This is a genomic window from Nitrosomonas oligotropha, assembly GCF_009833085.1.
Classification (GTDB): domain Bacteria; phylum Pseudomonadota; class Gammaproteobacteria; order Burkholderiales; family Nitrosomonadaceae; genus Nitrosomonas; species Nitrosomonas oligotropha.
In genome coordinates, this window is sequence record NZ_QRBZ01000006.1 from 1 (window position 1) to 44,336 (window position 44,336).

Sequence of the window (44,336 nt, forward strand, 5' to 3'; positions counted from 1 at the left end):
CCCTGAGATTTCTTACAAATAAGCCTTACTAAGGCAGTAACAATCAAGTAACAGCCAACCGCTTGCAACAACAGAAATTATTCTTCATCCCATTGAATTGCCGGTATCACAAAACCCCGCAGCCGGTTGCGGGGTTTTTCTTCCGAGATGTTCGCAACCGTCGTCAAAATGCCGCAGTGTTGGTCTTCTACGCAGCATTGTATTGCCGCATAATACGCTGAACCCGAAGATTAACCGGATAGGTAAAAGGAAAATTCATGATAAAAGCGTATGCAGCGTTTGAGCCTGGTGGAAAACTCCAGCCTTTTGAATACGATCCCGGCGCATTGGGCGTTCACGATGTTGAAATCGCGGTCGAGCATTGCGGCATTTGCCATAGCGATTTAAGCATGCTGCACAATGACTGGGGAATCACCCAATATCCCTTTGTGCCGGGCCATGAGATCATCGGCACCATCGCAGCCAAAGGCGCGCATGTCAGCAATCTATCAGTAGGTCAGCGCGTCGGCCTGGGCTGGCATGCCGGTTATTGCATGACCTGCCACAGCTGCCTGTCCGGCGACCATAACCTCTGCGCGCAGCCGGAATCCACCATCGTAGGCCACCACGGCGGCTTTGCCGACAAAGTACGCGCCAAAGCGGCTAGTGTTGCCGCATTGCCCGATGGCCTCAACGCACAAAACGCGGGTCCACTGTTCTGTGGCGGAATTACCGTTTTCAACCCGCTGCTGCAATACAACGTTTCCCCCACGGCTAAAGCCGCCGTCATCGGTATTGGCGGTCTAGGGCATATCGCACTGCAATTTCTGCGCGCATGGGGCTGCCAGGTAACCGCCTTCACCTCGAGCGAAGACAAAAAGAAGGAAGCGCTGGCGATGGGCGCGCACGATGTGCTGGACACAAAGAAACCAAGTGAACTAGCTGCCGCGGCCGGCCGTTTTGATCTGATTCTGACCACCGTCAACGTCAAACTGGATTGGAATGCCTATATCGCCACCCTGCGCCCCAAGGGCCGTCTGCATTTTCTCGGCGTGCCGCTTGAACCGCTGGATATCAATGTATTCCCGCTGATCGCCAATCAGTGTTCGGTGTCGGGCTCCCCCGTCGGCAGCCCCGCCGCTATCGCGACCATGTTGCATTTTGCCGCGCAGCACAAGATCGAACCGGTCATTGAAGTTTTCCGTTTCGATCAAGTCAATGAAGCGCTGGCCAGATTGGCGAGCGGTCAAGCGAAATATCGCATTGTATTAAGTCACCAATAACAGGAGATTTTGTCTGGCTGTTGTCAGGCAAAATTTTCATGCTCCCCTCATTCCATCTTCGCCGGGTCAAGGGCAGAAAACTGATCGCTGGATAGGAGCTTTAACATTTTGCCGGGAACTTTCCGGAGCCGATCCACTCCATCCAAACTGTTAATTTTTGCTTGCCAATTAATATTTAGCGGTGCGGTCGTTTGTCAATCATTTATAATAGCGCGCATTTTTTCAATCCAGTACATCCCCGATTCGCCCGGTACGCATAAATCCAACACATCAAATCCTAACACTTCAATTCAGCAGATTTGAAACCGCTTGCCGTTAAGAACGGCTGGTTTCATCAGTGGAAAGCCCAATTTATGATGCATATCTCACACAAAAAAGAAATCCGGTCGCATACTTCATTGCGCGGTTGGGCAGCCATGATGGTTGTCTTCGTTCATTTTCGATACTATTTGCACTCATCGATAGATCCCGATGAAATCACCTTGTATTTCTACAAAGGCTACCTCTGGGTTGATTTCTTCTTCATTCTCAGCGGGTTCGTCATGGCCTATGTGTATGACATCGAACATCCCAGACGTTATAGCATGCAGGATACTCTGCATTATCTGATTGCCCGGATTGCCCGAATTTATCCCTTGCATTTCATCACGTTGGTGGCAACCGTACTTTTCTTTACGCTGCTCGCGCTGATCAACTGGGGATTGGGAAAAGAAGCTTGCTGCTTGTTCGACGATTCCTTGCGCACGCCCGAATCACTGGCCGCCAACCTGTTTCTGATCCACTCGTGGGGCATGTTCGATTGGGTCACATGGAATTTCCCCTCGTGGTCGCTGAGCGCGGAATTTTTTTGCTATTTACTCTTTGCCGCGCTTTTAACCATCAGTGGCGATAACCGCAAGCTGGCTTTAGTGGTGTTGTCATGCATTGCAGTGCTTTTCTATTGCTTATGCATGGCGACGGATAGCGATGTCAATGACAACTTCCGTTTGTCCACCATCCGCGCCGCCTCCGCATTCACCATCGGCATGTTGCTGTTCTTAGCACGTAACGCGGTTTCCACTTTGCCGGACAAATACCTGACGAGTATTCAGATTGTTGCCTCTATCGCACTCTTCTTTTCGCTCCACTTTGGTGTAACCGATGTTCTGATAATTGGCTTGATGGCCTTGATCGTATTGGTGACCTGGGAAGATCGCGGCTATTTATGCACCTGCCTCGACACGCGTGGCCTGCACACGATTGGCGTATTGTCATTCTCTATTTATATGTGGCATTACCTGGTCCAGTTTGTTGCAAAACAGGATTGGGAAAGCATCACCGGGCTGCCCGTGGAAAGTAGCGTAACGGGATCCATCCTATTTGTCGCGGGCATGGTCGGCTCGGCTATCTCAATCGCGATCTGGAGCTACCGGCACCTGGAAATGCCCACGCGCAAATGGATTAACTTGCGCTTGAACGGCCTGCTGGAAGCCAAGTACGCACCCAGCTGGCAGCTGGCCTGGATACCGGGCGAGAGAAGAAGATAAACTGGCGTTGTTGTGACGGAAGTGGGTTTGAAGGGCCGCATCAAAATCATTGAGCGGCAACAACACTCGCATTCCGGTTCACATCCTGAATACGCTCGACGATTTGCCGGCTCAATGCATCGCCAAAAACTCCGGCCACGCCGAGCTCGTGATAATGATTAAACGGTGTCTCGAAAATCACTCGCGGTTCCATAACGCCGTTTTTCACCAGATACTCAACGATTTCATTCAAGAAAGTCATTTGATCGGCGTTCAAACTAGGGTGTTGCGCTAAGAAACCGGCAAAGACCGCTTTGGCGGCATTGCGATCCAACCCGACAACCGAGCGCACCAGCTTGCCCAGCGGTTCTTCACCATAAATGTTGGCATATTCTTCTTTGGGAATCGGGCCATTGTCAGCAAACAAAATGGTTTCCAATGCGGTAATGTCGGTTGGCGTAATCGGTTCGTTATTCCTCAAGCGGCGAACCGTGACGTGATCCTGATGCTCGCGAATGAAACGTTGCACGCGGTCGCGGTAGTTTTGCAAATTCGGATCGCGCCGCACGATCTTGTATTCAGTTTGATCTTCTCTGAGCAGTTGATCGGTGAAATGGGTATACACATCCGCTTTTTTCTCAGCATCGGCAAACTGAATCAACCCCCGCAACTTTATCCTGACTTCTTCCAGCATCGGTAACGTAACATCCCGCCACCAAACATCGGTTTGCAAATCCTGAATCAATACCAATTGGGCCGCCACGCGGGGAATCGCCGATTTCTCTTCCAATCCTCGGGCTATTTCCCTTACCTTGAATTGATCGCTTGCTTGCGATGCATTGTTCCGCAATAGCGCGATCTGCAAATTCAATATCAGCAAATCAAAGCGGCGCGCGAATTCATCGTCATCATCCACGTAAGGCAACCCGCTGATGCACTCCGCCAACACGTTCAAGTCATCTTGATCCAGTTTTTGCCACACCTCTTTTTGCGCGTATTTTTCCACCACCTGCCGCTGCTTGCGCACGATAAAATTGTTCAAATCCAGCGCAGCCACCGCGCCGTGTAATTGTGTTTTCAATTGCGCGGCAAAATCTTGGGGTGCGACATCTGCAACAGATTCGCTTTGCAACGCGGCAACCAGTTCCAAGCGCCGTTTGAAAACCTTTTGTTTTACCGATTCTTGCGCAGCGGCATCATATCCGGCGGGATGCGCATCAAAAAATTCCAAATTCTGGCAATAATCAAAAATGATGAATTCTTTCTTGTGCTCTCCCGGGGCGAACAAATCCTCGCACAAGCGCGTGCCGCGTCCGATCATCTGCCAGAATTTGACGCGCGAGCGCACCAGCTTGAAAAACACCAGATTGACGACTTCCGGCACGTCGATGCCGGTGTCGAGCATATCGACCGACACGGCAATTTGTGGAAACCGGTGCTTGAGGCTGAATTCATCGATCAGGTCTTGGGCATATTTCACCGAAAAGTCGATTTTCTGGCAGAACTTACCGGCGTAATGCGGGTAATTCTTGTCGAATTGTTCAACGATAAAGTCCGCATGCTTGCTGTTCTTGGCAAAAATAATGGTTTTACCGAGCTTGTCGCCGCCCTCCACCTTAATGCCGTTTTCCATCAAATGCATCAGTACTTTGTTGACGGTATCCACGTTGAATAACCACTGATTGAGTGCTGGCGGATCGATGACTTCCTTCAGTCCGCCGTTTTCCTCATCGTAGAAACGCTCCTGTTGTTCGTATTCTTCCTGTTCTTCCGGCGGCAAGTCGTGGTAACGGATGCCCTCGCGCTGGAATTTGAGCGGCACCGAAATCGCGCGCGGCGGCACCAAAAATTCATCATCTACCGCTTGCTCCAGCTCATAGGCATACGTCGGCTGGTGATCGTCGAGTTCAAATAACCGGTAGGTATTGCGATCCACCTCACCGCGCGGCGTGGCGGTCAATCCCAACAACAATGCATCGAAATAATCAAAAATCGCGCCGTACTTCTGATACACCGAGCGGTGCGCTTCGTCGATGATCACCAGATCGAAATGTGCCACACTAAAAGGCTCCTTGAGTTCGCGCCGCGTGCCGTCGATGCAGTTCAACATCGCCGGGTAGGTGGAAAACAGCACACGCGCATCTTCCCCGGTTTTGTCGAACAAACTCGCTACCGACACCTGCGGCAAGTGCTTGTTGAATTCGCGCTTGGCCTGACGCACCAATGCCTTGCGGTCGGCCAGAAACAACACACGCCGCACCCAGTTGGCGCGCATCAGCATGTCGACTAACGCAATCGCCAAGCGGGTCTTGCCGGTACCGGTAGCCATTACGATCAAGCTTTTGCGCTTGCGGTCGCGGCCAAAATGCTCCATCACACGCGCTGCCGCTTCGATCTGGTAATGCCGTCCGGTAATTTCGAGCTTCGGTTGCAATGCGCTCAATGGCTGACGCGCTGTGCGTTGATGAATGCGCCATTGCAATTCTTCGCGCGTGGCGAAACCCTGCACTTCGCGCGGCGGATAAAAACTGTCGTCCCACAGCCAAGTGGCATAGCCATTGGAGTAATAAATCAGCGGACGCTGGCCAAACTGTTGTTCCAGGCAGTGCGCATACAATTCCGCCTGATGCTTACCGGCGACCGGGTCTTTGCGGGTCTTTTTCGCTTCCACCAGCGCCAGCGGTTTGCCATCCTCACCCCACAACACATAATCGGCATAACCGGTGCCGTTGCGTGCGCCGCTGGCGGTCGGCATGCACTCCCGCATTTCAAATTCCTCCACATCCGGCGCTTTCGGATCCCAACCCGCTTCGCGCAACATCACATCGATCATCAGCTCGCGCGTCTGCGCTTCGGTATATTCACCGCTACCGATGGTTCTTTGATTGGTTTGCTTGAGTTGCTGCAATGTTTCCAGTTGCACACGCAATTGCGCCAGCTCGGTTTCGGTACGCGTCAATTTTTCGTGCGCAGCCGCAGCGGCGGCATCTTTGGCCGCCAATTCCTGCTGAATTTGTTCTAGCTGCTGCGCCGTCAACGGCACAGTTTGGGCCTCAGCCTGCGGTAGCCAATCGGCTTGAAACGGTTGTGGCGCAATATTGTCGCGCGTATAAACGCGCGATAGCCAGCCGAGGAAGCTATGCAACGCCATCGCGGCTTTCAGGCTTTCCTGCGCGGAAATAGGTTGATCGCCATGCGCGGCGACATTACCGAGCCGGTGGATGAACTTGATATCGTGAAACAGCCCTTGCCTGATGGCATTGGCAAACGTCGGCTCGTGAATCATGGCCGCCAGGCTTTTTTCATACGGTGCCTTAAGCGCCGTATCGTTGGCAAACAGCCAGCGCAGCGACAATTCCAACGTGCGGCGGGCATAAATCGCCGCCGCACGCGGATCGCGCAAGGTATAACTTTCCGCCTGCCGGGCGTCGTTCAACAGGAAGTCCCAGTGTATTGCTAGAAAATTAAAGTTAGACGGTTTCACACCACTGTGACCATTAAAATTATCACCAACAAACATTCCTTTTACAAAAGGCTTTGATATAGATCCTTCCAGTCAGGATTAACCGTTTCGATTCGGCTGATTTTCCAGGCGCGCTTCCAGTTTTTCATCGCTTTCTCCCGGCTGATTGCGGAATCCATCGTTTCATGCAACTCATACCAGACCAACTGATGCACCTGATATTTCTTGGTAAAACCATCCGCCAAATCATTCTTGTGCTCCCAAACCCGCCGGATGAGATTCGATGTCACGCCGATGTACAACGTGCCATTCCTCTTGCTGGCCAATATATAAACCGCCGGTTGTTTCTCAGTCATGATTAACAACTGCTCCCACCTCAAACCGATCTGCCGTCATACCGACGCAAGCCGGTATCCACACTCACACCGCCGTACGTGACATCAACTCCACCGTGAATGGATTCTGGCCTACGCCAGAATGACGGGGGCATGGCGACATTCTTATCGTTATGCCGGTAATCGCCGCAAGCCCGGTAATCCAAAAACCGCCGCAACCGTCCTTGATAACCATCCCATCACAACCACCGCAGCCTTCACCCAGCCCCATCCGTCATACCACCACAACCCTCACCCAACCATTCGTCATACCGGCGCAGGCCGGTATCCACATTCACACACCACCATGCGTGACATCAATTCCACCGTGAATGGATTCTGGCCTACGCCAGAATGACGGGGGCATGGTGACATTCTTATCGTCATACCGGCGAAGGCCGGTATCCACAATATCCAGTTTACCCAAATTTATTTCTAACAATCGTCATCTATTCAACCCGGTTCAATTCACCACGAAATGCGCGTTGAGTTAAAGAAACAAAAAGTTTTTCCATCATTAGTCTGTTGCCTGTTATTTTTTGACTCTGAAACTCGATTTTCTCAACAATATTAGAAAACTTTTTTTGCAATTGAATTGATGGAACAAGAACGGGAAATTCTTTCAGCTGAGTTTTATTAATTGTTGCAATTCCTGTCGTTTGCTTTGCAGCAATCAAAAAATATCGCTTCCCATATTGACTACCGATTAGTGTACTCAAGTAATGCGGCATAAATTCTTCATCATTCCTTATACGTACTCTGAATATATGATTTTGATGAATGCACGGATCAATTTGCGCTTGCCAAACGGCTCCTCTGCCCAATTTATCAGGATCCCCACCTTCGGTTAGCAGAATGTCATGTTTCATGAGCAAATATCGCTCTTTTTCTTCATCAGAAATTGCGATAGTCGCCACATCATCTAGTTGAATGTATCCATCTTGAACATTGGCCACACGCATATAAGGTATCTCAGTTAAAACCTGCTCTCTGATTTTTCGCCCTTTTGTAATGCCTGAATGGATATCTGCAATCTCATCCAGCGGTATTGTTTTCCATCCCTTAGGATTCGTCACCGGATCACCAAACAGATCCAGAAAAACAGAGCGGAGGAACTGGTCGGTAAGGGCTATGACTTGCTGGCGCTTGCGGCGTATGGCATCGGCTTTGTCCAGTATCGCAGCAATGCGTTTTTGTTCTTCCAAAGACGGAAGTAAGATTTCTGTCTCTCTAATTAAAGACTGGCTAATATTTGGCTGTGCTCCTCCAGTCGCCATGTTTAAGAACTCAGGCACTTTCTGAAGCAGCGCATAATAAAGATATTTTGGGAAACATATATTTTCATCCGGCTGGATATTGCATATTGCTTGATTTGTTGCTGCATCTATTCCCAGAAAAGCAAGTCGCCCTACGGTTGCACCATACATTGCTAATAGCAATGAGCCTTTTGGTACAATCTTTGCACTAGATTTTTGTAGCGCTTCTTCTGTTATTTTTTCTTCCGTATCAAAAATTATATTTTCACGAAGCTCACCAGATTTTACCCACGGTATATCGCCGTTCTCATAATAATTTGCAATCTGTCTGGCAGGAGTTCCACCACTTCCGGTTTTACAAAAATCAGATATTTTAAGTAGGCGAAATAAACTCACAACATCCCTCTCAGCACCTTCAAATCCTCCTGAATCTCCACCTCCAGCGCCTCCAATCGATCCAGAATCACCAGCGGCGATTCATATTCGACCTGCTGGTATTCAATTTCCCGGTAGCGGTTGATCGACAGATCGTATTGGTTGACGGCGATGTCCGCCTTGCTCACCGCAAAAGCCTGTTGTTTTTTATCCTCGAAATCCTGTGGGGTCGTTTTCCACTGCTCATACCGGGCAATAATGTCCGGGATATTATTCCTGGCATGAAGCACTGGATTCCCGCCTGCGCGGGAATGACGGATGAGTTCCTGCTGTTGTTCCGGCGTCAATAGCGGTTCGCGCTTGTCGTCCAGGCTGTAGCCGTCGGCCTGCATGTCATAAAACCATACGTTATCCGTGCCGCCGGAGTCGGTGCGGGTGAAGATCAGGATCGCGGTCGACACGCCGGCGTAGGGTTTGAATACGCCGGCGGGCATGGAGATGACGGCGTTGAGCTGGTGCTGTTCCACCAGGGTTTGCCGCAGTTGCCGGTGTGCGTTGCTGGAGCCGAACAGCACGCCGTCCGGCACGATGCAGGCGCAGCGCCCGCCGGGTTTAAGTTGTTGCAAGAACAGGCTGATGAACAGCAGTTCGGTTTTTTTGGTTTTGCACACTTGCAGCAGGTCCTTGGCGGTACCGTCAAAATCGAGCGAGCCTTTGAACGGCGGATTGGCCAGAATCAGCGTGTAGGCGTTGCGATGCAACGAATGGTCTTCGCTGAGGCTGTCGCGATTCTCAATCGACGGGTTGTCGATGCCGTGCAGCGTCATATTCATCGCGCCGATGCGCAGCATGGACGAATCGAAATCCGCGCCGTGGAACATGTGGTGATGAAAATGTTCCTTCAACGTTTCATCGAGCAGCATGGTTTTGTGCTGCTGCTCCAGGTATTCCGCCGCCACGACCAGATAACCGCAGGTGCCGCACGCCGGATCGCCGATGATGTCCTTCGGCGTCGGGGCGGTAAGTTCTACCATCAGCTTGATGATATGCCGCGGCGTGCGAAACTGCCCATTTCTTCCAGCGGTGGCGATCTTCGACAGCATGTATTCATACAGATCGCCTTTGGTGTCGCGGTCGTGCATCGGGATGGCATCGAGCATGTTGGTGACTTTATCCAGCAGCGCCGGGGTCGGAATGATGAACACCGCATCCTTCATGAAACGCGTATATGCACTGCCCGCGCAGCCATTGAGCGATTTGATGAACGGAAACACTTGGTCGCGGAACACGGTGAACTTGCGCTCGGGATCGAAATCCTTGAAGCGCGACCAGCGCAGATCGCTTTGCTGTACTTCAAAAATGGGGTTCTCAACCGGCTCGCCAAGCAGACTGGCTTTTTTTTCCTTCGCGATATGCATCTCATCCAGGCGTTTGGCGAACAACAGATAGGTAATCTGCTCGATCACCGACAGCGGATTGGACACGCCGCCCGCCGAGAAGGTGTTCCAGATTTGATCGACTTGATTCTTAATGGCGCCGGTAATCATGATTTGGATACTTGTGCTCTATCGTGAAAGACCGCAGCGTACAACAACCGGCACGGAAAATGAACGAAAATCTGGTGCTTAGCATTCAGCATTCCATCTATTACCGCCAGGTATTCGCCCGGCGTAAAAAATATTACCGTTTAACCATCCTCCTCTGTCAACGAATAGTAACCTGCTTCGTTAATTGCTCTCGAATGACAGGCTCCCGGCTTGATGGGAGCGTCAGAATTGCAGCTTTACAAAAAATTTAACTAATAAAATATGCTCGCTCCGCGCTCGTTATGAGAAAACTGAATATTGCCTATACCTGTAATGTAAGAAAGCCATGGATGGAAGACGAACGCTATGGTGAGTTTGAAGGTCCGGATACCATCAATGCGGTGACAGCAGCACTTGAACGCATCGGCGCGAATGTCGAATTGATCGATGTCGGACCGGATATTTACGCGCAGCTCGAAAAACGCAAAGAACAGATCGATTTGGTCTTCAATAACACCGAAGGATTGGATGAAAAGGAATTGCGCGAAGCTATCGTGCCGTTCTTTTGCGAACATCTGCATATTCCCTACACCGGCAGCAGCCCCAAGACTTTCATCAACAAAATGGATAAGGCGACGGCCAAGAAGATCGTTGCGTATGATGCTGTGCCGACCGCGCGCTTCCAGCTCATGATGCCGGGGGAGCAGCTCGGCGATTTAGCTTTCCCGTTGATGGTCAAGCCCTACAGCGAAGGCACCAGCATCGGCATCAGCCAAAAGAGCAAAGTGCACACGATTGCCGAACTCAATGAAGCCGTGAGCGCGGTTTATGCACAATTCAACCAGCCCGCACTGGTTGAGGAATTCCTGCCCGGTAACGAATACACCATCGGCCTGATTGGCAATTATGTGCTGCCTATCCTCGAAATCGACTTCGCCAAGATTCCCGGACAACCGCATGTGCGCGATCCGCATGTAAAAGATATCGAGAATCCCTACATTTCGCATCTCGATTGGAGCGAAAAAGCGAAAAGCTACGCGAAAATCGCCATTGAGGCGCACGAAGCACTTGAGGTGCGCGACTATAACCGCATGGATTTCCGCGAACGCGATGGCCAGCTGTATTTTCTCGAAGCCAATGTGATTCCTGGCGTTCACCCAACCGAAGCGGATCTGACCAATATGTGCCGGCACGCAAACATCGCGCACAACGACATGATCGCTCTGATCGTTTACACCGCCGTGCAGCGGCTTTCGCTCAGATACCCGGAACGATTCGCAGGGAAAACCGGACTGCTGGAGGACCTGGCGCATCAAGCCATTGGCAAAGCGGCTCACGCAGGCACAATCACCTATCGCGACCGGGTGTACACCCTTTTAGGAAAACCAACGGCGGAGCACGCATCATGATTGTATCGATCTCCAAGGAACTGCACGCCGACCTGATAAAAATTGCGCTGCAAGACATTGGTTCCATGTATGAAGCAGCCATTCGCGACGAATTGGAAGACATCGCACGCGGTAAGAATTTTGGCGTTTGCGCCATGGATAACGGCAAACCGGTCGGTTACGCCATCGCCAGAAAGACGGTTGATACCTATCACCTGCTGACATTGGCGGTTGATAAGGCGCATCGCAGCAAAGGCTTCGGTTCTCTGATGCTGGATAGTGTTTTCGCGGAAATTGAGCGGCAAGGCGGAAAAATCCTCAATGTCGTAACCGACGCCGATGCCAATGAAAGTTTGCGGTTTTATCTGAAAAACGGCTTTGCCCTGACCGGCATTGTGCAGGATGAATTTATCCCGGGCGTAGCCCAGGCCCATCTCACAAGACGGGCGGGCTACAGGCCCTTTAGCTAGGCAGGAAAGCAGCTGTTCTTGCCATTTCATAACGATGCATTCAAGAGACGGACTGGATCATGAGAATTAAAGCGACAAAAATGGATGGGTGTGGCAATTCTTTCCTCGTGGTGGATGAGATGAAAACACCTTTGGCTGGATTTAACCGTTCGCTGATTTCCAGCGCGCTGGCCACACAACACGAAACCGACGGCATTCTTTTCGTCGATGTGGATCCGCTGCAACGCACACCGACGATGAAAATCTTCGATCGCGACGGCACCGAGGAAACCATGTGCGGTAACGGTCTGCGTTGCGCCACGCGCTATTTGCACGATACCTACATCCGTAATGACATTTTTTCGATTGTCACCGGCGACGGCAAAAAGGAAGTACGCGTCATCGACGATTTGACCGAGGTGAATTTGGGCGAAGCGCGAGAATACCGGCAAATTAACGATCAACTGCATTACGTTTTCACCGGTGTTCCGCATGTGGTGGTGATCGGTTCGGAAATGAGCTTGGAAAACGCCAGAATCTTTGGCAAATCGATACGCGAAGAAAAATCGCTGTGTGAATTTGTCGGTCACCCGGAAGGCGTTAACGTTAATTTTATCTGGCGCGATGCGGACGGCATTTCCGTGCGCACGTTTGAAGTCGGCGTGGAGGATGTCACGCTGAGCTGCGGTACAGGCAGCGCGGCAAGCGCGTATGTGGCGGCAAAAGTCTTCGGCACGCCATTACCGATCATCACGAATTCGCTCGGCGGCAGCCTGAAAATTTCGAACACTGACGGACGCTTGTCAATTCGCGGCCTGACGCGTTATCAAGGCAAGGTCACCGGATTTGTGAACAGCATTCACCCCAAATCCAACGGTCCGATTGACTACCACCATCACCAGCAACAACAAAACTGGTAATTCGCAACCCGCGCGAGTGCTTACTTAAGGTTTTTCTTTATGGAATTTTCAATTGTTACTTTTTTATTAATCATGGCTGCAATGGCACTCGCTGATGTCTGCTGGACGCTATATTTCATCGATGTAGAAGAAAGAAGAGCGCACCCCGCCGCATTCTGGTCTGCAATGATTATTCTGGTCACGGCATTCACCGTCACCAATTATGTCGAAAACAAAATTTATATTGCAGCCGCTTTTTTGGGTGCGTATTTTGGCACCTACGTAACAATCAAGTGGAAACTGAAAAAAGAAAATGAGATGAAGCAAAAATCACTCGTCGAATAACATTCAATTCCCTCTCTAGCCGATTCTCAATCGGCTAGATCGCAAAACTCAAAGCCATCGATTTCTCCCTTGCCGTTTCGTCCGCTTCGCCCTCAAAGCGAAGCGGATACACTTGCATATTAATGAATCAAATCATCAAAATAATATATATTTTGACAAACCATTCAATTTAATGTAAATGGGATTTGCGTCAATTCGAGGAAGGGTGTTTCTAATTTTTTAAAACTATTTCATACCGGCCGTTGCGCATTCCATTCAAGAAGTATTGTTGAATTCAATCTCTAGCACCGGCCCATACAGACAGGAGCTTAATCATGCATAAAATTCGACTCCATCGCACGGCACTTGTTGCCGGTTTATTTTTAATTTCTTTTGCACTGCCCTCTCACGCCGCTCTATTCAATATTAACAATCTGGTCACGGACGATCAAAGCGCCAATGCCGCGCAAATCACGGATGCTGGCCTAATTAACGCGTGGGGATTGTCTTACGCACCCACCGGACCCTTCTGGATCTCCGCCAACGGTAGTGGAACATCGCCTCTATACAGCGTAAACCCGGTCGATCAAACAACCAGCAAGCTAGCCTTAACCGTTTCGATCCCAGGTGCCGGTAATGTCACCGGCCAGGTTTTCAACGGCACTAGCGCATTCAATGGCGATCGCTTTTTATTCGTAAGCGAAGACGGCACCGTTTCGGGCTGGCGCCCCGCTTTGGGTTCAACGGCCGAAACGCTCGCTACGGCATCCGCGTCTTCCCTCTATAAAGGCGCAGCACTCGGCACGATTGCCGGAGACAGCTATCTTTACGCCGCCAATTTCCATTCCGGCGCAATCGATGTATTCCCAGGTTCCATCGCATCTCCATCCCTTCCGGGTTCATTCACGGACCCTGCCCTTCCGGCTGGCTATGCACCGTTTAATGTGCAAAACTTGGGTGGTACGCTGTATGTGACTTATGCCCAGCAAGACCCGTTATCGCCGGATGAAGTGGCAGGACCGGGACTCGGTCTGGTGGATGCCTATGACTTGCGGGGAAACTTCCTGTCTCGGATTGCGACTGGCGGTACTTTAAATGCGCCTTGGGGGTTGGCAATCGCTCCTTCATCCTTCGGATCGATGGCCGGAGCGCTGCTGGTGGGTAATTTTGGCGATGGCCATATCAGCGCCTTTGACCCTGCAACGCATGCATATCTAGGGCAAGTGCTTGGTTCGGATGGCAACCCTGTCGCAATCGACGGACTCTGGGCAATATCGCCCGGTAATGATGGTTTGGCGGGAAGTAGCCATCTGTTGTATTTCACCGCTGGGCCTGACGATGAAAGTCACGGATTATTCGGTGTTTTGACTCCTGTACCAGAGCCATCGGCTTATGCCATGTTGCTCATTGGCCTGGTCTCCCTCAGCGGCGTGATTGCACATCGTAATCGAAGCTAGCTGATCCGCCGGATAACAACTCCGCCATTAATTCTGCTGCGGGAAGTAAAACAGGCTTTGCCCTTTTCTCTCATTGATGGAAGAATGCGCGGAGTTCCGGAAAAATCCGGCATTGGCGTTTCCATCGCCTGCGCTCAGAAAAAATCGGGCAGATGGTTCTAACGGGCTTTGATTAATCACTAGAAAGGATATGTTGCGATGAAAAAAATTCTCATGATCGGCTCATTAGTAATTTCCTTGCTCCTCTACGGAAGCTTTATACTAACCGGCAATGGGGCTGTATTAGCTTTCGTATTATTGGGGCTTGTTATCTCTTTTACCTGTGCAATGCTGTTCTTGTCGAACAAATAGATCGCGCGGAGGTATTTAAATTTTCCCTATCGCCATTATATTAATGCAATACATAGCATCACCAATGTGCTATAAGGTCGGAAATAACAGAAATTCACTGAAAATAATGCGCAAAAATCACTCAGCAATTTTTGCGGCATAGTTTATGGTAAGACAGTTTGAATATAAGATATTTGCTATACAAACAAACTGTTATAAGTATTGATGGTGCCAGAAGAAACCCCGAACTGCCTTCCGCACGATTCCATAGAAATCCAGAAACCCCTTTCTACAGTTCAACAGATAAGCCATTTTATAAAAATGGCGTCCATGCTAGTCCGTATTAATTCATCAGCAGCCGGTATTTTTTTGGTATAGTTTTTGGTATAGGAATTTCATGAGACCCGAACCATGCCGAAAATTATTAAGAATCTTACTGATCTTGAAATCAAGACAGCGAAGCCCGGCGAAACAAAGCAAGATGGCAAAGGATTGATGCTGATTGTGGACACAAACGGGAATAAGAGATGGACGTTGAGGTATCAGCGGCCGGATGGCAGGCGGAATATGATCGGCCTTGGATCATATCCCGATATTTCGGCAACTATAGCACGGGCACATGCCGATGAAATCAGGCAAAGATTATTACAAGGTATTGATCCTGTCGACCATAAGAAATCGGAAAAACTGAAACAGGAAACCGCGACACGTGGCACATTTAAAGCCGTAGCTGAAGAATGGTATACCCACAAATCCAAAGGATGGGCAAAAGAAACGGCACGCAAGGCACGGGAAATACTGGATGACTCCCTACTACCAAGACTGGCAAAGAAAGCAATTTCTGAGATTTCATCCGCTGATATCAAGCTGGTTTTATTGGAGATCCACGAACGCGCCCCACGGCTGGCAATAAAAGCACGGCAATATTCCAATCAGATCATTCATTATGCGATTCAGGAAGGCTTGCGTGAAGATGGCCGTGAACTGTCTCTGAAGGGTGCGCTACCAGACTGCAAGAAAGGACATTATGCCGCTGTCACAAAACCCGGCGATCTGCCAGCCTTGCTCAAAGCAATTGAAGGAATAAACTCAATTCATTCAAGGGTAGCCTTGCTAGTGTGCCTATACACAGCAACCCGTCCCGGTGTTGTCGCCGGTATGCGATGGGATGAATTGAACCTGGATAATAAGGAATGGCACATTCCAGCCAGCCGGATGAAAATGGGTAACGACCATATCACACCCCTACCCGATCAACTGATATCAACCCTGTGTAAATTACGCGATCTAGCCGGTGAATCGCCGTTCGTGTTTCCGGGTATCACTGATCCGATCAATAAGCACATGCACCGCGATAGTTTAAGCAAGGTACTCAGGGAAAATGGAATGCGTGATAAAACCGTAACGCATGGATTCCGGGCAACCTTTAGAACCATAGCACGGGAAAGACTGCGCATTGCACCTGATGTATTGGAAGCACAAATAGCACATGCAAAAAAAGGTGAAGTTCAAGCAGCTTATGACAGAACACAATTCCTAGAAGAGCGCCACAAATTGATTCAGCAATGGGCGGACTATATTGACGCATTGAAAAATAATGAAACGGTTATTCCATTATTTAAAAATGCGGTTTGATTTTTACGACGACAAAATCATTTTATCCCTAACCCCTATTTTTTGAGTAGGGCAAGTAGGGCGAGTAGGGCGGAATAATCAAGAATGGCTTTGTTATTAGCTTATAGCCGCCCTACTTTTCCATGACTGTCAACGGAATTAGTAGGGCGCGCCCTACTCTCAGGGGTAATTCATCAGTTTTTCGCTTCAATTCTTGCCCTACGTTTCTGGATTCCGCAGCAAGTTTAAATGCGAAAATGCAGCGCGGAATTTTCCTGTTGCCGCCCCATTCAAGCGATAAAAAACTAAAGAAATTGCTTATTGTATTTTCAATTGGCACCTCCTATCATCACAGGATGAGTTAAGCTTTTGAATCTCATTTCACTGTGGGAAAGTGCAATAATTCGGAGCAATCTATCGAATTGTGATTTTCCAATCTCTAATATTTCCGGGAGGGCACCATGAATCATATGCCTGATAAAACAATGTTTCCCGATCCAAAGTATAAGGTCTACGTAAGCTACCATCACTGTATTGAAGATCAGGAATACCGGGATCATTTCGAAGAAATTCTCTTAGCCAATCAAGATGTAGTTATCATGAAATCAGTCCAAATTGAAAACATAGAACCTAATCTTGACGTGGAAACCATTCGAGAGAAATATCTAAAAGACTCGACAGTCACAGTCGTTCTTATCGGTTTTGATACATGGCAACGAAAGCAGATTGACTGGGAAATTTCGGCAAGTATCGCAACAACAAAAAACCACCCAAAATCAGGAGTATTAGGAATAATCCTCCCCACATATCATAAAAATGATATGTTCAAATATAATGAACACACCATTCCACCAAGGCTATATGACAATATTAAATGCGGCTTCGCCAGCATTCACAACTGGGATAGCGATTCATTTATTATTCAGAACTGGATTCACGATGTCTTCGAGAGAAGAACGAGATTTGTTCCCGATAACTCGCGCTCAATTTTTGCAGACAATTTACTGGGAAGTGAGTGGCATTCGTGAAATAAAATGTTCCGGAACATGAAAGGACGCAATGCATAAATTATCAGATTACATCTTGTTTGCGGCGAATACCTATTTTGAAGAAACAGGAAGCAGTGAGTTGAATGCTCACTGGATAGCTGAGTTCTTTCAAGACTATGGCTTGCAGGATGCCTACCCATCACAAAGCCTGATTAATTTTGCAAACCTGGTACAAAAAGAATTGACAAGAAACGAAGAGCAAGCCGCAAAAAAGGCACGCTTACACTTGGACAGAATTATCAATTCCATAGCTAAGTAAAAACCAGAACAAACCAATTAGCAACAATACTTTGTTTTTTGCACTGTAACGCTTGGAGTACAAGGACAAGATGACCAGGCACGGCTTCCGGGCTGTTGCTTCCACTGCATTGAATGAATCAGGCATATTCAATCCCGATGCCATTGAGCGGCAATTGGCACACGGCGAAAGGAATGAAATCAGAGGCGCATACAACCGGGCGGAATACTTACCGGAAAGGAAAAGGATGATTATATGGTGGAGTAACCATATCGAAGCCTTGGAGAAAAGAACGGAAGTCATTCCGCTTTTCGGGAAACTGGCTTGATTTTCTCAATATCTTTTTTTGAGTTTTACCCCATCCCCTTAAAAACTTGTCGGAACAAAATCTGCAAAACCGCATGAAACATCGCTGCAATCCGCATGGATATTGAGTCCCCCACTTTTCCGAAATTATTTTTTCAATTGCCAATAACGTACGTTTTGCAATGTGGGGAAGTCAGGGAAAAACCTTGTGGTAATTGGGTTCTGGACAGCATATCCCTTGCGCCGGTCGGCGGCGCAACCTGTGCTAGAAGAACAGCACAGGTGAAGAGATCGTGAAAAGCATTTCCGAGTTGAATGGAGAACTACATCAGATTAGTGGTCGACATCCGCTTTGATATTATATAAGTAAAAAAACTATCAAATGTGCGGTAACACACAGACGGAATTTTAACGACAGGATATTTTTAATCTTCATTAAATAACTAAATAAAAAAGGAAATATGATGAGTAAATTAAGAATATTATCTGTAGCCGCACTTGCATTTTCATCACCTTATGCCTTAGCCAATCCCATATTAGAATCGGATTTGGCGAGTTTTGCGGTATTGGGTTCCTCAACAGTAACGAATGTTCCCATAAGCACGATTATTGGAAACATTGGTGTTTGGTCAAGTGGAGGAGCTAATGCGATTACTGGTTTTAATTCTTCGCCTGGTGTTGCTACCTCAGACCCGCAGGTAACTGGTGGACAGGTGCATGCAGGAACTGCGCTAGCAGAGTCGGCTCAGAATCAGCTCACCACCGCTATTAGCAATCTGAATCTCATGGGAACCGGCACTACCTTAATAAGTCCTGATCTAGGTGGGCTCACACTCACACCTGGCGTGTATACCGTTCATGCGGGAACTAGTAATCTCACAGGAGTACTTACGCTTGATGGTCTTGGCAACGCCAATGCAGCTTGGGTGTTTCAGATGGATAGCAGTTTGATCACATCGGTGGGCTCGGCAGTCAACTTGATTAATACAGGTTCAGATGCTGGCGTATTTTGGGATGTTCGCAGCTCCGCTACTCTAGGTTCGAATACATCTTTTGAAGGAAATATACTTGCACTCTCTAGCATATCCTTCGGCTCCGAAGTTTCAATGGGATGTGGCGGTGCCTTTGCAAGCACTGGCGCAGTCACCATGATTATGGACAGTATTGAAGGTGGCGGCTGCGGTGGCGGTATAACGGTCCCAACGCATGGTGGTACTCCAACTTTTTTGCCATTTGTTCCTGTGACGGCCGTGCCTGAACCAGAAACCTACACCATGCTCATAGCTGGACTGAGTCTGATAGGTTTTATGATGCGCCGTCGAAAAAACGGAACAGCCTAGACCGGGAATGATAGCTGCCAATGTTAAGATTAATCCTTGGCAGCGTACTAACATCCCCTCGATGATCCCATTACCCCATTTATCGGGATAAGTGGAATAAGAATATTTAAAAGAGCTCAGCAAGTAGAGGAAATCAGACTCAAATTAATCCGCGCTAGGGATCGGGCAGCATGTCCCTAGCGGGACATACCCTTCACGCCGGTCGGCGGCGCGACCCTTGGACTTTCAGCGTAAAGTTGCGGGAGTTTTGTTCGGCAAGAGGATAGTCGGCATTTACACCAGTTGTTAAATGTACGCAACCGCACAGTTTAAAATTGAATTTACATAGCATAATGAAATCTCTTCAATTAACAAAGAGAAGAAAATTATGTTTATTCAAAAAGATAATACTAGTGTGACCGAACCAGTTAATTTCAATCGCAGTAACTTAGAAGCAATATATCCGGAAGACATTCCACTCATTGATGCTTTCGACGAAGAAAGCTTCACATTTTCAGACGGTATGCTTCATATTGAAGATTGAAGCGATTTCCTGCTTCTACTTCACATTTTCTTAGGCACAAGCCAACCGTAATTAATAGCCGCATTGCAGGTATCCGGAACAATATTCAAACGTTGCGCACTGTAGCCGTAGCAGATTCAGTTTGATTTGCTAGAAACGCAAGCTGCGACTTATGACCAGTCAACGGATTCCGACAGCATGGAAAGCGATTGTTTGACCGGTGTATTGTCGATGACCGTTTGCGATACTGGAATGACGGGTGTCGGCGGTGTATCACTCCCCTGCTTCGCTGTTGCTGTTTTTTCTGGTTTTTCCTGCTCAGTTTGCGCAATCGATCCAGTCGGACTGTCCAGCCGCTCGGTGATGCGTCCATAGGTGAACATCGCCATTGCCGGTACGGCAAACAGCATAAACACAGCGGTAGAGATTAAGCAACCCAAACCTTAACTTCAAATCTAAGAACGCTTCGGGAGATTTTTGAGTAGAGAAAAACTTTTCCGGCTAAAATGATTTAATCACCCCATAGCCCGGCCAGGCGAAAACGGTTTCCTTCAACCGCCTGGGGTGTTTATCTCGAAGGGCAGCGCTTTGAAGGGAGTGCATGTTGAACAAAGATTTATCCGCAAGCTTTGCCGATCTGCTTGATACTGATTATCAAGATCAAGTCATTACTGCAATGAAAGGGTGGTGTGACAATTACCGGTACGCCAGCGGTGAAGCGTATGCCAATCTAGTAGAAACACAAATTTCAAAGCCGCTCAAATTGTGGATCAATGAAACGCTGAAAACGGATAACTATCCTGATATTGAAGCTGCTAATACATTCGCAATTAAAGCTGACAATATTATCTACATACTGCGATATAAAACCAAACCACTTTATCCAGAGTATGTGTCCTTGCTTAATGATGCATGGTCAGAGTTCCAGCGTTCAATTCTCTATAGCTTGTATATAAAGGCTCGCGTATTAAGTAGAATTATTGACAACCTACCCGATTTGCAAGCTGCTGTTGCTGAAAAACTGCGACAACTGGAAGATGGGAAGTTCCAAGAAATTGAAGCCAGAAAACAAGCTAATTTAGAGAAGTGGCATTGGGCAGGTATAGAAGCAGCTAGGAAGTATGACGCTGATGACGTGAAAATATGGGTTGAAGCTGCAAAGAAAATCTTAAGGCTGAACGAAAGGAAGATTAAATCGATTCGGGCGCTGGCTCGGGGAATTATTAAAGAAACCGGGTGCGATTCTGTGACATTTGAAACAATACGAAAAGAAGAAGAAATCATTAAAATTTATAAAGAACATGGCCTTAAAAATAATTTTGGGTAAACCAGAATTTCAATTCTTACATTACCCATTTTAAAAAAATAAGCTTCTCCATAGTATCCCGCAGCCGTGGGTGCGTTCATATTTTGGAGAAGCTTATGGTTCAAACAGTATCAACACCGAAACACCACTTAACCCATGAAACCGGAAAATTACCCGCAATACCTGTAACAGAAAGACTATTACCACTTCCGGAAGTTGAATCACGATCTGGATTCAAATCCAGTTTCATCTATCAGCTAATCAAAGAAAATAAGTTCCCCGCACCGGTGAAGATCGGCAATGCCAGCCGCTGGCGTGAATCTGAGGTTCAGCAATGGATTCACGATCAAATCAACGGTGCATCCGGCAAGCATTCCGGGGGTGCAGCATGAGCAATCAACTAACCCCTACCGACCTGATGCTACAAGCACGGGACACAGCAGAAACATACCTCAATCAATCTATCCGCATTATTGATTCTAAATTCGGTGAAGGCTACGCCAAAGCACACCCCGAATTGATCGCTGGTTTCATGAAAACCGCAGCATCAGATTTCCATACCGCGATTCTGAATCAGAAACTAGAAGATCTGATTGCGCAAGTTCGTGATTTACTCACGATGATCCGGGGCAATCATGATTAATCAAGTTATCCCTGCCACATCGTGCGCTTGCAGGTTATCGCCACCCGCGCCCGGTCAAGTGCGTAACCTGTTGCAATTATGGGTTGCAGATCATCCGGGACATACACGAAAGCAGCATGTTTTTGCTTATGATCTTTTCAAGTGGTTAGAGCGGCGATCAATAGAAGGACATTCAAGATGAATAACTTCCCGTTGACTTTATCCCCTTACAGAGACTATTCTTCCGCTCAAGTGCTCAACACACTATACGAAGCGGAAAGCCCCGCGCCCGAAAGACGTGGTTTTTTTACGTCCATAGTTTTTAATGGCCGAGTAGTGGGCAACGATACAATACCGGAGAAATCTGGAAAAGTTGCCAGCCGTCTTCGTGCGGTGTTGAAGTACTCGGTCGCCTTCTCAACAGAGGCGAAATTCAACATATCACGAAGGAGGCCAATCATGGCTGATAACACCAAAGATGCGTCCGCATCAAGCAAAGAATCATCACACGTTATTCCTGAAGACCTGATTGTCATCATTGACTGTAGAGGCTTGGATATTACCGAATATCACGGTACAAAAGCCATGCTAGAGAGCGAAGGAATAATTCCAGAAGGCTTCGAGTGGCCAGAAGGCTACAACGATGTTTATTGGCATGATGATCAGTTCAATTATTGGCTTAGGCGCCATCGTCCTGAAGGTGCAAAAGGATCGCGTAAACAATTCGAAACCGTTGATTGGTTTCAACTACGCTGGGATTTGATTGACACGAACCCATTCAGCCGGGAAGTGGCGCGCAAGGCGAAAGAACTCAAAAACCTAATCTATCGGAATAGTCAGGAAGGTTTCGCAGAGAGTGAAGCACGCTGGGCGCGGTATTATAAGGCTCGGGATGACAAGCAGTTCCAAGCATTCAAAGCAAAAATTCCATGCCTTGCAACGACCGGCCGTGGTCGCAAATCTTCTCAAGCCAATATTAAGAACGCATCTATTGGTGCGTTGCGAGAAACAGCTCCCAATCCCGTAGAAGAGAATAACAATGCCAACGATCCCCTACATTAAACGGGTGGCAACCGCTGCGCTGGGTGGCATTGATTCCGTTCTGAATCATTGGCTGCCCGGTGGCAAGCGTGAAGGGCATGAATACCTGCCGCTGAATCCGAAGAGATCGGACAGCGCGCCGGGTTCGTTTTCAATCAACTTGAACACCGGCGCATGGTCAGATTTTGCCACCGGTGACAAAGGTCTTGATCTGGTGGCATTGGTAAGCTATTTGGAAAACGAAACCCAAGGAAGGGCCGCCAATCGTTTGGCGGTTTTCCTGGGCATCGAACCGGAAGCGAGCAACCAACCAAAACGCACCGAAAGCGATTCCAAACCATCCGGCAATGCTAAGGCATCAACCGGCCGGAAAGAATCAAATGGCATCAAGAATCCGGGCGGTGATGATGACGGCTGGAAATGTGTAATGCCGGTTCCCGGCGATGCACCCAAGCCACCGGCCGCACATCCAAAACACGGGAAGCCGTCAAAGCGTTATCCGTATCATGATCCGGATGGCCGCGTTAATTTCCTTCATTATCGATGGGAAGCTAAAAAGCCGGGTGAGAAAAAGCAATTCAGCCCGCTGACACTTTGGCAAAAAGGCAGTAAGTTTGAATGGCGGTTTAAGGTCCCGTCAGGATTGCGCCCGTTGTATGGCTTGCCTGGATTGCTGCAATTCCCTGATGCCGCTTGCTGGTTTACCGAAGGCGAAAAGGCGGCCGAAGCCCTGCATAAGCTGCTGCCTGATCATCCCGTTCTATGCTGGCAAGGTGGCAGCCAAGCGGTCGAGAAATCCGATTACGCTCCGCTTACCGTGCGTGATTGCGTGATCTTCCCGGATTACGATCTACCCGGCAAGAAAGCCGCCAATGATTTGATGAAGCGGTTGACGGCTGCGGGTGCCCGTTCGGTTCGGGTGTTGGATGTCGACCGGTTGGAACGCGCAGCCGGTGAACCATTGCAGCCGGGAGACGATGCCGCCGATTTGATGGCGTGCGGCTGGGATGCTGCCCGGTTCGGTGATTTCATCAAGCGTGAGGATGCATTCCTACCTGATGCCAATCCCGGCGCCGGGCAATCAAAGCCAGTCAGCAAACCGGAAGAGCCGCAAGCGGAAGCCGTGCAGCGAGGATTTGAATTGTTCGATGACGGCCTGTACTTTCTGGAACCGACCAAAGACGGACGATTGCGCCGCCGTAAGGTATGCGCCCGGCTTGAAGTGCTGGCATTGGCGCGTGATGTCGATTCGCGGGAATGGGGTACGCTGGTTCGTTTCGCCGATCCGGATAGTAAAGTTAAGCAGTTAGTCATCCCTGCCCGTTCGTTCAATGGCGATGGATTGGAAGCTTCAGGCCGTCTGTTATCCGAAGGTTTGACGATTGCACCCAAAGCCCGGCAATTAGTCATTGAATACCTGCAAACACAAAACCCAGAGAAACGCGCCCGAACGACAAACCGCACTGGCTGGCATGGTACCGGTGATGGTCTGGTGTTTGTGTTGCCGGATGGCTCCATAGGTCAATCCGATGGTGAGGAATGGCTATTCAATGACAATCGGCCGGATACAAATCCATTCAAACAGCGTGGCACGCTGAAGCAGTGGCGCGAACATGTGGCGGCCTGGTGCACAGGTAATAGCCGCTTGACGTTCGCGGTATCGATTGCGTTTGCCGCGCCGATGCTGAATTTGATTGAAATGGAATCGGGCGGCTTTCATTACCGTGGCACTACTTCCAGCGGCAAGACTAGCGCTTTAACCGTAGCCGGTAGCGTGTGCGGTTCGCCTGAGTACTTGCAGCGGTGGCGGTCAACCGATAACGGGCTGGAAAGCACCGCCCTTTCACATTGCGATGCAATCCTCACCTTGGATGAGTTGAAGATGATCGATGCCCGAATTGCCGGGGAATCGGCTTACATGCTGGCTAACGGTTCGGCCAAGGTGCGGGCAAACGTGAGCGGAGGCGCACGCAATACCGCCAAATGGCGGCTGCTGTTCTTGTCCGCCGGTGAATTGAGTCTGAGCCAGCATGTGGCTGAAGCTGGCAAGAAAACGCCTGCCGGTGCTGAATTGCGCATGGCGGATATTCCCGCCGATGCCGGGCAAGGGCTGGGCTGCTTCGAGAATCTGCACGGCTTCGAGAACGGGCACGAATTCGCCAAAGCATTGAATGCGGCCGTCAATAAATACTATGGTGCGGCCTTCCCTGCTTTCATTGAACAAGTGCTGAAACACCGGGAAACGTTGCGGGAATCGCTCTTCGATGCCCGGCAAAAGTTCGAGAAAGCAACGCTTACCAATGCCGCCAGTGGACAGGCGCAACGGGTAGCGGCAAGGTTTGCCCTTGCGGGTGCTGCGGGTGAACTGGCTACCGATTGGGGCATTACCGGCTGGCAGCCAGGCGCATCGATGCAATCCGCCATCACTTGCTTTAAGGCATGGCTTCAGGCTTTTGGCGGTGAAGGCAATAAAGAAGATCGGGCAATGATTGCACAGGTTCGCCACTTTCTGGAATTGCATGGTGAATCACGGTTCACCGATATTGAACGCACTGTGGTTGACGATAACCACACACCGCGCACGATGAATAAGGCGGGGTTCCGTGAAAAGAATCATGAAAGCAATCTTGAGTATTACTGCTATCCGGAGGTATTCAAGGCGGAAATATGCAAGGGCTTTGATTATAAGGCGGTTGCGCGATTGCTGATTGACCGGGGATTTATGAAAGGCGATGGGAAGAATCTTCAGCCTAAAGTTAACCTGCCGGGTGAAGGCCGGAAGCGTGTTTTTCATATCCTCCCAACAATTTGGGAGAGTGAAAGTGATTGATTGGGATGAGCTGATTAGGACGGAAAACGATGCTGAAACATCGGAAAACACCCCCAATAGTAGGGCGCGCCCTACTGATTCCGATGGCCATCATGGAAAAGTAGGGCGGCTAGAAGCCAATAACCAAGCCGTTATTGACGATTCCGCCCTACTCGCCCTACCTGCCCTACTAAAAAATAAGGGGGTAGGACTTGAACAAGAAAATCATGCGCCCGGTGAAGGGGTGGCTTCAGATAATTATTGCGCCACGAAAACACATCCGATTAATCCGATAGCAGTCACCCTGCTATTAACCTGTTGCAATAAAGCAACATTCACCAAAGAAGAAACCATAGAAGCAATCATCAATCTTCAAACCATCCCGCAACCTGAACAAGTCAGATCATGGGCGATACTTTGCATAAAGCATGGCATCAATCCCCACCAAGTCATTTACCCATTCATTCGATCATCAAACAAAGGTACAGGCTGCCAAGGGTGTAAGCACATTGAAATGCAAAAGATCGCTACCGACAAACGCCCGGTATTCAGATTCACTTGCAAACGGCAACACCCGATACTTGAAGCATTCTATGTGGGCGAACGTGTGCTGATTGCACCTGAATCATGCAGTGATTACCTGCCTACTGCATAGCCGGGGCGGGTCAAAAGTGTATCCATTCCAGTTCTGAGACCGTTTTTTGCGTCAGATTTTTCTATGCGGGAAATCGGGACGGGGGGTATACCTCAATCATGACACTACCGGGGGCGGGTAAAATCTCTACAGCTTACTAAGATATAGACCGCTCTCAGCCTACGTTTGCAAAAAACCGCATTTAAATAGGGGGGGTCAAAATAGAGTTGCTTAGAAATATACAACCGGCTTCGTGAATCTGATATAAGATCAGAAGCATTGAAATTTAGATTTTTGCCCAAATTTTAAACATTAATGAGTCAAAAAAATCCCAGTGACTCTTTTTTCGGTATAGTCTTTGGTATAGAAATACTTAACACAAAAATTATTGTTTTAATACTCAATAACTTATTATGTGCTGATGGTGCCCAGAAGAGGACTCGAACCTCCACACCCGAAGGCACATGGACCTGAACCATGCGCGTCTACCAATTCCGCCATCTGGGCAAGAGACAACCGTGTCAGGCTGTCAAAGAACGCGTAATTCTATAGGAAACCACTGTTTTGTCAATTAAGAAGAATCAAAAACTGCGTAATCTGGATCCACATCTCAAACGTGAGAAAGAGCGCTACAAAAGTCCATTGCCCAGCCGGGAATATATTCTGCAGATTTTGCAGCAGCAGGGAATTCCACTGGCTGAGCAGGTATTACAGAAATTGCTGGATATCACAAAAAAAGAAGAAGAGCTGTTTAATCGCCGCTTAACGGCGATGATGCGCGAAGGCCAGATTTTCCGTAACCGCAAAGGCGATCTCTGCGTGATGGAGAAGCTCGATCTGATCAAAGGCCGGGTGCAGGGCCATCCCGACGGATTCGGTTTTCTGATTCCCGATGACGCTAGCCCGGATTTGTATCTCAGCGCGAAAGAAATGAACAAGGCGCTGCATGGCGACCGGGTACTGGTGCGCGAAATCGGCTTGGACCGGCGCGGACGCCGGGAAGCCGCCATTGTAGAAGTTCTGGAACATACCAACACCCAATTGGTGGGACGGCTGTATATTGACCACGGCATTTTATATGTCGTGGCTGAAAACAAACGTATCAGCCAGGATATTCTGATCGCCAACGAGCACTCACTCAAGGCGAAGGCGGGTCAAATCGTCATCGTGGAAATCATCCAGCAACCGAACAAACAAACCCAACCGATCGGCAAGATTATCGAAATTCTGGGCGATTACACCGCCCCCGGCATGGAAATTGAGATCGCTTTGCGCAAACACGATCTGCCTTACATTTTTCCTCCCGAGATAGAAAAACTCTCCGCCAAGTTTCCCAAGAATGTCTTGAAGAAAGAATTCAAAGGGCGCAAGGACATCAGTCATTTACCGCTCGTCACCATCGATAGCGAAACCGCGCGCGATTTCGACGATGCTGTGTATTGCGAGGATAACGGCGATGGGTACCGGTTATATGTAGCGATCGCGGATGTCAGCCACTACGTCAAACCGAAAGATGCGATTGATCAGGAAGCGCTCAGCCGGGGTAATTCCGTGTATTTTCCGCGGCGCGTCATTCCGATGCTGCCGGAAGCGCTCTCGAACGAGTTGTGTTCGCTCAATCCGGACAAGAACCGCCTCTGCATGGTGTGTGAAATCCAATTCCAGAATAACGGCGAAATACTCGATTATGTTTTTTATCCCGCAGTGATGCGCTCGCACGCACGGCTGACTTACAACCTTGTTGCGGCGATCCTGGCCAATCCGAAAGGAGCCGAAGCCAAGGAACACGCCGCGCTGCTGCCGCACTTGCAACGCACTAACAAATTGTTCAAAGCGTTGCTGAAAGCGCGCAAGAAACGCGGCGCGATCGATTTTGAAACCACCGAAACCCAGATGTTCTTTAACGATCAAGGAAAAATCGAAAAGATTGTGCCGGTGCAACGCACCGAAGCGCACCGTTTGATCGAGGAATGCATGCTGGCGGCGAATGTTTGCGCGGCGGATTTTCTGCAAAAGAACGGGCAGACCACGCTGTATCGCATCCATGAAAGCCCGGTTCCGGAAAAAATCGAAGCATTGCGCAATTTCCTGAAGGAATTCGGTATTCAACTGGGCGGCAAGACCAAACCGGGAGCCAAGGATTACGCACAAACCCTGCTCAAAATTCAAGGCAGGCCGGATGCGCAATTGCTGCAAACCGTCATGCTCAGATCGTTGAAACAAGCTATCTACAGTCCCGATCTCACCGGACACTTCGGGCTGGCGTACGATGCTTATACACATTTCACCTCACCGATCCGGCGCTACCCCGATCTGCTGGTGCATCGCGCCATCAAAGCGGTCCTCAACGGCGAAACCTACACTCCTGGCGATTGGCACGAACTGGGCCAGCATTGCTCGATGACCGAACGGCGCGCCGATGATGCCACACGGGATGTCGAATCCTGGCTCAAGTGTTTCTATATGCAGGATAGAATCGGCGAATGTTTCGATGGTGTGATTAGCAGCGTGACCGGCTTCGGCTTGTTTGTTGCCTTGGATGGCGTGTATGTCGAAGGGCTGGTGCATATCTCCGAATTACCAAGCGATTATTTTCATTTCGATGCGGCCAAACATGTCCTGCTCGGCGAACGCAGCGGCAAGCAATACCGCCTGGGCGACCGACTGCGCGTGAAATTGGTTCGTGTCGACCTGGAAACCAGCAAAATCGATTTTGTGTTAGCCGAGCCGGATAAAAAGCCGGCGCCGGTGAAAACCCCGGCAAAAGATCAGACAAAAAACCAAGCAAAAGCCAAAACAAAAACCAAAGCACCGGCTAAAGCACCCGTGAAAGGCAAGAAATCACATTCATAGATGAGGAATTGCTCTAAAATACGCGCAAAAATCAGCCAATCATTTCCCATTTGAGTTTCTAGGTTAAAACGTGTCCAACACTCGCTTCATCTTTGGTTTCCATGCCGTTACCAGCCGTTTGCGGCAAAACCCGGAGAGCGTCAAAGAGATTCTGATCGATGCGGCACGGGATGATCAACGCGCACGCACGCTCATCGAACTGGCCGAAAGCCGGAAAATCCGCCTGCTGCCGTGCGATAGCGCCAAACTTACCGCTATGACCGGCAGCGAACGTCACCAGGGCGTTGTGGCCAGTATCGACAGCGCACGCAGCCACATCGGCCTGGACGATGTCTTGGACACGCTGACCGAACCGGCGCGGCTGCTGGTGCTGGATGGCATTCAGGATCCGCACAACTTGGGGGCCTGTCTGCGCGTCGCCGACGCGTTCGGCGTGCATGCCGTGATCGCGCCGAAAGACCGCGCGGTCGGGTTGACTGCTACGGTTTACAAGGTCTCCAGCGGCGCGGCGGATACCGTGCCGTATATTGCCGTCACTAATTTGGCGCGTACGTTAAAACAGCTGCAAGAACGCGGTGTCTGGGTTTTCGGTACGGCCGAAGATGCCGAATACGATCTCACGCATTTTCCAATCCAAGGCGCTGTCGCTTGGGTGCTCGGCTCCGAAGAAAAAGGATTGCGGCGCTTGACACGCGAGAGTTGCGACCAATTGGTGCGGATTCCGATGCAAGGCAGTATTGAAAGTCTGAATGTCGCGGTCAGCGCCGGTATTTGCCTGTTTGAAACGCATCGCCAGCAATCTTTGGTCTGAGCTGTGCACCTGCTAAAATACCGCTCATTTTCCGGCAACGGCGATTCCCGTTATGCACAATAATGCATCACAATAAAATTTTATATCTCTATTCTCAACCATGAATTCATCCGCTCACCCGCATTTCAAAACCCATTTCGCCGAGCTATTCCGTGCAGCCGCCAATGCCATCGCCACACCGGATGCCAATGTCCGCATCGAGTTGACACGCACCAAACAAGCCAGTCACGGCGATTATTCATGTAATTTGGCCATGCAACTGGCCAAACCGCTGCATAAGAACCCGCGCGAAGTAGCGGGTTTATTGATCGATGCCCTGCCCGCCTCGCCTTATCTGGAGAAAGTGGAAATAGCGGGCGCCGGATTCATCAATCTGTTCCTGAAGCATTCCGCCAAACAGCAATGCGTGCATCAAGTGTTGCAAAGCAAGGAAATGTTCGGCCACAGCGATTCCGGTCAAGGAAAAAAAATCCAGGTGGAATTCGTTTCGGCCAATCCGACCGGTCCCTTGCATGTCGGCCATGGGCGCGGCGCGGCGATTGGCGCAAGCCTGTCGAGTGTACTGACCGCTGCCGGTTTCAATGTATCGCGCGAGTTTTACGTCAACGATGCGGGACGGCAGATGGACATTCTGACGCTTTCGACCTGGCTGCGCTATCTCGAGCTTAACGATATCCACATCCCATTCCCGCAGAACGCGTATCAGGGCGACTACGTCAAGTCGATGGCCCGCTTGATTCATCAGGCGCACGCCGAGCGTTATGTGCATCATCCGGAATTAGTGCTGGACGGCTTGCCCGTAACTGTCCTAGAAACTGTGGTGAGTACCGACGAACATTTGGATTTGCTAATCGCCAACGCAAAAAAAGTACTCGGCCAGGACTATGCGTATATTCATAATTTTGTGCTCACCGAACAACTGGGCGATTGCCGCAACGACCTGATGGAATTCGGGGTTGAATTCGATACCTGGTTTTCCGAGCAATCGTTATACGATAATGGCTCGGTCGCACGTACCATCCAATTGCTCAATGACAAAAAATATTTATACGAACAGGATGGCGCGATCTGGTTCCGATCGACCGACTTCGGCGATGAAAAAGACCGGGTGGTTCAGCGGGAAAATGGCCAATTCACTTATTTCGCATCCGACATCGCTTATCACCTGAATAAATTCGAGCGTGGTTATGAACAAGTGATCAATATCTGGGGCGCGGATCATCACGGTTATATTCCGCGCGTCAAAGGCGCATTGCAAGCGCTCGGACTGGATCCGGCCAAGCTGGAAATCGCCCTGGTGCAGTTTGCCGTGCTCTACCGCGACGGCAAAAAAGCGCCCATGTCGACCCGCTCCGGCGAGTTCGTCACACTGCGGGAATTGCGCGAAGAAGTCGGCAAGGATGCCGCGCGGTTCTTTTACGTGATGCGTAAAAGCGACCAGCATTTGGACTTCGATTTAGATCTGGCCAAATCGCAGAGCAATGAGAATCCGGTTTATTACGTGCAGTACGCCCATGCGCGCGTGTGCAGCGTGCTGGCGCAATGGGATGGCGATGCCGCCGATCTGATTGAAGCCGATATGGCAGCGCTATCAAGCCCTGCCGAGCTGGCGTTGCTGCAAAAATTGATCGATTTTCCCGACACCGTGGAAATGGCCGCGAAGGAATTCTCTCCGCATCTGATCGCGTTTTACCTCAGGGAACTGGCCAGCGAATTTCATAGTTACTATAATTCAACACGTTTTCTGGTGCCTGAGATTGCCCTGCAACACGCCCGGCTGGCGTTGATTGCAGCTATCCGCCAGGTATTGAAGAATGGAATGACGTTACTCGGCGTCAGCGCACCTGATAAAATGTAACCGGATTAATGTACAAGGATACCCATGAGTCGAGATTATAAGACCCGCAAACCCGCAAAATCCACGCCGGAGAAAGGCGGTTCCGCGTTTTTTGGCGGATTTGTCGGTTACGCATTGGGTCTTGCGAGCGCAATTGGCATATGGCTATATCTTAACTATATACCCAGCCCGTTTTTACCGGCTGACAAAGTAACAAGTTCATCGGAAAAAAATCAAACGCAACCCGCTGCTGAAACCCTAAAAGCCGAGGAAAAACCGGCGCCGCCGGAACCTTTGGCTGTAGTGGAAGAAAAACCCCGCTTTGATTTTTACAAAATACTGCCGGGTATCGAAGAACCGGAGATTGACCAGGATTTCAAGCGCGCCGCCGGACAAACCGCACCACCGCCGGTAATCGCGAAAACACCGGAAAACAACAAACCGGCCGAAATCGTGCCGCAACCTGTTCCGCCCCGCCCATCGGTTACCTTCCCGGTCACTCCTCCTCCGCCGCAACAAATCGCTGCGGTACCGCCACGCGCGCTCCCGATGGAACCGAAGCAACCGCCGCAACCGCAGCAACAGCCTGCGGTAACACCGCAAACCAAAGCGCCCGCAGCGGCGAAAGAGAAAATTTTCCTCCAGGCCGGATCGTTCAGAAAAAATGACGAAGCGGAAAATATGAAAGCGCGCCTCGCGATGCTGGGTGTATTCGCATCAGTGCAACCAATCGATCTGGCGGAAAAAGGAACTTGGTACCGTGTCCGGATCGGACCGTTCAGCAGCAAAACGGATAGCGATCAAACCAGCGCATCACTCAGAGAAAATGGCATAGAAACGCAGTTTGTCAAATTACAATAACAGTGCATCGCCACGTTTTAGTTACACTTTTCCTCAGGTTATATCACCCGCCGCACCCCGTTAAATACTTTATTTAAGGAGTAATAGCATGAATCGATATCAAGCCGTTGCAGTTTTCTTCTTAGTATTAAGTTTTGGTGTAATCAATCTGCCCGCGGCTTACGCCGACATCGTCGAAGGCAAGGACTATACCGTTCTGGCAAAACCGCAACCGACCGAAGACAGCAGTAAGATCGAAGTTCTGGAATTCTTCTGGTATGGCTGCCCGCACTGTTACAGCCTGCATCCACAACTAAAAACCTGGCTCGCGAATATTCCCGCGGATGTCAATTTTCAATATGTGCCGGCAATTCTTCGCCCCACTTGGGTCCCGGCTGCAAAAATATTTTATGCCATCGAAGCGATGGGAATAGCTAGTACGCTGCACGACAAAGTGTACGATGCCATCCACCGCGACAAAATTGACTTGAATAACGAATCCGTCTTGTTCGATTGGATTGAAAAACAAGGCATCGACAGAAAGAAGTTTGAAAATACCTACCAATCCTTTGCCGTGCAGAATCAAGTATCGAGATCGACACAAATGTCACGCCAGTATCAGCTCAATGGCGTTCCGACACTGATTATCAATGGCAAGTATCTTACCAGCGGAAGAATGGGCGGTTCGCCGCAAGATACCATCAAAACCTTGGAAGCATTGCTTGAGAAAGTACGCAAGGAAAAATAGCGGCACGCCGATTTTATTGCTCCGGGTTTAACTTTTCATCCCCAGAAACCAGGTCGGCAACTTGTAAAACATACTCAACACCTCGCCGCTTGCGGCGGGGTGCTTTATTTCCCTTCTCCCAAAACCGGCCGCAATCCACAAAATACCAGTAAGATATTGTATTATAATATATATCACCTGAAAATTTACTGTATATCGCGGCAGAATCTCAGCAAAATCATTTCAAGAAAAACGGCATTCTCTTTAACCCTGTTATCAACTAACCTTTAATTGTGCCGCTAATAAAAAACATTATATATATTGGTATTAGATTTTGATTTTCAGCAGGAAAAATCTAAAACCGATAGCAAAATCTTTTTATGCCAATCCAATGGCAATTTTTCTTGAAAGAAATTTAAAATGGGATTTATGCAATTACCCTATACTTCGGAAGATCCATCCGGCTTCCCGGAAGCTGCAACAGAAAAAAATACCCGCACCAAAACCATCAAAGAGCGCCTGCTCGAAGCAGCCACTCACGATCCCGATCTTCCAGCACTGGGCAATTCCATTGCACGCATCATCCAGTTATCCTCGTCCGACGATCAATCCATTCAGCAATTGGCCTACTTCGTGTTAGCGGATGTTTCATTAACACAAAAAATTCTGCGCTTATCCAACTCCGTCGCTTATAGAACCGGATCGAACAAAGTCAATACCAATATCACCAAGGCCATATTTCTGCTGGGTTTTAACTCAGTCAAGACATGCGCGCTGGCCATGCTTCTGGTGGATGGCATGTCCGGCAAACGTGCGGAGCTGGTTCGCACCGAATTAGTACACGCACTGGCAGCCAGCATGATCAGCCGCGAGCTCGTTAAAGCCAGCCATTTTATCGATGCGGAAGAGACAGCGATCACCGCTTTGTTCAAAAACCTTGGCCGTTTATTGCTTGCTGCCTATGATCATGACTTGTATCAGGAAATGATGGCGCTCATGGCGCAAGGCACCCACACGCCGGTACAAGCATCCATGCAGGTTTTGGGTTTCAATCTTGATACCCTGACAGAAACTATCCTGGAAAAATGGTGCATTCCCAGCACGATCATTCAAGGACTTAGAAGCAGACCATTCGGCAATCTCGGTGTTGCCCGAAGCAAACAGGAATGGATGCAACAAGTTGCTGAATTCAGTGAAAAGGTCGCGCCGCTGGTGGTAGAAACCGGCAACCCGGAAGATCCGGAACTGAGAAACAAACTGCTGACACGCTTCGGAAAAGCGCTTAACCTGGATAAATCCAAATTGGATCAGCTGATACTGGATGCGAAGATAGAAACACGTGCTTTGCTGATCAATGCAAACCTGCTCGATGCGGATCGAAGCAAAACAGTATGCACAGAAATAGCGCGTGTCGAATTCAATATGCCTGTTGACGAAGACTTATTGAGCGAATTGATCATCGGTCAAGATGGAGCGGAAAATACGCAAATTATCCAGCGTTATCCCAGCGGCAAGCCCTATAATGCATCGGCGTTATTATTGACCGGTGTGCAGGATGTCAGTGAAATCATGGCGCCGGGCAATTATAAATTGGACAGTTTGATCATGCTGGTTCTGGAAACTTATTATAATAGCCTGGGCTTTCGTTTCATCACACTCTGTCTTAGGGATCCTAAAATGAATCAATATCGCGCCCGGAGTTCTCTCGGAGAAAACAACATCAGCTACCAGAAAACTTTTAGCTTTCCGATGCCATTCTCCGCCGATGTGTTTCATTTAGCGTTGAAAAGAAATGCCGATCTATTGATTTCAGACGCCAGCACAGCCAAAATTCATACATTGATTCCACAATGGCATAGAGATCTATTTCCCGATGTGCGCAGCTTCATGGTGCTTCCATTGGTCGCAAACAATAAACCCATCGGCTTATTCTATGCAAACCGTGAAGCGGAAGCGGCGGAAGGAATCACTGCGGACGAAATCCGTCTGATCAAGACATTAAAAGGTCAAGCATTGACAGCCTTTAATTCAAGATAAAATAACGACTGCATACATGACAGGCAAAAAATGACGCAATTGACAGGTTACTTGTTTATCATCAGCGCACCGTCCGGAGCCGGTAAAACCAGTTTGGTCAAATCGTTGCTACGCTCGGACTTAAGCCTCAGTCTATCGATTTCGCACACGACACGTCCGCCACGCACCGGAGAAGTCGATGGCTGTGATTACCATTTTGTAACTAAAGAAACATTCCAGCACATGCTACTGAATGGCGAATTTGTCGAAAGCGCGGAAGTTTATGGCAATCTTTACGGCACCTCGCAGCAATGGATCAATCAGGCGACCGCATCGGGACAGGATATTCTGTTGGAAATCGATTGCCAGGGCGCAAAACAGATACAGCAAATTTTCCCTCAAGCTGTCAGTATTTTTATTCTCCCGCCTTCCGCTGATGCTTTGGCGGCGCGCTTAAAAACGCGTGCGCAGGATGATCCCGAGGTTATCCGGAAGAGACTGTCCGCGGCACGGGAAGAAGTCAGTCATATTGCAGAATTCGATTATATTGTTATCAACAACCAGCTTGATGAAGCACTGAACGATCTGATTTGTATCATTAAAGCGGAACACTTAAAAAAAGAACGGCAAATAATAAAACATCGTGCACTCATCACCGGATTGTCATAATTCATTTCCAGCCAGATAGTGGCATCATTTTTTATCTTTTTATTGTAAAATCCATCCATAACCCACAATAGGAACACATACGATGGCACGAATTACCGTTGACGATTGTTTAAAGAGAATACCTAACCGGTTTGACATGACTTTGGCTGCAACCGCACGCGCCAGACAACTGGCTATCGGATCCGCTCCATTGGTGGAGCCTGGACGCGATAAATCAACCGTCATCGCGTTGCGCGAAATCTCGCAAGGCAAAATAGGGTTGGATATACTGAATCCCAGAAACATGTAATACAGCCTTTACACTAAGACTGTATTAAATTGCCATCTCTTTACCGCCCGGGATGCATATCAATGCCTCGATTGCGGATACTCCTGTAACCGGTTGCCAATCCAAGTTAAAACTCAAACGATGAGTTGGCATGATTTGGCTGGCATATATGGGATTTATAAAACTCTATGCCAGAAACAGAACTGCTCTTCACAGAAACATCGCAATATCTCAAGCCGGAGGATATTACTCAACTTAGAAACGCCTATTCTTTCGGCCAAGGAGCGCATTCCGGCCAATTCCGCAAGTCCGGCGAGCCTTATATCTCCCATCCGGTCGCGGTCGCGAGAATCCTGAGCAAGCTTCATCTTGACGCGCCCACGCTGACAGCCGCTTTATTGCACGATGTAGTGGAAGATACCAATATTTCCAAAGCCGAAATCAGCGAAAGATTTGGCGAACCCGTCGCAGAATTGGTCGACGGTGTTTCCAAACTGACCAAAATCGAATTCCAGACGCAAGAAGAAGCGCAAGCCGAGAATTTCCGCAAGATGCTGCTGGCCATGGCGCGCGATGTACGGGTCATACTCATCAAGCTGGCGGACCGATTGCATAATATGCAAACACTTGATGTCATGCTGCCGGCAAAACAACGCCGCATTGCCCGCGAAACCCTGGAAATTTATGCTCCGATCGCGCATCGGCTGGGACTGAATAATATTTATCAGGAACTGCAAGAACTGGGTTTCCGCCATTCTTACCCGCTGCGCTACCGGGTGCTGTTAAAAGCAACCAAAGCAGCGCGCGGCAACCGGCGTGAAGTCGTGGGTAAGATTCTCGACGCGATCAATCTGAAATTAAAAGAAGCAGGGCTGGATGCCGATGTGACCGGCCGGGAAAAGCATTTGTACAGTATTTACATGAAGATGGTGGAGAAACGTCTATCATTTTCCGAAGTGCTGGATATTTACGGATTCCGTGTGATCGTCAAGGATATCCCGTCCTGTTACGTGGCATTAGGGATGCTGCACAGCTTATACAAGCCCATCCCCGGTAAGTTCAAGGACTATATTGCCATCCCCAAAGCCAATGGCTATCAATCGCTGCACAGCACATTACTGGGCCCGTTCGGCATACCGATTGAAATACAAATCCGCACCGCCAGTATGCACCGGATTGCCGAAAACGGCGTCGCTTCGCATTGGCTCTATAAAAGTTCGGATGGCGATTTCAATGATCTGCGGTTAAAAACCAGTCAGTGGTTGCAGAGTCTGCTGGAAACGCTCAGCGATTCAACGGATTCCATGGAATTCCTGGAGCATCTCAAAATTGATCTATTTCCAGGCGACGTTTTCGTTTTCACCCCGCAAGGAAAAATTCTTTCCCTGCCAAGAGGTTCGACTGCCGTCGATTTTGCTTATGCCGTGCATTCCGATGTCGGCAATTGTTGCGTTGCGGTAAAAATTAACAGTGAAAATGCGCCTTTGCGCACCAAGCTAAAAAGCGGTGACCGGGTTGAAATCGTCACCGCCCCATACGCCAAACCCAATCCCGCTTGGCTCAGTTATGTCGCAACCGGCAGAGCGCGCTCGCATATTCGTCATTTCCTCAAAACCATCCAATATGACGAATCGGTCAAACTAGGCGAACGCATGTTAAATCAGGCACTGCTATCCTTTAACATGAATCCGGATGCGATCACCGAAGCGCAATGGGAAAAATTAGTACGCGACAGTGGCGTCAAATCCAAAGAGGAATTGCTGGCCGAAATGGCGCTGGGTAAACAACTCCCGGCCGTCGTGGCGAAACGCCTGGCCTCTCCCGCGGAGTCCATCTCACCTGCACAGAAAGCTGGCCCGATCACGATATTGGGAACCGAGGGAATTACCGTTCAGTTCGCCAAATGTTGCCGCCCTATTCCCGGAGACGCCATTATCGGCGTGATCAAAAAGGATTCCGGATTGATCATCCATACACATGATTGCGCTAATGTCACGAGCACTCAGAAGAATCCGGAGAATTATTTGGATGTCGCTTGGGGTAAAGACATCGCGCGAACCTTCGAGGCCGCCATCAAGGTCACGACAGCGAATAAACAAGGCGTGCTGGCACGGATTGCCGCTGAAATTGCCAAAGCCGAATCGAATATTGACGATATCGCCATGGAAAGCGAAGACGACTTCATGCACATGCGCTTTATTCTGCAAGTCAACAACAGGCATCACCTCGCCCGGGTTATGCGCAGTTTGAGACACCTGCGGGAAGTCGCGAAAATCAGCCGCACGAAAGGTTGATATTGTTTACACAGTAGCAATACTACCCGCTTGAATTCACGCCGCACTCGCAAATCCTGCTAATAACGGCTCAGTATAATCTCCAGCACGAATTTGCTGCCAATATAGGCAAGTAATAAGGTGATAAATCCCGCCAGCGTCCAGCGAATCGCAATTCGCCCCCGCCAGCCGTAGAACTGCCTTCCGGTAAGCAACGCGGCGAACACTCCCCAGGAAATAAAACCGAACAATGTCTTATGTGAGAAAGTCAAAGGCTGGCCAAACACTTCTTTGGAGAACACCACGCCGCTTAGAAGCGTCAGCGTCAATAAAATAAAACCAACCCAGATAATGTGAAACAACAATTTTTCCATCGCCAGCAGCGGCGGCAAATTCGTCAGCACCGAACGCGCGGCCGGATGATGCAATTGGCGTTCCACCACGGTCATCAGCAAGGCATGCAGTGCTGCGATGGTCAGCAGGCTGTAAGCCATCATGGCGACCAGCAAATGCGCTTTGAATGCCGGCAATTCGGTATTCTCGAGTGTCCGCAACGATGGAAAAAACAGCGGCAATAAAACCGCAACAGCGGAAGCTGCGGCAACGGGCGCAACCAGCGTTTGCAATCCTTGCAGTCGTTGAAAAAATCCCGAGAACCAGTAAATAAAGGCAGTCAGCCAAACAATCACTGAAATTGCATTGCTTAACCCGAAACTCAATCCCGCGCCGGCAAACATCGACTGATAAAGTGTGATGGCATGCAATGACAAAGGGATAAGCATGGCATAATGCATCCAGGTGACCGATACGGGCGCACGGTCATTTGCGGGCAATGAAGATTGCCCCCAGGTCGTGCGCCAAAAATACCAACCGATCAGTATATAAAGCAAAAAAGCTGCAGGATAAGTTAAAATGCTGGTCATTGAGGGTATCAGTTTTAAAATGCAGAAATAACTGTTAAGTCTACATGGCACGTTAACAAATTCAAAGTACTCACCCGGAATTTGTTAATCCCGGATACGCCCATAGTTCTAAATTCATCTTATTTTATGAGGTCTACAGTATGTTTGATAACCTGACAAGCCGGCTCAGTGGCGTCATTAAAACATTGCGCGGAGAAGCAAGGCTTACGGAAAGCAATATCCAGGATGCTTTGCGCGAGATTCGCCTGGCGCTGCTGGAAGCCGATGTCGCTTTACCGGTCGTCAAAGATTTCATTGCCAGCATTAAAGAAAAAGCCGTCGGCCAAGCCGTCATGAGCAGCCTCACCCCCGGTCAAGCCTTAGTCGGCGTAGTGTATCAGGAATTAATCGCCATTATGGGGGGAGAAAAAACCGATATTAATCTTGCAACTGTTCCCCCGGCCGTCATTCTCATGGCGGGATTGCAGGGCGCCGGTAAAACCACGAGCAGCGGCAAGCTGGCCAAGTGGATCATGGAGAACAAGAAAAAGAAGGTACTGTTAGTGTCTTGTGACATCTACCGCCCGGCCGCGATTCACCAGCTGGAACTGCTGGCCCAGCAAACCGGCGCCGATTTCTTCCCGGTTAAAGATGGACAGAAACCCGGCGAGATCGGTGCAGCCGCATTGGATTTTGCGCGCCGGCATCACCATGAAGTCATGATCGTCGACACGGCCGGCCGGCTAGGTATCGACGAAGCCATGATGCAGGAAATCAGCGAGCTGGAAGCATTGCTGAAACCGATCGAAACCTTGTTTGTCGTGGATGCAATGCAGGGGCAGGATGCGGTTAACACCGCCAAGGCATTCTCTGATGCGCTACCGTTAACCGGCGTCATTCTCACCAAACTCGATGGTGACGCACGCGGCGGCGCGGCCTTATCGGTCAAGCACATCACCGGCAAACCGATTAAATTCGCCGGTGTCGCGGAAAAATTAACCGGACTTGAAATCTTCCATCCGGACCGGATGGCGTCGCGTATTCTCGGCATGGGTGACGTGCTGGGGTTGATTGAAGAAGCGCAGCGCAATGCCGATCAGGAAGAAGCCGAAAAACTGATGAAGAAAATGAAATCAGGCAAGTCGTTCGACTTGAATGATTTCAAAGCGCAATTTCAGCAAATGCATAAGATGGGCGGTATGAGCGCGTTGATGGATAAACTGCCGGCGCAATTCAGCCAGGCCGCGCAAAACGTTAAAGTGGATGACAAAATCATTCACCGCACAGTGGGCATTATCAATTCCATGACTCAGCAGGAACGAAAAAAACCGGAAATTCTCAAAGCTTCGCGCAAGCGCCGCATCGCGGCGGGTGCGGGTGTTACCGTGCAAGAGGTCAATCGCCTGCTAGCGCAATTCGAGCAAGCCCAGAAAATGATGAAGATGATGAATAAAGGCGGGATCTCTAAAATGATGCGCGGGCTCAAAGGTATGATGCCGCGCATGCATTAAGGAAACGCTGATTAATCGGCAGCGGGCGCCCGTTCCAGCCCGGTGACTTGGGCGCCTGCCGTTATCTTTCTTGCCGCGAACCATCCTTTATTCATTTCCAGCGCATATTTCGCCACTCCCGCCGCATCATGCGATGTCAGCGTCTCCGGCTGCATTTCGGCAATATTCAGAATGACACCGCGCACATCGATAAAAGCAACGCTCAACGGAATATAAGTATTTTTCATCCACATGCTGTAATAGCCGCTGCTCGGAAAAACAAACAGCATACCGGTGTTTTCTTCCAGCGATTCGCGGTACATCAAGCCTTGCGAGCGCGATAGCTGGGTATGCGCCACTTCCGCAGCAATTTCATAGCCGGATATTGTCAATGGAATAACGTTGACTTCAGCGCAATAAGCACTGACAGGCAGCCATCCCAACACAGTCAGTTGTATTGCAAACCAGCGCATCAATGCTTGCCGGTGCTGCCGAACCCATCCTCGCCGCGGTGACTTTGATCGAAACTGTCCACCCGGTTGAATTCAACCTGAATCACGGGAACGATCACAAGCTGCGCGATGCGTTCCAGCGGATTCAGCTGGAATGAGGTCTGTCCCCGGTTCCAGCACGAGACCAGAATCTGTCCTTGATAATCCGAATCAATCAGTCCGACCAGATTACCCAGGACAATGCCATGTTTATGACCGAGTCCTGAGCGCGGCAATACCAACGCCGCCAGCCCGGTATCGGCCAGATGGATCGCAATGCCGGTTGGGATCAAGCTGGTTTCTCCCGGATTGATCGTCATCGGTTGCTCAATACAGGCGCGCAAATCCAATCCGGCTGAACCTGGCGTAGCATAGGCCGGAAGCTGTTCGTGCAAACGCGCGTCCAGAATTTTAATATCGATTTTTTTCATTCTTTTTTATTCAGTGGGTTGTATAGCAGATGAATATGTTTGATCAAACGCCGTGCTTGCTCTATTTTAGATGCTTTGGGAAGAACGTGCTTACCGGCGCCATCCAATAAAATCAATTCGCTTTCATCGGAACCGATCGCGTCCTGCGCCAAATTAGCCACCACTAGCGGCACATTCTTTTTGCGCCGCTTTATTGCCGCGTTCTCTTCAAGATTCTCTGTTTCCGCTGCGAAACCGACGCAGAAAGGCGGTTTCGGCAAATTTGCCACCGTTTCCAGTATATCCACGGTAGGAACCAGCTCCAACAGTAGTTTGCCAGCAGATTTCTTTATCTTTTGCTGACTGAGCTGGGCTGCGCGGTAATCCGCAACGGCAGCCACACTGATAAAAATATCGGCTTGCGCTATTTCCGCTTGCACTGCACGCAGCATGTCCTCGGCGCCGACCACTGCGATGAATTGGCTGACGGCAGGCGGCGCCAAGCATACCGGTCCGGAAATAAGCGTAACGGTTGCACCGGCCTCTGCTGCCGCTTGTGCAATGGCGTAGCCCATCTTTCCGGAACTGCGGTTGGATATTCCTCGCACTGCATCGATCGCTTCAAATGTAGGGCCTGCGGTCAGTAAAACTCTTTTGCCCTGCAACAACGGAGCGGTTTGAAGAATCATTTGCACGGCTTCGGCCAGTTCATCGGCTTCCAGCATGCGCCCCATTCCTATTTCACCGCAGGCTTGCTCACCGCTGGCTGGACCAGCTATTGTTATGCCATCTTGCCGCAGCAGGGATAAATTGCGCTGGGTCGCCGGATTCTCCCACATTTGCCGGTTCATTGCGGGCGCTACCATCAAAGGACAATCCCGCGCCAGACACAGTGTCGTCAGCAGATCATCGGCCATGCCATGGGCCAGTTTGGCGATAAAATCCGCGCTGGCCGGTGCTGCCAAAATCATATCGGCATCGCGGGACAGGTTGATGTGCGCCATATTATGCAGGGCATTGGTATCCCATAGATCGGTATAGACAGGATTGCCGGTCAAAGACTGAAAAGTGACGGGGCCGACAAAACGGCAAGCAGCTTGCGTCATAACCGTTTGCACATCAATTCCGCCTTGCGTCAGCAGACGGGCCAATTCCGCTGCTTTGTAAGCGGCTACACCGCCGGTTACCCCCAGTACTACACGTTTTTTCGATGCAGAAGACGCATATGCGGCCATCATAAGCAAAATTCCAAAATAAACTTAGTCCAATCAATATACTAAAATCAAGAAATAATAGACAACCCGGCACATGACTTATCTATTCTACTCAATACGGCTGCGTCCGGTGCCGCTATCAGTTACCACTGCCGCTGTTTTGGGTCAGGTTGCAAGCGATCTTTGACTACCGGCAGCGATTCTTATTTTACATGACACAGCAATTCACTATGGCGATTACCAATTGGCCGGTATCCGAACGGCCACGCGAGAAATTATTACAAAAAGGCGCTACTGCCCTTTCGGATACCGAGCTACTGGCGATTTTCCTGCGCACCGGGATCACGGGTAAAAGTGCCGTGGATCTCGCGCGGGAATTACTTTCACATTTTGGCAGCTTAACCAATGTATTCGCTGCCAGTCAAACCAGTTTCTGCCAAATACCGGGAATGGGTATTGCAAAATATGCACAGCTGCAAGCCGTATTAGAAATGGCTAGGCGCTCACTCAACGAGGAGTTGAAAAGCGGCGATGCAATGAATTCTCCCGGATTGGTCCGGGATTTCCTGCGCTTAAGCCTGGCAAACAAACAGCACGAGGTATTTCTCGGCATTTTTCTCGACGCCAAAAACCATACGATCGTCAGTGAAGAGTTGTTCAGCGGCACACTGACACAAGCCAGCGTTTATCCGCGAGAAGTGGTCAAGCGTGCTTTACATCATAACGCCGCCGCAATAATCTTCGCGCACAATCATCCATCCGGGGTTGCTGAGCCCAGTCATGCAGACAAAGTATTAACTCAATCCTTGAAACAAGCATTAGCCATGATCGATGTTAAAGTATTGGATCACTTTATCGTAGGCAATGGCACTGCTTTCTCATTTGCAGAGAATGATTTAATTTGAGTTAATCAGGCGAATCAGGATATAATCTTCGTTTCTAAGAATTCTGGAGTGCGCTAACATGGCACGAGTATGTGAAATAACTGGCAAAAAGCCAATGTCAGGACATAATGTTTCTCACGCAAACAATAAAACTAAAAGGCGTTTCCTGCCCAATTTGCAACGCCGCAGATTTTGGGTTGAAAGCGAAAGCCGCTGGATTAGTTTACGATTAACTAATGCTGCATTGCGTACTATCGATAAGAATGGTATTGACGCGGTATTGGCAAAATTGCGCGCTGAAGGTAAAGGCATTTAAGAAACTAACCACAGGTCAGTTAAGGAGTTAGCATTATGCGTGAAAAAATTAAACTTGAATCCTCGGCAGGTACGGGACATTTTTATACAACAACCAAGAACAAACGTGCAAAGCCCGAGAAATTGGAGTTGATGAAATTTGACCCTGTTGCAAGGAAACACGTTAAGTACAAAGAAACAAAGCTCAAATAATACCAGCAACAACGAGCGCAATAAAAAAACCCGCCGTAGCGGGTTTTTTTATTGCGCAACTTCCGTTCAGTCAAT

General features: G+C 49.3%; 42 protein-coding genes and 1 tRNA gene. 32 read left to right on the forward strand and 11 right to left on the reverse strand.

Translation table 11 applies throughout. The features are described from left to right. Nucleotides 1-257 precede the first annotated feature (257 nt). Together ahr and ABD07_RS02660 are read left to right on the forward strand one after the other, a co-directional pair. Nucleotides 258-1,262 (forward strand): NADPH-dependent aldehyde reductase Ahr, encoded by a 1,005-nt coding sequence (ahr, locus tag ABD07_RS02655; protein ID WP_160817003.1) that lies wholly within the window; start codon nucleotides 258-260, stop codon nucleotides 1,260-1,262. Between the two features lie 353 nt (nucleotides 1,263-1,615). Then, nucleotides 1,616-2,788, forward strand: coding sequence for an acyltransferase family protein (locus tag ABD07_RS02660; protein ID WP_160817004.1), 1,173 nt, complete (start codon nucleotides 1,616-1,618; stop codon nucleotides 2,786-2,788). 46 nt (nucleotides 2,789-2,834) lie between these two features. Here ABD07_RS02660 and ABD07_RS02665 read toward each other — a convergent pair whose 3' ends face one another. The 5 genes from ABD07_RS02665 to ABD07_RS02685 form a co-directional block, all read right to left on the reverse strand. Beyond that, entirely contained in the window at nucleotides 2,835-6,203 is a 3,369-nt protein-coding gene (locus ABD07_RS02665) for a DEAD/DEAH box helicase family protein (protein WP_160817005.1), read from the reverse strand. A gap of 89 nt (nucleotides 6,204-6,292) precedes the next feature. Beyond that, entirely contained in the window at nucleotides 6,293-6,586 is a 294-nt protein-coding gene (locus tag ABD07_RS02670; protein WP_160817006.1) for a GIY-YIG nuclease family protein, read from the reverse strand. A 64-nt stretch (nucleotides 6,587-6,650) separates the two neighbouring features. Then, the gene (locus tag ABD07_RS02675; protein ID WP_160817007.1) at nucleotides 6,651-6,836 is read right to left on the reverse strand and encodes a hypothetical protein; all 186 of its coding nucleotides are present in this window, start codon (nucleotides 6,834-6,836) and stop codon (nucleotides 6,651-6,653) included. A 217-nt stretch (nucleotides 6,837-7,053) separates the two neighbouring features. Then, the gene (locus tag ABD07_RS15265; protein WP_160817008.1) at nucleotides 7,054-8,256 is read right to left on the reverse strand and encodes a restriction endonuclease subunit S; all 1,203 of its coding nucleotides are present in this window, start codon (nucleotides 8,254-8,256) and stop codon (nucleotides 7,054-7,056) included. Continuing rightward, nucleotides 8,253-9,782 (reverse strand): type I restriction-modification system subunit M, encoded by a 1,530-nt coding sequence (locus ABD07_RS02685; protein WP_160817009.1) that lies wholly within the window; start codon nucleotides 9,780-9,782, stop codon nucleotides 8,253-8,255. The genes ABD07_RS15265 and ABD07_RS02685 overlap by 4 nt, the downstream gene beginning before the upstream one ends. A gap of 281 nt (nucleotides 9,783-10,063) precedes the next feature. Between ABD07_RS02685 and ABD07_RS02690 the strand changes: the two genes are divergently transcribed. The 11 genes from ABD07_RS02690 to ABD07_RS02740 all read left to right on the forward strand — a co-directional run bounded on the left by ABD07_RS02690 (nucleotide 10,064) and on the right by ABD07_RS02740 (nucleotide 19,678). After that, nucleotides 10,064-11,170, forward strand: coding sequence for a D-alanine--D-alanine ligase family protein (locus ABD07_RS02690; RefSeq protein WP_160817010.1), 1,107 nt, complete (start codon nucleotides 10,064-10,066; stop codon nucleotides 11,168-11,170). After that, nucleotides 11,167-11,619, forward strand: a complete 453-nt coding sequence (locus tag ABD07_RS02695; RefSeq protein WP_108698237.1) for a GNAT family N-acetyltransferase — start codon at nucleotides 11,167-11,169, stop codon at nucleotides 11,617-11,619. Before ABD07_RS02690 ends, ABD07_RS02695 begins: the two co-directional genes overlap by 4 nt. Nucleotides 11,620-11,678: 59 nt before the next feature. Further along, on the forward strand, nucleotides 11,679-12,518 hold the full coding sequence (dapF, locus tag ABD07_RS02700) for a diaminopimelate epimerase (RefSeq protein WP_160817011.1): 840 nt from the start codon (nucleotides 11,679-11,681) through the stop codon (nucleotides 12,516-12,518). 39 nt (nucleotides 12,519-12,557) lie between these two features. Next, nucleotides 12,558-12,842, forward strand: a complete 285-nt coding sequence (locus ABD07_RS02705; RefSeq protein ID WP_160817012.1) for a hypothetical protein — start codon at nucleotides 12,558-12,560, stop codon at nucleotides 12,840-12,842. Nucleotides 12,843-13,156: 314 nt separating this feature from the next. Continuing rightward, nucleotides 13,157-14,278, forward strand: a complete 1,122-nt coding sequence (locus ABD07_RS02710; RefSeq protein WP_160817013.1) for a TIGR03118 family protein — start codon at nucleotides 13,157-13,159, stop codon at nucleotides 14,276-14,278. A gap of 741 nt (nucleotides 14,279-15,019) precedes the next feature. Continuing rightward, the gene (locus tag ABD07_RS02715) at nucleotides 15,020-16,243 is read left to right on the forward strand and encodes a tyrosine-type recombinase/integrase (protein ID WP_160817014.1); all 1,224 of its coding nucleotides are present in this window, start codon (nucleotides 15,020-15,022) and stop codon (nucleotides 16,241-16,243) included. A 440-nt stretch (nucleotides 16,244-16,683) separates the two neighbouring features. Next, on the forward strand, nucleotides 16,684-17,250 hold the full coding sequence (locus ABD07_RS02720) for a TIR domain-containing protein (protein WP_160817015.1): 567 nt from the start codon (nucleotides 16,684-16,686) through the stop codon (nucleotides 17,248-17,250). Between the two features lie 31 nt (nucleotides 17,251-17,281). Next, nucleotides 17,282-17,530, forward strand: a complete 249-nt coding sequence (locus ABD07_RS02725; protein ID WP_160817016.1) for a hypothetical protein — start codon at nucleotides 17,282-17,284, stop codon at nucleotides 17,528-17,530. Between the two features lie 70 nt (nucleotides 17,531-17,600). Continuing rightward, nucleotides 17,601-17,837 carry a tyrosine-type recombinase/integrase gene (locus ABD07_RS02730; protein ID WP_160817017.1) on the forward strand — a complete coding sequence of 79 codons (237 nt, stop codon included), beginning with the start codon at nucleotides 17,601-17,603 and terminating at the stop codon, nucleotides 17,835-17,837. 442 nt (nucleotides 17,838-18,279) lie between these two features. Continuing rightward, nucleotides 18,280-19,155, forward strand: coding sequence for an ice-binding family protein (locus tag ABD07_RS14910; RefSeq protein ID WP_160817018.1), 876 nt, complete (start codon nucleotides 18,280-18,282; stop codon nucleotides 19,153-19,155). Nucleotides 19,156-19,522: 367 nt separating this feature from the next. Beyond that, nucleotides 19,523-19,678 carry a hypothetical protein gene (locus tag ABD07_RS02740; RefSeq protein ID WP_160817019.1) on the forward strand — a complete coding sequence of 52 codons (156 nt, stop codon included), beginning with the start codon at nucleotides 19,523-19,525 and terminating at the stop codon, nucleotides 19,676-19,678. A gap of 149 nt (nucleotides 19,679-19,827) precedes the next feature. Here the strand turns inward: ABD07_RS02740 and ABD07_RS02745 are convergent, their stop codons facing one another. Continuing rightward, nucleotides 19,828-20,067 carry a hypothetical protein gene (locus ABD07_RS02745; RefSeq protein ID WP_160817020.1) on the reverse strand — a complete coding sequence of 80 codons (240 nt, stop codon included), beginning with the start codon at nucleotides 20,065-20,067 and terminating at the stop codon, nucleotides 19,828-19,830. Between the two features lie 191 nt (nucleotides 20,068-20,258). On the opposite strand from ABD07_RS02745, the gene ABD07_RS02750 reads away from it, so the two are divergent. The 6 genes from ABD07_RS02750 (at nucleotide 20,259) to ABD07_RS02775 (ending at nucleotide 26,090) form a co-directional block, all read left to right on the forward strand. Continuing rightward, nucleotides 20,259-20,984 (forward strand): hypothetical protein, encoded by a 726-nt coding sequence (locus ABD07_RS02750; RefSeq protein ID WP_160817021.1) that lies wholly within the window; start codon nucleotides 20,259-20,261, stop codon nucleotides 20,982-20,984. Nucleotides 20,985-21,079: 95 nt separating this feature from the next. After that, a complete protein-coding gene (locus ABD07_RS02755; RefSeq protein WP_160817022.1) occupies nucleotides 21,080-21,355 on the forward strand; it encodes a helix-turn-helix transcriptional regulator in 276 nt (91 codons plus the stop codon). After that, nucleotides 21,352-21,606, forward strand: coding sequence for a hypothetical protein (locus ABD07_RS02760; RefSeq protein WP_160817023.1), 255 nt, complete (start codon nucleotides 21,352-21,354; stop codon nucleotides 21,604-21,606). Before ABD07_RS02755 ends, ABD07_RS02760 begins: the two co-directional genes overlap by 4 nt. A gap of 177 nt (nucleotides 21,607-21,783) precedes the next feature. Next, nucleotides 21,784-22,647: a hypothetical protein gene (locus ABD07_RS02765; protein ID WP_160817024.1), complete on the forward strand. Its 864-nt coding sequence runs from the start codon at nucleotides 21,784-21,786 to the stop codon at nucleotides 22,645-22,647. Next, nucleotides 22,625-25,456: a DUF927 domain-containing protein gene (locus ABD07_RS02770; protein WP_160817025.1), complete on the forward strand. Its 2,832-nt coding sequence runs from the start codon at nucleotides 22,625-22,627 to the stop codon at nucleotides 25,454-25,456. The genes ABD07_RS02765 and ABD07_RS02770 overlap by 23 nt, the downstream gene beginning before the upstream one ends. After that, nucleotides 25,449-26,090, forward strand: coding sequence for a hypothetical protein (locus ABD07_RS02775; protein ID WP_160817026.1), 642 nt, complete (start codon nucleotides 25,449-25,451; stop codon nucleotides 26,088-26,090). The genes ABD07_RS02770 and ABD07_RS02775 overlap by 8 nt, the downstream gene beginning before the upstream one ends. Before the next feature lie 401 nt (nucleotides 26,091-26,491). On the opposite strand, the gene ABD07_RS02780 is transcribed toward ABD07_RS02775, so the two are convergent. After that, nucleotides 26,492-26,576 (reverse strand) — tRNA-Leu (locus tag ABD07_RS02780). 57 nt (nucleotides 26,577-26,633) lie between these two features. Here ABD07_RS02780 and rnr point away from each other — a divergent pair. The 9 genes from rnr (at nucleotide 26,634) to ABD07_RS02825 (ending at nucleotide 38,384) form a co-directional block, all read left to right on the forward strand. Next, nucleotides 26,634-28,922, forward strand: coding sequence for a ribonuclease R (gene rnr, locus ABD07_RS02785; protein ID WP_240142385.1), 2,289 nt, complete (start codon nucleotides 26,634-26,636; stop codon nucleotides 28,920-28,922). A gap of 70 nt (nucleotides 28,923-28,992) precedes the next feature. Continuing rightward, nucleotides 28,993-29,733, forward strand: a complete 741-nt coding sequence (gene rlmB, locus ABD07_RS02790; protein WP_160817027.1) for a 23S rRNA (guanosine(2251)-2'-O)-methyltransferase RlmB — start codon at nucleotides 28,993-28,995, stop codon at nucleotides 29,731-29,733. Nucleotides 29,734-29,833: 100 nt separating this feature from the next. Then, nucleotides 29,834-31,591 carry an arginine--tRNA ligase gene (gene argS, locus ABD07_RS02795; protein WP_160817028.1) on the forward strand — a complete coding sequence of 586 codons (1,758 nt, stop codon included), beginning with the start codon at nucleotides 29,834-29,836 and terminating at the stop codon, nucleotides 31,589-31,591. 24 nt (nucleotides 31,592-31,615) lie between these two features. Beyond that, on the forward strand, nucleotides 31,616-32,431 hold the full coding sequence (locus ABD07_RS02800) for an SPOR domain-containing protein (RefSeq protein WP_160817029.1): 816 nt from the start codon (nucleotides 31,616-31,618) through the stop codon (nucleotides 32,429-32,431). An 88-nt stretch (nucleotides 32,432-32,519) separates the two neighbouring features. Further along, nucleotides 32,520-33,158: a thiol:disulfide interchange protein DsbA/DsbL gene (locus tag ABD07_RS02805; RefSeq protein ID WP_108698244.1), complete on the forward strand. Its 639-nt coding sequence runs from the start codon at nucleotides 32,520-32,522 to the stop codon at nucleotides 33,156-33,158. A 408-nt stretch (nucleotides 33,159-33,566) separates the two neighbouring features. After that, nucleotides 33,567-35,174 carry an HDOD domain-containing protein gene (locus tag ABD07_RS02810; RefSeq protein WP_240142386.1) on the forward strand — a complete coding sequence of 536 codons (1,608 nt, stop codon included), beginning with the start codon at nucleotides 33,567-33,569 and terminating at the stop codon, nucleotides 35,172-35,174. 30 nt (nucleotides 35,175-35,204) lie between these two features. After that, on the forward strand, nucleotides 35,205-35,822 hold the full coding sequence (gmk, locus tag ABD07_RS02815) for a guanylate kinase (RefSeq protein ID WP_160817031.1): 618 nt from the start codon (nucleotides 35,205-35,207) through the stop codon (nucleotides 35,820-35,822). An 82-nt stretch (nucleotides 35,823-35,904) separates the two neighbouring features. Next, the gene (gene rpoZ, locus ABD07_RS02820; protein ID WP_108698247.1) at nucleotides 35,905-36,111 is read left to right on the forward strand and encodes a DNA-directed RNA polymerase subunit omega; all 207 of its coding nucleotides are present in this window, start codon (nucleotides 35,905-35,907) and stop codon (nucleotides 36,109-36,111) included. A 167-nt stretch (nucleotides 36,112-36,278) separates the two neighbouring features. Beyond that, the gene (locus ABD07_RS02825) at nucleotides 36,279-38,384 is read left to right on the forward strand and encodes a RelA/SpoT family protein (RefSeq protein ID WP_160817032.1); all 2,106 of its coding nucleotides are present in this window, start codon (nucleotides 36,279-36,281) and stop codon (nucleotides 38,382-38,384) included. Between the two features lie 59 nt (nucleotides 38,385-38,443). On the opposite strand, the gene ABD07_RS02830 is transcribed toward ABD07_RS02825, so the two are convergent. Further along, on the reverse strand, nucleotides 38,444-39,286 hold the full coding sequence (locus ABD07_RS02830) for a cytochrome C assembly family protein (protein ID WP_160817033.1): 843 nt from the start codon (nucleotides 39,284-39,286) through the stop codon (nucleotides 38,444-38,446). A gap of 140 nt (nucleotides 39,287-39,426) precedes the next feature. On the opposite strand from ABD07_RS02830, the gene ffh reads away from it, so the two are divergent. After that, the gene (gene ffh / locus ABD07_RS02835) at nucleotides 39,427-40,776 is read left to right on the forward strand and encodes a signal recognition particle protein (RefSeq protein WP_108698250.1); all 1,350 of its coding nucleotides are present in this window, start codon (nucleotides 39,427-39,429) and stop codon (nucleotides 40,774-40,776) included. 11 nt (nucleotides 40,777-40,787) lie between these two features. Here ffh and ABD07_RS02840 read toward each other — a convergent pair whose 3' ends face one another. The 3 genes from ABD07_RS02840 to coaBC are packed head-to-tail and all read right to left on the reverse strand — an operon-like array spanning nucleotide 40,788 to nucleotide 42,891. Beyond that, the gene (locus ABD07_RS02840; RefSeq protein ID WP_160817034.1) at nucleotides 40,788-41,228 is read right to left on the reverse strand and encodes a DUF192 domain-containing protein; all 441 of its coding nucleotides are present in this window, start codon (nucleotides 41,226-41,228) and stop codon (nucleotides 40,788-40,790) included. Next, nucleotides 41,228-41,677 carry a dUTP diphosphatase gene (gene dut / locus ABD07_RS02845; RefSeq protein ID WP_132426271.1) on the reverse strand — a complete coding sequence of 150 codons (450 nt, stop codon included), beginning with the start codon at nucleotides 41,675-41,677 and terminating at the stop codon, nucleotides 41,228-41,230. Before dut ends, ABD07_RS02840 begins: the two co-directional genes overlap by 1 nt. Next, nucleotides 41,674-42,891 (reverse strand): bifunctional phosphopantothenoylcysteine decarboxylase/phosphopantothenate--cysteine ligase CoaBC, encoded by a 1,218-nt coding sequence (gene coaBC / locus ABD07_RS02850; RefSeq protein WP_160817035.1) that lies wholly within the window; start codon nucleotides 42,889-42,891, stop codon nucleotides 41,674-41,676. Before coaBC ends, dut begins: the two co-directional genes overlap by 4 nt. A 209-nt stretch (nucleotides 42,892-43,100) precedes the next feature. Between coaBC and radC the strand changes: the two genes are divergently transcribed. From radC to rpmG, 3 genes are read left to right on the forward strand one after another with little or no spacing between them, the layout of a single operon-like run. Next, nucleotides 43,101-43,775, forward strand: coding sequence for a RadC family protein (gene radC / locus ABD07_RS02855; RefSeq protein ID WP_108698253.1), 675 nt, complete (start codon nucleotides 43,101-43,103; stop codon nucleotides 43,773-43,775). 58 nt (nucleotides 43,776-43,833) lie between these two features. After that, nucleotides 43,834-44,070, forward strand: a complete 237-nt coding sequence (gene rpmB, locus ABD07_RS02860; protein ID WP_108698254.1) for a 50S ribosomal protein L28 — start codon at nucleotides 43,834-43,836, stop codon at nucleotides 44,068-44,070. A gap of 35 nt (nucleotides 44,071-44,105) precedes the next feature. Continuing rightward, nucleotides 44,106-44,261: a 50S ribosomal protein L33 gene (rpmG, locus tag ABD07_RS02865; RefSeq protein WP_013966630.1), complete on the forward strand. Its 156-nt coding sequence runs from the start codon at nucleotides 44,106-44,108 to the stop codon at nucleotides 44,259-44,261. The last annotated feature ends 75 nt before the right edge of the window (nucleotides 44,262-44,336 follow it).

What these genes read in the sequence shown, in the direction of transcription:
- ABD07_RS02730 (WP_160817017.1), top strand. Translation starts at nt 17,601, where the DNA reads ATGACCAGGCACGGCTTCCGGGCTGTTGCTTCCACTGCATTGAATGAA.
- ABD07_RS02660 (WP_160817004.1), top strand. Translation starts at nt 1,616, where the DNA reads ATGATGCATATCTCACACAAAAAAGAAATCCGGTCGCATACTTCATTG.
- ABD07_RS02830 (WP_160817033.1), bottom strand. Translation starts at nt 39,286, where the DNA reads ATGACCAGCATTTTAACTTATCCTGCAGCTTTTTTGCTTTATATACTG.
- gmk (WP_160817031.1), top strand. Translation starts at nt 35,205, where the DNA reads ATGACGCAATTGACAGGTTACTTGTTTATCATCAGCGCACCGTCCGGA.
- ABD07_RS02770 (WP_160817025.1), top strand. Translation starts at nt 22,625, where the DNA reads ATGCCAACGATCCCCTACATTAAACGGGTGGCAACCGCTGCGCTGGGT.
- ABD07_RS02695 (WP_108698237.1), top strand. Translation starts at nt 11,167, where the DNA reads ATGATTGTATCGATCTCCAAGGAACTGCACGCCGACCTGATAAAAATT.
- rpoZ (WP_108698247.1), top strand. Translation starts at nt 35,905, where the DNA reads ATGGCACGAATTACCGTTGACGATTGTTTAAAGAGAATACCTAACCGG.
- ABD07_RS02755 (WP_160817022.1), top strand. Translation starts at nt 21,080, where the DNA reads ATGGTTCAAACAGTATCAACACCGAAACACCACTTAACCCATGAAACC.
- rpmG (WP_013966630.1), top strand. Translation starts at nt 44,106, where the DNA reads ATGCGTGAAAAAATTAAACTTGAATCCTCGGCAGGTACGGGACATTTT.
- ABD07_RS02825 (WP_160817032.1), top strand. Translation starts at nt 36,279, where the DNA reads ATGCCAGAAACAGAACTGCTCTTCACAGAAACATCGCAATATCTCAAG.
- ABD07_RS02840 (WP_160817034.1), bottom strand. Translation starts at nt 41,228, where the DNA reads ATGCGCTGGTTTGCAATACAACTGACTGTGTTGGGATGGCTGCCTGTC.
- ABD07_RS02675 (WP_160817007.1), bottom strand. Translation starts at nt 6,836, where the DNA reads ATGGGGCTGGGTGAAGGCTGCGGTGGTTGTGATGGGATGGTTATCAAG.
- ABD07_RS02805 (WP_108698244.1), top strand. Translation starts at nt 32,520, where the DNA reads ATGAATCGATATCAAGCCGTTGCAGTTTTCTTCTTAGTATTAAGTTTT.
- argS (WP_160817028.1), top strand. Translation starts at nt 29,834, where the DNA reads ATGAATTCATCCGCTCACCCGCATTTCAAAACCCATTTCGCCGAGCTA.
- ABD07_RS02685 (WP_160817009.1), bottom strand. Translation starts at nt 9,782, where the DNA reads ATGATTACCGGCGCCATTAAGAATCAAGTCGATCAAATCTGGAACACC.
- ABD07_RS14910 (WP_160817018.1), top strand. Translation starts at nt 18,280, where the DNA reads ATGAGTAAATTAAGAATATTATCTGTAGCCGCACTTGCATTTTCATCA.
- ABD07_RS02670 (WP_160817006.1), bottom strand. Translation starts at nt 6,586, where the DNA reads ATGACTGAGAAACAACCGGCGGTTTATATATTGGCCAGCAAGAGGAAT.
- ahr (WP_160817003.1), top strand. Translation starts at nt 258, where the DNA reads ATGATAAAAGCGTATGCAGCGTTTGAGCCTGGTGGAAAACTCCAGCCT.
- ABD07_RS02725 (WP_160817016.1), top strand. Translation starts at nt 17,282, where the DNA reads ATGCATAAATTATCAGATTACATCTTGTTTGCGGCGAATACCTATTTT.
- ABD07_RS02760 (WP_160817023.1), top strand. Translation starts at nt 21,352, where the DNA reads ATGAGCAATCAACTAACCCCTACCGACCTGATGCTACAAGCACGGGAC.
- ABD07_RS02720 (WP_160817015.1), top strand. Translation starts at nt 16,684, where the DNA reads ATGAATCATATGCCTGATAAAACAATGTTTCCCGATCCAAAGTATAAG.
- dut (WP_132426271.1), bottom strand. Translation starts at nt 41,677, where the DNA reads ATGAAAAAAATCGATATTAAAATTCTGGACGCGCGTTTGCACGAACAG.
- ABD07_RS02690 (WP_160817010.1), top strand. Translation starts at nt 10,064, where the DNA reads ATGAGAAAACTGAATATTGCCTATACCTGTAATGTAAGAAAGCCATGG.
- ffh (WP_108698250.1), top strand. Translation starts at nt 39,427, where the DNA reads ATGTTTGATAACCTGACAAGCCGGCTCAGTGGCGTCATTAAAACATTG.
- ABD07_RS02710 (WP_160817013.1), top strand. Translation starts at nt 13,157, where the DNA reads ATGCATAAAATTCGACTCCATCGCACGGCACTTGTTGCCGGTTTATTT.
- ABD07_RS02715 (WP_160817014.1), top strand. Translation starts at nt 15,020, where the DNA reads ATGCCGAAAATTATTAAGAATCTTACTGATCTTGAAATCAAGACAGCG.
- coaBC (WP_160817035.1), bottom strand. Translation starts at nt 42,891, where the DNA reads ATGGCCGCATATGCGTCTTCTGCATCGAAAAAACGTGTAGTACTGGGG.
- dapF (WP_160817011.1), top strand. Translation starts at nt 11,679, where the DNA reads ATGAGAATTAAAGCGACAAAAATGGATGGGTGTGGCAATTCTTTCCTC.
- ABD07_RS02750 (WP_160817021.1), top strand. Translation starts at nt 20,259, where the DNA reads ATGTTGAACAAAGATTTATCCGCAAGCTTTGCCGATCTGCTTGATACT.
- ABD07_RS02765 (WP_160817024.1), top strand. Translation starts at nt 21,784, where the DNA reads ATGAATAACTTCCCGTTGACTTTATCCCCTTACAGAGACTATTCTTCC.
- rpmB (WP_108698254.1), top strand. Translation starts at nt 43,834, where the DNA reads ATGGCACGAGTATGTGAAATAACTGGCAAAAAGCCAATGTCAGGACAT.
- ABD07_RS02740 (WP_160817019.1), top strand. Translation starts at nt 19,523, where the DNA reads ATGTTTATTCAAAAAGATAATACTAGTGTGACCGAACCAGTTAATTTC.
- ABD07_RS02800 (WP_160817029.1), top strand. Translation starts at nt 31,616, where the DNA reads ATGAGTCGAGATTATAAGACCCGCAAACCCGCAAAATCCACGCCGGAG.
- ABD07_RS02745 (WP_160817020.1), bottom strand. Translation starts at nt 20,067, where the DNA reads ATGCTGTTTGCCGTACCGGCAATGGCGATGTTCACCTATGGACGCATC.
- ABD07_RS02810 (WP_240142386.1), top strand. Translation starts at nt 33,567, where the DNA reads ATGCAATTACCCTATACTTCGGAAGATCCATCCGGCTTCCCGGAAGCT.
- radC (WP_108698253.1), top strand. Translation starts at nt 43,101, where the DNA reads ATGGCGATTACCAATTGGCCGGTATCCGAACGGCCACGCGAGAAATTA.
- ABD07_RS02705 (WP_160817012.1), top strand. Translation starts at nt 12,558, where the DNA reads ATGGAATTTTCAATTGTTACTTTTTTATTAATCATGGCTGCAATGGCA.